Consider the following 54,756-nt stretch of genomic DNA (forward strand, 5'->3'; position numbering starts at 1 on the left):
GAAACGGCGTTGGCAACCGAGCCCAGGACGCGGGCCAGGCCCTGCATGCGGACGTTACCGACAACGATCAGTTCAGCTTCGAGCTTGGCAGCTTCTTCCAGCAGAACGTCGGCCGGCTTGCCCAGAGCAGAGGAGTATTCGGTCTTCACACCGGAGATCTTCAGCTCTTCGGCAACGCGCTGGGCAACGCGCTCAGCCTCATCTGCCGTGGAGAGGAACCATTCGTCGTTTCCGATGGCAACCTTTTCGGTCTTGTCTTCACCGAAGGCGGTGACGACGCGCAGGGTGCGACCCGTAGCCTTGGCCAACTCGGCAGCAACGCGTGCAGCCTTCATAGACGTTGCGTTGCCGTCGACGCCGACAATGATGATTCCAGCCATTTGTTTCATCCTTATGGTTGTTACCCAAACACCAGCACCTTGCGCGCTGGCGCCAATCTTGAACCCTACTTTAGCCATAAAACTGCATAAATAGGCCTAAAAGTGGGCGAACTTACGCCCCTGTTACGGGAACTTTGCCCAAAACGGCATCGGCCAGCAGCTCCAAAACATGCCGATAGTCCTCCCCCGTAGCCCGGGTCATCCCCAACTCACACGTCCTGTTACACGATGCATGTGCGACGGCGTCCATCGCCACTACATCCGCAGCCTGCGCCGCCGTGGCCGATTCCGTGAGTTCCGGGTGCAGCATGCCGCGGTCGCCGGCGAATCCGCAGCAACCCCAGTTATCGGGCACCTGCACCGATTCCGCCACAGCTTCTGCCACCTGAACTAGCGCGGGATTGAGGCCCATGCGCGCCGATGAACAGGTGGGGTGCAGCGCCAGGGATTCCACACGCTCCCACTCCCCGCCCTGACTGCTTTCCTGCAACAATGGCAGCAGCTTCTCGGCTGTAAACGCCACGGCATCCACCACGCGCAACGGCTTCTGTCCCGGCGTCAGCACTTCACTTTCAATGGCGTGCAACAGTCCCTCCGTGCAACTGGAAGCATCACAGATGACATCCAAGTCACCCTCAAGCGTGGCCTCCCGCAGCAATGTCAGCGTCTTGGCGTGCATCTCCGCCAATCCAGCGGCCATGCCCTTTGAAGACCACGGTGTCCCGCAACAAGCCTCCGAAATGCCCTCCGGAACCAGCAAGTGAACTCCGGCGGCAGCGCACAACTGCTCAAAACTCAGCTGCACACCGTCCGAGCCCTCCCCTGCCGGCCCGAACATGACGTTAACACAGGCGGGAAAATACACAGCCGTCGGAACGCCGGCGGGTGCGGGTCGGCGTCGTGCCTTACCTCCGGTGGGAAGATCGGACGAGTAGAGGGGCAGCGTGTCCTCGCCGAGGATCTTACGTCCCAGCCTATTGACGGGCAGCACTGCGACGGCTGGCACCTTCGCGGCGACGCCCAGCGCCAGCCCGGCCCCTTGAGTGACGGCGCCCCAGTGCTTGGCGGCCGTACCCCACACGGCACTTTCCACCTTTCCTGCGTTCTTGGTGCGCAGGTGTTTGACCAGCGTGCCGGTGTTGATGTCCACTGGGCACGCGGTTTGGCACATGCCATCAACGGCGCAGGTGTCCACGCCCGAGTACTCATAGTCCTTGGCGAGGGCGTCGGCCAGCTCCGTATTACCTGCGCGGCGGGCCGTTTCCATGTCTCGCAGCGTGACAATGCGTTGGCGCGGGGTCAGCGTCAGGTTCTTGCTGGGGCACACTGGCTCGCAGTAGCCACACGAGACACAGCGGTCCACTTCGGGATCCACCTCGGGTGGCGCAGCTTTTATATGGCGCAGGTGTGCTTTTGGGTCTTGATCGAGAATGACGCCAGGGTTCAACATGCCGGCCGGGTCGAATAATTCCTTGATTCGGCGCATCACCGCATACAGCTCATCGCCGTATTGACGGCGCACAAACGGTGCCATCACGCGGCCTGTGCCGTGTTCGGCCTTGAGTGAGCCACCCTCGCCGAGCACCACGTCCACCATGTCTTCAGTGAACGCGGAGTAGCGGTCAAGCTCATCCTTGCTGGCGAATTTATCCGTCAACATGAAGTGAATATTGCCATCCTTGGCGTGCCCAAAGATAACGGAATTAGCATAACTGTACTTATTAAAAAGAGTGTTCAGCTCGAGGCAAGTGCGGGCCAGCGCGGGGACTGGCACCACCACGTCTTCCAAGAGTGCAGTGGTCCCTTGTGGACGCGCGCCAGCCACCGAGGTGTATAGACCCTTGCGCAGGTGCCACAGTTCGGCCCGAACTTTGGCGTTCTGGCTGAACTCGGCCGGTTCATCCAGCCCCAGCGATCCGGCGAGGGTCATGGCGTTGGCATTGAGATCCGCGAGTTCAGCAATGCTGCCGCTTTGGTATTCCACCAGCAGCGCGGCGTGCTGATCTACGGCCAGATCGCGCACCACGGCGGGAACCTGTGTCAGACCCTGGCCAACCTTCAACGATAGCGCGTCCATTAGCTCTACTGTTGCGGCACCACTATCCACTAGTGCAGGTAAGGCGGTGTTGGCCGCTTCAAGATTCTTGAACACCAGCAGCCCTGAAGTGGCATGGGCAAGGCGCGGAACGGTGCGGAAAACGGCTTCGGCTACGAAACCCAGCGTGCCTTCGCTGCCGATCACCAGGTGCGCCAGGATGTCTACGGGATCATCGAAGTCCAGGAGTGAATTGAGCCCATAACCCATGGTGTTTTTCATGGCGAATTGGCGTTCAATGGTGGCGCGCGAGGCCGGGTTGCTGCGGACCCTCTGGGCAAGCTCACCTAGCCCCTTGAAGAGCTCTGGCTCGAGCTCGCGCAGGCTGGCAGAAGCATCCGGCGCACCGGTATCGATGACCGTGCCGCTGGGTAGCACGAGCGTCAGCGATTCAAGAGTGCGGTAGGCGTTATCCGTGGTTCCGCAGGCCATGCCCGAGGAGTTATTGGCCACGACGCCACCAATGGTGCACGCAGCCTCGCTGGCTGGATCCGGGCCGAACTTACGGCCGAATCGAAGCAGCCTCGCATTTAGGTCCCGCACCGTAACTCCCGGCTGCACGCGGACCCGGGCACCGCCGTCGAGCACGTCAATGCCACGGAAATTCTTGCGCACATCCACTAGTAGGCCATCGCTGACGGCTTGGCCACTGAGGCTGGTACCGCCGGATCGCAACGTGAGCGGCAGTCCACGGGCCGCACTGATGCGCATCAGATTCGCCACTTCGCCAGCATTGGCCGGAACCGCGACTGCCTGCGGGATCAGCAGGAAATGGGAAGCGTCATGCGCGTTGGCGTGGCGGTCCAGCGCTCCGGTCTTGGTCTGGTGTGGGCTGGCCATGGCTGCGCCCACTTCCTGCAGCAGCGCTCCTCCCAAACCGCCCAAACCGCCCAAACCGGATGTATCCTCGACAACTTCGCCTGTCTGCGCCGCCATCTTTGCCCCTTTATATTCCGTTTTGCATTCCGTTTTGCCGTCTTGCATGCTGCGCTTGAACCGGCCGCGCCTGAAGTCTCCGCGCCGCATTTCCACCGGCCGTAACGACGCACGCGTTCACGGCCATGAGTATCCCACCATACGCTTGCCAGCATCGCTTGGTTCGGGAACGGTCTACGGCTTGAAGTTCTTGGGGCCCTGCAGTGTCTCCAATTGGGTCTTCTTAGCGTCATCTAAACGCACCAAGGTGCCACTGGGCTCATGGAAGAACGCCAAAACGGTCTCGGCAATGACACACTTTTTCTCCGTGACAGGATCAAAAATGGCATACGCAACTGTAAAGCTGGCCCCCTTTATGGCGCTCACCCACACCTCCACCACCGCGGCAATGTTGCGGTAGTTCAAGGGCGACAAGTATTTGACTCGATGCTCCACCACGAGCGCCTGGGTGTTCTCTGGAAGATCGGAAAATATGGGCTGAGCTACTTCAACCCCAGGGAGCCCGGTGCCAGCCGGCGGGCCAAAGGCGTGTACCCGAGCCTCCTCCAGAATTCTCAGCACTTCCACATTGTTGATGTGCCCGTACGCATCCATGTCTCCCCAGCGCATGGGAACATGCAGCGTAAGCCGTCGTCCGGCGTCGTGCTTCCCCTCAGACTCCTTCACAGATGGTGCCACCTTCCTAATTTTGGCCGTGCGCCTAGTCCCTAGATGGGCGTCCGCTCGTGTCCGCACGCATGATCAGATAATAGTGGGAAGCCCCCACGAGGGCATTCGCGGCAAACAGTCAGAGTGGTTGGGTAACATGTGGCCATGCCTGTCGCCCCTTTCAGCCGTCGCCGCGTGGAAATTGTTCTGGTTCCCATCGTGGCCGCCTTTTGCATGGCCTTCATCATTAGTGCCATTGTGCTGGACCGCGACGCCGGATCCTGCCCCACGCCCAACTGGAACAACCAGCTCACCCTGTCCCTGACGGGCAATGTTGAGGCCACGGCCGTGACCGCATGCGCCGGGGCGGATTGCGTTCCGGCGCCCCCCACTTTTGCCAAGAATTCCACGGAAAGCTCGGGGCTACTGACCCACCAAAAGGATGGCTCGTGGCTCTTCAACGTGGCCGCGAACCCACCCAAGTCCGTCAGCTTCCGCGTGTACGACCGGAACTGGAACATTGTGGCCGCGCAGTCAGCCACCTTGAACTGGACCCGTATCTCCGGCAATGAGCGATGCGGCGGACGCATGTCGCCCATCAACGTGGTACTTGACGTCCCCTAGAGCCCTTTCATGGGTGCTCTTTCTTGGGCGCGGCGCTATCTATTCAGACGAAGCGCTACCTGTTCAGAAAGTAAATTAGAACGCCCGCAACCCACGTTCCGGCGGCGAGTGAGGCGAAACCAAACTCTGCCAAGATTCCTAAGCCCGTTGCCTTCAGGGCTGCGACGGAGGACGACACGGCCGGTTTGAACTCTTTTTGGCGGGCAAATTCCGAAAGGAAAAGTCCGACGGCGAAACCCAGCAGGAGCCCCACCACCGGAACCACGAAGAAACCAACCACACCCAGAACCAGTCCAATGACCACAGAACGGCCGGGGATGGAGCGCTCCTTCATGGCCTTGCCCGTCAGGACTGCACTCGAGGCCATTCCCGCCGCCACGAAGACCAGACCCACACCGAATACGATCCAACCTAGGGGCCCACCCACCACGATCGCCCACGTCAGCAGACTCGCTGCGATGAGCATGCTGCCGGGCAGCACCGGCACGATAATACCCACTGCGCCCACGGCAATGGCCAGTCCGCAAATAATGCTCCATACGATCTGTGTATCCATGCCGCAATTCTGCCATCTCTGAGTACCGCAAGATTTTGTTCGTATATATTTTTGGGTATCTATAGCATATATATAACGATGAGAGTAATGTGAAGGTATGAGTAATCCGGAGATTGTCCCCGGAGACCGGGGCGATGAAGCCACACAGGATGTGGCTACTCTCCTCAGCGCTATTACTCTTCCTTCCATTGAACCCTTTGGCACTGACAGTCATCGTCTTGAAGGGCTACCGAGTTCCGTTCCAGCATCATTGTCTTCCCCTGAACCGCCATCAAAACTGGGCGTGGCCCGGGCACATTATGATTCGGCTATAGCAGCCTTGAATGTCCTGAAACGACTAGAAGATGGGGTCGCAGCGTGCAAGGCAGCCTTGGTTGCCCAGCTCATGGGAGCGGCCTCCATTGAGGCGCAGGCCTCGTTCCTGGACTCGTGGCAGGCTGGCATCTACGAATCCAGTGCTCACAGCGAACTGGCGCAGACCTTGTGCATTCCCGAACGCACTGCCGCCGCCTTGGCGCATCACTCTACAGAACTGGTCAACAACCACCCGCTGGCGTTCCAGCAGCTGCAATTGGGCGTCATTTCCGCGAGGCATGCGTGGACCATCGTGGATGAGGTAGAAACCCTATTGGAAACACCGGGCGTCACCTCCGCTCAGATCGCAGCCTTTGAACAACGTCTATTGCGTCTCGCCCCAGGAACTAGTGCCACCAGTTTTGCCCCCAAAGCTAGGCGCGCCAGGGAAGCCACGCATCCAGAAACCATCAGTACCCGCACCAAGGCGGCCCATGCCCAGCGCGCCATGACTTTGGGGCCGGGCAAGGACGGCATGTCCTGGTTGAGCCTCCATCTGCCGTCTGTGGCGGCAGAAGGAATCTGGGTCAAGTGCACTAGAACGGCCCGCGCCATCAAGAACCAACCCCGCGTCGGCGACAACCCTGACGGTCAGAACGGACAGAAAGGACTGAACGAGAACCGAACCCTGACCCAGTTGCGGGTGGACGTCGCAGCAGCCCTCTTACTAGGACAACAAACACTGCCCGGCTTCACTGCGGAGAACCCCGGCGGCAATATGGCAGCCAGCAGCAGCCCCGCCTCCAGCGACAACAGCGCTGCCGGCAGCAGCGATCTGGGCAACTCCGATATGACCAGCACGGAAACGGGCAGCAGCGGTCCGGTCGGCGGTGTCGCCGATCCAGCAGACACGAGGACCCCAGCCGAAACAGAAATCCGCTCAGGCGCAGGGATCTCGTCAGGCGCCAGAGGCCCATCCACGGCGTGGAAAGGGGACGGCTCTGGATACGCCAGGGGTTTGGTGGATGGAATCGCCGAGCACCCGGGTCAGGAATATATGGATCAGCTTGAAGCACTCCAGTCCAACCAATTGGTAGCTGATCCACCACTGCCCGAGGCAACTATCTTGGTCACCGTGCCTTTGCTGGGGGCCTTGGGGATCACCGACGAACCCGCAGAAATGGCTGGTTCCACCACTTGCTCGGGACCGGTCCCACTGGATATTGCCCGCAGGCTCATGGCCTCGGCGGGGAGCTTCCTACGCGTACTCACCGACCCCATCACCGGAGAACCTCTGGGATTGCATCCTGAGCGATATCAATTACGGGATTCAGACAAGGCCGTGCTGCGAGCTCTGACCGGTGGTTGCTATTTCCCGGGCTGCCCCAATCCGGTCATGGATACCGAAACGGACCACCTCAAGGCCTACGGCACCGGTGGGCAGACCATTATGGAGAACCTGCGTCCGGCCTGTAAACGCCACCATGCACTCAGGCATTTCAAGGACGATAAGGACCGGCAGGGAATCTATCGCAGCAGCCAAGATCCGCTCCGGCACAGCCTTCGCCTACGCGGCTGGACTCCCGTTCTGGAACTCGATGGAACGGTTAGTTGGACCGCACCCTCTGGAGCCAAACACCGCGCTCCTAGGAAGGACAGCCGTCCGCCGACTTATCCCCCATGGCTCCAAAAGCGCGTTGACGCCGCCACCAGTCCAGCACCGCCCACGTTTACGCACGCCACCGAATCGACATCCACCTCGATGCCGGCGAAGCCATCAGATCCAGCAAAGCGCGCGAAACATGCAGCGGTCCCGGACACCTCAAACAGCCCGTTTGAACAACTCCTCGTCAGCTACATCAAGAAGCACAACTGCTGAGAAGAGCTACACTGCAATGTTAAATATCGGGCGGCTTCTGCAGATGCAGAAGCCGCCCGATATTTAGTCACTACTATTCAATGTTGCCGTCATTCAGGATTGCGGCTGCTCACCGCTTCCTTTTAGTACCGGCTAGTACCGACGACGGCGTACCAAGCGGTTGCTGACAATAACGCCGGAACCCAGCATCAGGATCATCAGCGCTCCAATGACAGAGGCATCCAATCCCATTGCTCCGGTATTGGCCAAGGCACTTGAAGCCGCAACCACCGTGTTTCCAGCGCCTGTGTCCACGTTGTTGGGCACTTCACCTTCTGCGCAGCCCAAGCTGAAGCTCAACGGATCCATATTTTCTCCTGCTGCATAGAAGTCCGCGAAGGGAGCAACCCCACTTGCAGCGAGTGTGACCGGGACTGCCGTACCGGAGTACAGGGTTTGTGCATCATTGAAGGCACCCTTGGAAAGATCCAAGTTTGCCAAAATAACCGCCTTGTAGGTGGTGTCTGCACCCGGCTTGGAGCCAACAGTTGCCGACTCCAGCGCACGGCTCTGCACATCTGCCTTCAACGTGCCGCTGTTGCCGTCCATCACCAAAGTGAGATTCTGCATGGTCACGGACAGAACTGAACCCGAGCCGTAATCGTGCCCTTGGAAGGTAACAACACCATCAAACGTCACTTCACCGGTTCGCTTCTGAGCGTCGATGGTGCCGGTGCCCTTCGTGAAGGTAAAGAGTGTCTCCCACGTTGCGGGGAATTCGTTGAAGGTGATGGAGCCGTGGGAAATGTTGCCGGTCATGTACTTGCGGAATGATTCCTTGATACCCCATGTCAAGTTGCCCGCCATGACGGTACCATTGGTGCACTTGGCGTCAGCATCCAAGACAGGAGCATTGGAGACCGGAGCGGTTGGCTCCGGCGTTTCCACAACAACTGCAGGGGCAGTGATTGTCAGCTGTGCTGAGGCGCTCTGCACAGCAGAGACGCCAGCCGTTGAATCATCCGCTGCCAACGCCTGTGCCGCGGCAGTTGCTGCAGCAGCCGGGGCAGTTGCCGTGGCGGTGACCGTGTAGCTGCCGGGCTTCTGAGTGGCAGGAACAGCCCATACCAAGGAGAAGGTACCGCCCTCATCAACAACAGCGTCTACCGAGGCTGCAGCCACCTCAAAGCTGAGAGCGTCAAACGCATCGCCCTCATTGTAGAAACTGGCGAAAGCAGGAGCTCCTGCTTTCGTCAACGCTGTCGGCAGGTTCTTGCCGGAGATGCCATCAGCACCGCTGCTAACTGTCTTCGTGTCTACTGCTACCAAAGCAACGCCGGGGTAGCTTTTCAGCTCAGCCTTTTCATCAAGAGATTTGCTGATGACATCGGCCAACAACTTCCCGCCCTTGACATCAAGGCGGAGGTTGCTCAGGGTCACCTGAAGAGCCCCCTCATGACCCACCATGGACACCGAACCGGAATAGCTTGCAACCTTGTTCGTGGCGTTGAAGCTGACTGCGGGGAAGCGGTAACTTCCGTCATCGTTAACCGTGGCGCCACCATCTGTGGTGATCGTGCCCTTCGCAATGGAACTGCCTAGGTAGGTGCGGAACGACTCCTTGACGCCCCAGTCCAGGCTTCCGGTCGCCGGGGTGGCTGTTCCAACCTCGATGGCTTCACCGGCGAGATCAAAGCTCAGTTTGCTGGCCGGTGCAAAGCCACTGCCGTTGAGGGTGACGGTCTTGCCTGTCTCAACCTTGGCTGCTCCGAGAGTCAGTTCCGGCTTGACGGCGGGAACTTCAGGCTCAGGATCGGTGACAACCGGTGCGGACGCGTCAGCCCATGCAAGTTCCACAAAAGCGTCCTGCGAACGATCATTCGCGCGGTCAATCTCAACGTTGTCGATGTCCAGAGGTGAGTTGAACGTGGACACATAGAGGGTGTTGTCAACGGCGGTGAATCCGCCATTTTTGAAAATGGTAGTTACGGAGAATTCCAGGGGGCCAAATGTTCCGTTGGCGTCAGTTTGCACGCGCACGGCATTCTCGTAGTCAGCAGGGCGTGTTTCACCGCCTGGCCCTTGTGCCACCTCTGCAACATAGATCCAGCGGTTGGCCGCATAACCGGAACCGGAGACCATGACTTTACTGTTGTGCTTCAGGCCGGTAGCCGGATCGACGGTCAGAACGGGCTTGGCTACAGGCTCACCAACGGTGACAGGAGCGTACAGTTCCTGCTCAGCATTCACCGTGCCAGCAGCAGGGTAAGTGTAAACACCAAAGTTGCCAGCCTCAGGCCACTCAACCTCAGCTTCCTTCACAACCTTCTTCTGCACCGTCAACTCAGCAGTGAAATCACCCTCAGGCGAAACCTCAACCCACTGACCACGAATCGCACCCTGGTAAGCAGCAGGAACAGCATCCAACGCAGCCTGACTCATAGCCCACGCCTGATCCCCCACCACACGAGCAGAAGACGGCGCACCCTCGGAAGGACGCCACTGATCAGCGAACTTACCAAACACCACATACACACCAGCCGGGCTACCCGCAGAAATCGGCGGACGCGCACCCTCAGGAACAACATTCGCAGCCGGATCAAAACCAGAACCACGAACAACAATCTTCGTACCCTCAACCACAGGACCACTCAAAACAGTGACCCCATCAGCAGCAAACACCTCCAACGCAGGCGTAAACACAACAGGCTCACCAACGGTGACAGGAGCGTACAGTTCCTGCTCAGCATTCACCGTGCCAGCAGCAGGGTAAGTGTAAACACCAAAGTTGCCAGCCTCAGGCCACTCAACCTCAGCTTCCTTCACAACCTTCTTCTGCACCGTCAACTCAGCAGTGAAATCACCCTCAGGCGAAACCTCAACCCACTGACCACGAATCGCACCCTGGTAAGCAGCAGGAACAGCATCCAACGCAGCCTGACTCATAGCCCACGCCTGATCCCCCACCACACGAGCAGAAGACGGCGCACCCTCGGAAGGACGCCACTGATCAGCGAACTTACCAAACACCACATACACACCAGCCGGGCTACCCGCAGAAATCGGCGGACGCGCACCCTCAGGAACAACATTCGCAGCCGGATCAAAACCAGAACCACGAACAACAATCTTCGTACCCTCAACCACAGGACCACTCAAAACAGTGACCCCATCAGCAGCAAACACCTCCAACGCAGGCGTAAACACCGGAACCTCAGGAACGTCAGGCACTTCTGGCACTACAGGTTCGGTGACCGTCAGAATTGCGGCTTCACTGTAGGCAGCGAGCGCCTCCTTCATGAACGCGGCACGGTACTGGTTACCAGTATCGGCAGTCGTAGCAGTGATGGTCAGTGATGGGTTTGTGGCACCAGCAATGTCAGCCCAAGCACCCGCCCCGGCGGCAAGAACCTGCCACTGTACAGAGTCGTAACCGCTCGCATCGGCAGTAAACGTCACCTGATTTCCGGTTTCCACAGTCTGCGCAACAGGTGATGCGGTCACCACAGGAGCTTCAACCGGAACAACGTAGGAAACCGCAAAACTTACGGGATCAAAAGGATCCCCTTCAGCGTAGAAAGAGGCAAACGCAGGAGCGCCACCAGCCGTCAATTCCGTGGGCAGCGCGCTTCCGCTGGCGTTACCATCAGCGAAAGTTGCGCCAGCGCCCAGAGTGGTGAGGTCGACTTCGTCGTAGGTCACCATTGCTTCACTGTCCAAGGACTTGCTGGCCACATCTGCCACGAGCATCCCTCGACCCAAGTCGAGCCGGATGTCAGCGATCGTGACAGCAAGCTGCCCGGCGTGACCGGAGAAAGCTACCGATCCGGCGAAGCTGACGATCTGCGATGCGGGATCCACGGCTGCTGCCTGAAATTTGAAGGTTCCATCAGCGTTACTCATGGCGCCGCCGCCCAGCGTGGTGGTTCCCTTGGCAATGGGCGATCCAAGGTAGCTACGGAAGGAGGCCTTCACACCCCAGTCGAGGCTGCCGGCACTAACAACGGGTGCGGGCGCAGCAGAAGCCGCGGGGGCGGTCACCACGACGGCACCGCCTGTCACGGCGAGAGCGGCAAGAACAGCCAGGGGCCGGCGCCACCACGGTCCGCGCTGGGATGATGTCATGGTCTTCCTTCGTGATCGGGGAGAAATTTTTATGGGGGTTGGCTGGCTCATTTTCCACCTCGACGGCGGGCGGTCATCAGCACTGCGCCGCCGCCTAGAGCCAGCAGCACCGCGCCACCGGCAATGTAAACACCTGTCGTGGCACCGGTTTTCGCCAGGCCATCCTTGGTTGAACCGTTAGCTGAACCATTGGCTCCACCTTGGTCCGCGCCGGCACCTTCAACGGCAGCAGCACCAAAGCTGATCGGAATCATCACGTCAGCAGTGCGGTCGCCACCACGGGTGTGATCGGCACGAGTGGCAATGACACACCCGTTAGGCGCGACTGCCGGATCCTGGCAGTTGGTCAATGAATCGGCGGCGCTAACACTGAGAGTGACAGCGAATGAGCCCTTACCACCGCTCTGCGCGAACGGTTGTGCCAGACCCTGGCCGTAGGTAGGCGGGTTGGAGGAAATCCACAGCGAGCTACCGCTGCCACCTGTCATGTCGACACCACCAAGGCACGGAGAAGCCACCGCCCCCGGACCATTGTTGACGCAGACACCGAGGTAGATGCCCTTGCTCAGATCGAAGCCAGCCCCGCTGACCTGCACGGCGTCGCCTGCAGCAGCCAGGCCAGTGGCCCGGTCTACCGTCAGCGACTGGCCGGTGGGACCGCTGCTGGACGCCGCGAGCGCACCGGCGCCCGAAACCAGCACCAATCCCCCTGACAAGACCACGGCACCCAGCATGCGAATCAGGCCAGTGCGCCCGCCCCGCCGTGACACCTTTGCCGCGTCGCGGCTGGTGATTCCCTTCATGATCCTCCTTGTTGGGTGACCACCCCGGGGGTGGATCACCATGCACGCAGGGCAATGGGCCCATGCGGATGCTCTAACTAACGCGTCATCGCGCTGATTTTTTGGTTTTCTCGGCATATTTGCAGCTGCTTTTCAGCGGACCGTATTACGCAACAAGAAACTGACCTAAAGATAACCTAACCTAGGGTAGGCTTAGTTAAGAAAAATGGCGGTTTTCGGGGTACTCCCGGCCGACATTTACACCCTTGCCGCTTCTCTCTGGGGAATCCATGTCTAAGACTTTTCAGCAGCCCGCTGCGCCCACCCGTCGCTCACGAGCCACGGCGAGCACCTCGGTGGCACTAGCATCGTTGGCAATCATTTCTTGGTTGGTCTCCGGGTGCGCTCCCGCCGTTCCCGGAACTGGCGATCAAGACTCCCCCCAGAGCTCAAATAGCACTGCGGCAACCACTCCCGCCGGCCCCGTTTCGGCCTGCTCCGACGGGACGGCAGGCAAACTGCCCCTCCCTGCCGACTGGCAAGCAACAAACAACTCAACGGACACCGCATCAGCTGAACCTTCAGCAGTTGCCGGCGCCGCAAGCAGCGCCGCCGACGGAACCACAGCCACGAAACCCACCGGCCCCGCCACCGCTGATACCTCCGGGATCACCCTTCCGATCGTGGCTACACCACCAACTCCAGCCCTGCCTACCACCGTGATTTCCTGCGACGATGAAGAAGTCACTGTCACCGATGTCAGCCGTATCGTCACCATCGACCTACATGGCACACTGACGGAGATCGTGCATGGCCTGGGTCTGGGCGCCAATGTCATTGGTCGCGACCGCGCTGCAGACTTCCCCGAAGCCGCAAACGCCACGCTTGTCACTCCCATGGGTCATGACCTCAACGCCGAGGCCATCACAGCCCTGAACCCCAGCGTGGTTCTGACTGACACCACCATTGGTCCGGTGGAAGTCCAGGAACAACTGCGCGCTGTGGGTATCCCCGTGATCTTCTTTGACTCCGCCCGCACCATGAACGGGATCAGCCACCAGATCAGCGCGGTAGCTGGCGCCTTGGGTGTGCCCGAAGCGGCCGTCGAACTCAATAAACTGGTGGGCGCTGACATGGTCTCCACGCTCAGCATGGTTCCCCAAGACGCCAACCCGGTACGCATTGCTTTCCTGTACGTCCGAGGCACCGCCGGTGTCTATCTCATGGCGGGGCCCGGTTCCGGTGCCGATGACATCATCAAGGCAGCCGGCGCCGTCGACGTCGGAACAGACATTGGTTTGAAGCTCCCCTTCACCCAACTAACCTCGGAGGCACTGATCAAGGCCGCCCCGGACGTGCTGCTACTGATGTCCGGCGGACTCGAAAGCGTTGGTGGCCCAGAGGGGCTCTTCAAGATCCAGGGTATTGGCCAGACGCCCGCCGGGGCCAACCACCGCGTGGTTGACGTCGCCGACGGAACCCTCCTGAGCTTCGGCCCGCGGTCAGGCCAAATCATCAAGGCTTTGGCTAAAGCTGTTCATGGGCTCCCCGAATGAGCACTACAGCCTCATCCCGCACCACAGATTCGACAGATGCCACGGCAACAGGCGGCACAGCAGCTGAAGCGACGGCGAACAACGCAGCCACGCTGCCCAAGAGCGCCCGTCGCAAAAGCACCAAAAGCACTAAAAGCACTAAAAGCACCAAGCCCGCCAATCCTTCCCGCCGCACCACCAAGGACCGTCTCATTTTGGGCGGGCTATCGGTAGCCTTAGCCATTACGGCCGTCATCGCCGCCGGAACGGGTCAACTACACGTTGCCCCCATGGAGGTCATTGGTAGTATTCTTCACGGCATCAATAACTGGTTGCAGGGCTGGCTGGATTATTTTGGCACCGGTCTGCGCGCACCCGTTGGCGCCGCGCCGCTTCCGGAACATGCACGTGGTTACGAAACGCTCTGGTCGGTGCGCTTTCCGCGCGTCGTTCTTGCCATGATTGTCGGGGCAGCACTGGCCTGCTCGGGCACCGTCATGCAGGGCGTCTTTGGTAACCCCTTGGCCGAACCTGCTGTGGTGGGCGTGTCCTCCGGCGCGGCCGTTGGTGCCAGCACCGCCATTGTGACCGGCGTAGCGGCCCACGGAAACTGGGTTGTGGCCATCTTCGCGTTCGCGGGCGGACTCATCACCACGCTTCTGGTGTACAGCCTTTCGCGCAGCAAAGGCCGCACGGAAGTGGTCACTTTGGTACTGACAGGCATCGCGGTCAACGCTTTCACGTTCGCCATGATCGCCTTCTACACCTACGTCGCCGACCCCAATGCCCGCGATCAATTGATTTTCTGGCAGCTGGGCAGCCTCAACGGTGCTGGCTGGATCAGCGTCTTTTCCGTGCTGCCTCTCTTGGTAGCGGGCCTCTTCATGGCCTTTTTGGCGGCAGGAAAATTGGACTTGCTGGCACTGGGGGAACGCTCGGCCCGGCATTTGGGTGTCAACGTGGAGCGCCTGCGTATGGGCATGATCGTCACCGTAGCCCTGCTGGTGGGCGCGGGCGTCGCCTTCACCGGAATCGTCAGCTTCGTGGGACTAGTAGTGCCGCACCTGCTCCGGATCGTGGTTGGCCCGGGACACAAACTACTCTTACCAGCCAGCGCATTGGGCGGCGCCTTACTGGTACTGCTGGCCGATCTGGCCGCCCGCACGCTGGTCACCTACTCTGACCTCCCCTTGGGCATGTTGACCGCGCTCATCGGCGGACCTTTCTTCTTCTGGCTACTGCGCCGGACCCGCAACGAACAGGGAGGCTGGGCATGAGTCTGCTCGACGTTTTTCGCGCCCCGCCAACTGAGGTTCCCGAGCCCATGTCACCGGGCGACACGGCCGTTTCCTGCGCCGGAGTGTCCGTGGAGCTGGGCGGCAAGAGGGTGCTCAGCGATGTCACCCTGCCCGTAATAGCAGGCGAGGTGCTAGCCCTTGTGGGCCCCAATGGCGCCGGGAAGTCCACCCTCTTGGCCGCCATGGCCGGTGATATTGAGCTGAAAAGTGGCCAGATTGAGCTCTCCGGCCAGCCGCTGCAGCACTGGCGGGCGGAGGAGTTGGCGCTGCGTCGAGCCGTGCTGTTGCAGCAGGTTCAACTCAGCTTCCCCTTTAATGTGCTCGAGGTGGTTCAGATGGGCCGTGCGCCCTGGTCCAACACCGCAGCATCCACGCACGACGACGAACTTGTCTCCGCTGCCATGGCGGCAACGGATGTGACTCACTTTGCCGGACGACGTTTTTCCTACCTTTCCGGCGGCGAAAAGGCCCGCGTGGCTTTGTCCCGGGTACTCGCTCAGGACACCGGGGTGCTCATGCTCGATGAGCCCACCGCGGCGCTCGATCTGCGGCACCAGGAGCTGGTTCTGCAAGTGGCCAGGACCAGGGCCGCGGCTGGCCGCGCCGTCGTGGTGGTACTCCACGATCTGAACCTAGCCGCCGGCTACGCCGACAAGGTGGCTGTTCTAGAGCAGGGTCAACTGGCCGCCCTAGGCACCCCGGAAGAGGTACTGACGGAGGAACTACTCAGCCGTGTCTATCAGTACGGGATCGATGTCATGGCCCACCCCGTCACGGGTCGCACCGTGGTTTTGCCCCGCCGCTAGAAACTCACTGCTAGTTACTCGCCGCTAGGAACGGGCAGCTAGCTATTAGCCAGCAGCCGGTATCTCGCGACCAGCGGCGTTAGGGAAGAACGCCGGCGGCACTGAGCTGCCGCCGTCGTTCTTCCCCAAAGAGGGCCAAACCCCCAAGAGGGCCAAAGGTTTTTAGGCTCTAGGAGTGCTCAGGCAGCGGCCTTACGGGCAGCGCCCAGGTCCACGAAAACAGCACGGTTGAGCTCAAAGGAATCCGCAGCATGGGCCAAGATGGTGTCCTTTTGCTCGCGGGTGAAATCGGTGGTGTCCATGAGGTTCCGGTAGCCATCCTTGTAGGGCTTGGGCTTCTCGATCTCGGGGAAGGTGTAGAAGTTCAGGCCCTCATCGGCAATGCCGTAGTGGCGCTGAACGAGGCGCTGGATGATCTGACCGCCGGAAAGATCGCCCATGTAGCGCACGTAGTGGTGGGCCAACAGGAACTCGATGGACTCGGCGCCCAAGTTTTCCAGAGCATCGGCGTAGGCGCGGGTGGCCGGCACAATTTCGATCCGGCCATCCGCAAGCTGAGCTTCCCAGTCGGCGCCATGATGGAATGCCATATCGGCCTCCAAGGCTGCCACGCGGGCAAGCTTGGGATCGATGAAGGCGCCCAGCTGGGGGTGGTCAGCATGTGCTGCCAATGCATTCTCCAAGGCGCTGTAAATGACCAGGCTCTGGTCCAGCAGGATGACCAATGCCGCAGCATCCAAGGTGCCACCCATCAGCTCTGCCACGAAGGAGGAATCCTCAGCTGCCGAGTGTGCCGCCGCGGTGTGGGTCTTGAGCTCCTCCGACAGGGCGGCAGGGGTCTCGGAAAGGACGGATTCAACTGCGGGTGCAGACATGGCAAACTCCGTAATTAGGTAAAGGTAACCTTAGCTAATCAAAGATAGTGACACTCTGTCAAGGTCTTAACGACACTGTGTCACTAGATTCTGTGTCACTCGATGCGCTTCCTCTAGTCGACACCCTTGATCTTGACGACAAATACCGCACCAAGCAGTCCGATCACGGCGGCTGCCACATAGAGAGTCACATAGCCACCAAGGAGAGTGACCAGCGGCCACGCGATGATGGGCGCAATGACCTGCGGCAGTGAGTTCGCCACATTGATGACGCCCATATCCTTCCCCCGGTTGGCGGACGACGGCAGTACCTGGGTGAGAAGAGCGAAATCCACTGCCAAATACACGCCGTAACCAATGCCCAGAACTGCGGCTCCGGAAAGTGCCCCGATCCAGGTGGGGAAGAACGCCAGAATCAATGCGGCCAAGGCGATAATCGCCGATGAAGCAATGACAAAGGGCTTGCGCTTACCCACCTTGTCGGTCCAGCGCCCGCCAATCACGGCAGTGATCAGCGTCAAGACTGCGTAAATTCCGGTGAGCACCAAGACACCGAAGGCCGGATCCTCGTGGCGCACGGAGTCGGTGAGGAAAAACAGCAGATAGAGCGTAACTAGATGATTGCCCACATTGACCAGGAAGCGGGTAATCCAGGCCCAGGCGAAGTCAGGGTAAAGCCGGGGCGAGATCCAGAACCCGGACACGAAGTTCAACCATGTGAACGCGGGTTTATCCTTTGCATCCAGCACGGGGTCGTTGGCGAAGAACAAGTACGGCACCATGCCCACCACCAGGCCTACGGCACAGATGATGAAGCCCAGTGAGAAGTTCCCGGAAACCACGGCGCCAATGGCTGCGCCCATGAGGATACCCAACACGGTTCCCATGGATGCCAAGCCACCAATACTGCCACGCTGACGTACGGGAACCTGGTCCGGGATGGCGGCCGTGGTGGCTGCGAGCGCCCCGTTGCAACCTAGTTGCACCAAGCACCAGAGCAGTGTCATGGCCGCGACGCCCGGTGCTCCTGCCAATCCCACGAGGCCAATGGTGCCCAAGAGTGCACCGATAAAAACCCAAGGCACCCGCCGGCCAAACCGTGAGGTGGTCCTGTCGCTGAACGTCCCGAACAGCGGATTCGCCACCAAGGAAACCGCGGCACCGGCGCCCGTCACCAGGGCCAGAATGCCTTCCTTCTCATCGGCGTTGAAATGCATGGCCTGCTGTCCCAGCAGAACCTGGATGGGGCCGAAGAACGCGGCATTGATACCCACGTTGACCAGCACGATCGAGGCCGTCCATCGATGCCGGACATTGATGCTCGGCTCAGCCAATGCCGCGCTGCCGTGCACCGGCGTTACCTGCGCCTTGGCTTCTTCGAAACTCACAATCGAGCTGCCTTTCCGGTAATACTGCCTCTTGCTGGCCTATTTTTCTGTCCTAGCCTACGTGGCGTCCTAGCTTACGAGGCGGTACGACGAACTGCTTCGATAATTCGCAACCCTTCCACGGAATCGGCTGGATCCACTGGGACCGGACCACCATGGAGAATTGCTTCGGCGAGGAGCTCGTGGAAACGTGAAAAATTACCCGGCACCGTTGGTACGGCGCTGCTCCGCCCGTCCCGCCACAAAGTGCCCCATTGTTCCGGGGATTCCACGCCGTACTGAGGGTCGGTGGGGAGCACACCAGCCTGAATCTGAGCTTCTTGCATGTCCCCATCCTGCTTGATATAGGCCGCATTGGAGCCCGAAACGCGCAACCGCGGCCCCTTGTGGGTGGCGTTGAGGTTCATCCACAAGTGCGAGATCACCCCGCTGGTATGTTCCAAGGCCACGAAGGCATCGTCTTCCGCCAGTTCCGCTGGACGGCGTGCGGCCAGTTCTCCATGCACACGAGTCACGGGACCAAAGAGCTGCAGCGCCTGGTCAATGAGATGTGAGCCCAAATCGAACAAGATCCCGCCACCGTCCTTCACAGTGGCCTGCGCCTTCCACGCCTTGGTAATGGTGGGCTGCCAGCGCTCAAGCCGGGATTCAAAGCGCCGAACCTCACCCAGTGCACCCTCGGCAAGTAAGTTCTGCAGGGTCAGGTACTCCCCGTCCCACCGCCGATTCTGGTACGTGGTGAGGAGTTGGCCCTTCTCCTGCGCCAGATCGATCAAGGCCTCACCTTCCACACTGGAGAGCGCAAACGGCTTGTCCACCACCACGGCGCATCCGGCACCTAGTGCTTTGGCCGCCAAAGGCGCGTGGGTGGCCGGTGGAGTTCCCACTACCACTAGGTCAAGCTCACCATAGCTGGCGTCCCTCTCCCATTCGTCGCGAGAGAGTATGCGGGCCCCGGGGTATGCCAACTGCGCCGCGACCTGACGCGCTGGATCCGAGGTCACAATGACATCCAGACTGAACTGTTCCAGAGCCGCAATGGGAGGGGCGTGGAAGACACTTCCCGCCAAGCCGTAACCGAGGACCGCGGTGCGGATTATTTGCGTCATGGATCACACCCTACAGTCCGGGCTAGCATGTGTTGCATGACCTTCCACGCTCCCAAAATTACGTCCCCGCTAGAACCGGCACAACAAGCCTCGCTGGCGCGCACCCTTGCGGACAGCGATGACGTCACAGTGTTCGTGGACGGGACCGCACACCGCCTCGACGCCGGCGCCCGGGAGGCAGTGCTCGATGTCCTACAGCGGCTCTCCCGCGGGGACGCCGTGTCAGTGGCTAGCATCGCGGATCTGCTCACCACCTCCCAAGCTGCCGAGTTGGCTGGCATCTCCCACACCTTTTTGCGTAACCTCACCGACCGTGGCGAGATCGCCGCTGAGTACCGCGGCTCGCATCGGCGAATCCGCCGCCAAGACATCACCGCCTGGCTGGCCCAACAAAAGAGTGCAACCACCGAGTAACAATCGCATCAATGCTGGACACCCCGTGACAATAGTGAATGGCACCGTGACCGTGCGGCGATGTGATCACGGTTGAACACCCTTTGCCCCGCCACCCTTTCGCGCCACCACATTCGGCCATAGCTTAGGTTAACTGGGACATGCGGCCACACCATGCGGTCGCCTGAATGAACATACGGAGGCAGCCATGCGTAGCACCGGCAGAATTTCATTCTTGGCACTGCTAACCGGCGCGGCCTTCATTCTGGGCAGCTGCTCCACCCATCCGAGCAACCCAACAACATCACCAATGCCTTCCACGGCTGTAACATCGCCCGTTCCAACACCACCCGCTCCAACATCGGCGGTGCCAGGGGCCACCGCACCAAGCACCACCACAACACTGCCAGCCACAACACCTAGTGGCGGGGCGAGCGCAAGCCAGCCTCCGCCGTCGGACCAGCCCGCACCCACCGTCATACCTACTTCGGCTTCGGTGACCCTGTTCTTCATTGCCGAAGGGGACGCCGGAATTTCCGGACCCATGGTGGGCTGCGGGGACAGCGCCGTGGCGGTCTCCAGCCAAACCATCACCTACACCGACCCTATAGAAGGCGCCCTGCGAACACTGCTCAGCAACCATGCGGCGCACATTGGCCAGTCGGGCCTCCGGAACGCACTCTCAGATTCCCGGCTCAGCGTAGACTCTGTTGACAGGACCGGAACCACCGTCACGGCACATTTGAGTGGCACCATGAGTCTGGCTGGCGAATGCGACATTCCCCGCTTGGAACAGCAGCTACTACTCACGGCACAGCAGGCAGCAGGCACGCCCGTGGCCATAACTATCAACGGGAAGACGTTGAGCGAAGCGTTGAGTTTGAAATAGCCCACCAGTTTGAAAAACTTTTGATGCCTATTTAGCAACTTTGGTTATATCCTGAGCACGTGAATACTCCAGCCTCGAGCGCCAACGCCGCCGCCGAATCCCTGTCCGAAGAAGCCGTCGATGCCTTGAACCGGGCCAGCGCGGAAAGCCAACCTGTCCCGCCGCACCGACACGAGGTGCTGCTCTCGGCGCGGGCTGCCAATATCAAGCAGTCGGCCGTGCGCGATGTTTTTGAGATTTCCATGCAGCCCGGACTTGTCTCCCTGGCCGGCGGAAACCCATACCTGCAGTCGTTGCCTCTGGAGAGGCTGGCTGCCACCGCCGCGTCCATCATTGCCGAGCACGGCTTGGAAGCGCTGCAGTATGGCGGCGGTCAGGGGACGCTGGAGCTCCGAACCCAGATTTGCCAGGTCATGGCCGCTGAGGGCATTTTGGATGCGGATCCTGAGAATGTGGTCATCACCGCGGGTTCACAGTCCGCGCAGGACGTAGCTGCAAAAGTTTTCTGCAATCCCGGCGACGTGATTCTACTCGAGGACCCTACGTATGTGGGCGCCCTGAACACCTTCGAAGCCTATGAAGTTGATGTCCAGCCGGTCATTGGCGACGAGCAGGGCATCATTCCGTCATTGCTGCGTGAGCGGATCTCAGCGTTGCAGGCTGCTGGCAAGACCATCAAACTGCTCTACACCATCCCCAACTTCAACAACCCCTCGGGCGTCATGCTGGCTCCGGAGCGCCGTCAAGAGATCGTGGACATATGCCGCGAATCGAATATTTTGGTGCTGGAGGACAACCCCTATGGTCTCCTGAAGTTCGACGGCGTTCTGCCGGAGCCCCTGCGCGCGGCCAACCCAGACGACGTGCTGTACCTTGGCTCGTTCTCCAAAATCTTCGCCCCGGGACTGCGCATTGGCTGGGCACTGGTTCCGGCCCACCTCAAGCAGCGCTACTACCTGGCCAGCGAGGCCGTGACCCTGTGCCCACCCACCTTCAACCAGCTCTTGGTGAGTGACTACCTAGCCAACTACGACTGGCAGGGACAGATCAGCACCTACCGCGCCCTGTATGCCGAACGATGCGCCGCACTGCTGGCGGCATTGGAAGAATTCATGCCAGAAGGCGTCTCATGGACCCGCCCCGAGGGTGGCTTCTTTGTTTGGTTGACCCTGCCCGAGGGCATCGACACGTACCCGTTGCTGCATCAAGGGATCGCTGCCGGAGTTGTTTTTGTTCCGGGCGCCGCATTCACCGCCACGGCCGGTCCCAGTAACAAGCTGCGCTTGGCTTTCAGCGCCGTACCTCCCGAAACTTTGCGCGAAGGTGTCAAGCGACTGGCCCCGGTTTTGGCCGAGGCCATCGCGGCGGTGTAGTGGCTGTGCAGTAGCAGCGTAGTAGCAGCGTAGTAGCAGCGCAGCGGAGCAGCAAAAACACAAAAAGCGCTGGCGTTTGACGGTTTCGCGGTGGTTTGAACCATAGCGAAAACGTCAAGCACCAGCGCTTTTACGTAGCGGCTAGTCCAGCAGTAGCGCGGGCTCTTCCATAATGGCGGCAACGTCAGCCATGAAGCGCGCCGACAGGTCTCCGTCCACTACGCGGTGATCGAAGGATCCGCCCAGTGTTGTGATCCAGCGCGGGATGACTTCCCCGTCCAGTACCCACGGCTTTTGCTTGATGGTACCGAACGCAACGATCGCAACCTCACCCGGGTTGATGATGGGCGTTCCGGTATCGATGCCCAGCGCGCCGATGTTGGTGACGGTCAGTGAGCCTCCGCGCATGTCAGCCGGCGACGTCTTACCGGCCCGAGCCGTCGTGGCGAGAGAGTTTAGCGCAATGGCCAGTTCCTTCAATGAGAGGTTCTGCGCATCCTTGATGTTCGGCACCATGAGTCCGCGCGGGGTGGCGGCGGCAATGCCTAGATTCATGAAGTGCTTGATGATGATCTCTTCACCGGTCCACGTCGCGTTGACGGAGGGGTTACGCGCTGCAGCCCAAATCACGGCCTTGGCTAGGATCAGCAGTGGCGAAACCTTGATGCCCTCGAAGTCGCGTGAGACCTTCAGCCGCTTGACGAATTCCATGGTGCGCGACGCGTCAACGTCAACAAAAATGCTCACGTGCGGCGCGGAAAAAGCACTCTCAACCATGGCCTTGGCCGTTGCCTTGCGCACCCCCTTGACCTTGATCCGTTCAATGCGCGGATCATCCTCGAGCCCGGTGCCAGTGGCGGGCGCCCAGAACGTTCCGGCGCCGTCGTGCTCGGCTGTGCGCTGGTCCTGGTAGCTGAGGAGGTCCTTTTTAGTGACCTCGCCGCGCAGCCCGGTGGCGGAAACCTCGTTCAGGTCGATGCCCATGTCCTTAGCGGCCTTGCGGACCGGCGGCTTGGCCAGCGCGCGGTTAGCCCGTGCCACCATGCGGCCAGCTGTTGCTGCCGCTTTAGTGATGATGCTCGACGCCGTCTCTTGCGTAGGTGCGCTCGTTACGGCGGGCGTTGCGGGCGCAGTTGCCTGCGGTGCGGCAGGAGCGACTGAGGCCGGCTCCACCGGAGTAACAACAGAGGCAACAGGCGCAACTGGCGCTGGGGCGGCTGCTCGGGTGGGCACGGCGGCGGGTGAGCTGATCCGCGGTCGGCGCTTGACGGCGTCGGCCTTGGGGCCAGAACCAACCAGCGGCTTGGGCGCTTCTTCCTCAGGTGCGGCGGGGGCCTGAGGAACAGGCGCAGGCCCGGCAGCCCCCGAAACGTCGGAACCGATGGCGATGATGGGCGTTCCCACATCCACCGTTTCACCCTCAGCAACCATCAGCTGAGCCACTAGGCCGGCGTAGGGCGAGGGTAGTTCCACCAGTGACTTGGCTGTTTCAATCTCCACGAGGACATCATTGACGGCGACAACATCGCCCAACTTGACCTTCCAGGAGACGATCTCGGCCTCGGTCAGGCCCTCGCCGACGTCGGGCAGCTTGAAGAAGTTCAGGGTAGACATGGTGGGCCTTCCTAGTATGCGAAGGCGAGTTCCAACGCCTCCAGCATGCGGTCAATGTCCGGCAGGTAGTGCTCTTCCACGCGGGCTATGGGGTAGGGCATGTGGAATCCACCGACGCGGATGGCCGGGGCCTCCAACGAGTAGAAGCAGCGTTCGCTGATGCGCGAGGCGATTTCGCCGCCAATGCCGCCGAAGGTGGGGGCCTCGTGGGCCACTACCAAACGTCCGGTCTTGTTGACGGAGGCTTCAACGGTGTCAAAGTCGATCGGTGAGATGGAACGCAGGTCAATGACTTCCACGCTGTGTCCGTCTTCGGCAGCGGCGTTGGCGGCTGCCAAAGCCACCGGGACCAGTGGGCCGTAAGCCACCAAGGTCGCATCAGTACCTTCACGCACCACATGGGCCTTGAACGGATCGCCCGGGCTGTTCTCGGTGTCCACTTCACCCTTGGACCAGTAGCGGCGCTTGGGTTCAAAGACGATCACGGGATCTTTGCATTCAACGGCTTGCTGGATCATCCAGTAGGCGTCGTTGGCGTTGGACGGGGTGATGATGCGCAGTCCCGCCGTGTGAGCAAAGAGAGCTTCCGGGGATTCGGAGTGGTGCTCAATGGAGCCGATGCCACCGCCGTAGGGAATGCGGATGACCACAGGGGCGCTGAGTTGGCCGTCGGAGCGGGTCCGGATCTTGGCCAGCTGTGTGGTGATCTGGTTGAAGGCCGGGAACACAAAGCCGTCGAACTGGATCTCGCAGATGGGGCGGTGTCCGCGCAGTGCCATGCCCAGTGCCGTACCGATAATCCCGGATTCGGCCAGCGGGGTGTCCATGACGCGGTGGGTGCCAAATTCCTTTTGCAGACCTTCGGTGATGCGGTAAACGCCGCCGAGAGCACCAATATCCTCACCCATGAGGAAGCTCTTGGGGTCCTTGCTAAGCGTGGCGCGGAGGCCTTCATTGATGGCCTTGGCAATGGTCATTGTGTTCATGCGGCACCGCCTTGTCCGTTGTCAGTGTCAACGTCAGCAAAGGACGCCTCATAGTTTTCAAACCAGGCCAATTCCTCGGCCACGAGCGGGTGGGCCTCGGCGTAAACCGTGGCGAACTTGTGGCGGATATCCGCGCCACCCAACGCCAGCGTGGCGCGACGTACATGGGCAGCCAGCTCGTCGCCGTCGTTCTTCACCTGCGCAAAGAAGGCGTCATCGGCCAAGTTCTCGGCGCGTAGGTAGGTTTCCAGACGTGCCAGCGGATCCCGTGTTTTCCACAGCTCTTCTTCGGCACTCATCCGGTACTTGGTGGGATCATCCGCCGTGGTGTGCGCGCCGACGCGGTAGGTGGAGGCCTCGATGAATACAGGGCCGTGGCCGTTGCGGGCATGATCGAGCGCCCACTGGGTCACGGCGTACACGGCCAAAACGTCATTGCCGTCAACGCGAATACCGGGAATCCCGTACCCTGCGGCACGGTTGACCAGCGGAACCTTGGACTGAACTTCAAACGGGACGGAGATGGCCCAGTTGTTGTTCTGGCAGAAGAACACCACGGGGGCGTCGTAGGAAGCGGCGAAGACCATGGACTCGTGGACGTCACCCTCGCTGCTGGCCCCGTCACCAAAGTAAGCTACGACGGCGGCTGGCTCGGTGGTGGGGTCGGCCACCAGATCGCGTGAGATTCCCATGGCGTACCCCACGGCGTGCAGCGTCTGCGCAGCCAAGACCAGCGTGTAGAGGTGGAAGTTGGTCTCGCGAGGATCCCAGCCGCCATTGGTCACGCCACGGAAAAGTTTGAGTAGATCTGCCAGATCCAAGCCACGCGTCAATGCTACGCCGTGTTCACGGTAGGTGGGGAACGCGTAGTCGGCCTTGTTCAAGGCGCTGCCGGAACCAATTTGCGCAGCTTCCTGACCGATAACAGGGACCCACATGGCAAGTTCGCCTTGCCTCTGAAGTGCCGTAGCTTCGGTGTCGAAGCGACGCACGGTAGCCATGTCGCGGTAGAAACCACGCAGAACTTCCGGGTCCAGCCTCTCGATGTACGGACTGAAGGTGGCATCGTGATGGGCGCCGCCATGCTCATCAAGGAGCTGGACCGCCTCATCCGGGCCAACTCCGGTGTTGCGCAGCACGCCTGCGGATTCCCCTGCTGGGACCGGCGGTTGGACAGTTGCTTGGCTTCCTGCCTGGTTTCCTGCCTGCGGGCGCGTCGATGCCTGGGCACCTGTTTCTGATGTGCCTGTGTCAGCTTGCTGGGCGGCGCCCATGCTGTCTCCTCGTCTGCCGAATCCCAGGACTTCAACCGCCCCGCGTCGACTCGTTGGTACCGATATATGCCGCTTACGGAATGTATTCCATGGTGCGCATATATATACGTTTTCGATTTACAACTGTATCGGTACAGCCCGGCAAATACTGCCTTTGTTAACCGCTAGGAACGTCGTGGCTCTTTTGTATAGGACGCACAGATTTCAAGGAATCGGGTGTTCGCCGCCACCTCGCCGATGCTGACCCGGACGCCTTCATCGCCAAAGGCACGCACCGAGAGCGCTTGGCTCTGCGCCAACGCCGCAAATTCTTGGCTGTTGCTTCCCAGTGCCAGCCACACAAAGTTACCTTGGGCGTCTGGAATGTCCCAGCCCAGATCCTTCAGACCAGCCATAACGCGATTGCGTTCATCCACCAGACTTTGTACTCTTTCCACAACTTGGCTGTAGTTTTCCATCGAGGCGATCGCGGCCGACTCCCCGATTCCAGAGACAGCAAACGGTGTCGCTGCTGCGCGCACATGCGGGGTGATCTCGGGCTGCGAGAGCGAGTATCCAACGCGCAAGCCGGCCAGTCCATGCGCCTTGGAGAATGTCCGCAGGACCATGACGTTGGGGTACTTGCGGTAGAGATCCACGCCATTGACAGCGTCCCCTGCCCGTACGAATTCTTGGTAGGCCTCATCAATAACAACGACTACGTCGCGTGGAACGGTTCGGATGAACTCTTCGGTTTCCGCGGCGCCCAGGGCCGGCCCTGTCGGATTGTTCGGGGTGCACAGCAGCACCACCTTCGTGTTCTCCGTGACAGCGGCGGCCATGGCGTGTAGGTCGTGGCTGCCATCGGCGCGTACTGGAATCTGGACACTTTTTGCTCCCGCGAGACCTACACAGATGGGGTAAGCCTCGAATGAACGCCAAGCGTAGAGGACCTCATCCTGGACGCCGTTGTCATTCTGGCCTGCGAAGGCCGCCAGAATCTGGTTCAGTGCGCCGAGGCTTCCAGCACCGGGAACAATGTCACTCGCTGGCACGTCAAGGAACTCGCCGAGGGCTGCGCACAAGCGGGCGCTGCCCGAGTCCGGATACCGGTGTATATCCACCGCATTACGCAAGACTTCCATAACGGCCGGAACGGGACCCAGGGGATTCTCGTTGGACGACAATTTGAAGCTTTCCAAACCGGGGATATCCACCGGCGGCTTCCCCGCAACATACTTTGGCAAGCGGTCCACCGCAGGACGGGGCCGTACAGCTGACTTTGCAGGACTATTAATCTCGGTCATGAGCTAAGCCTAATGGCCGAGGGGCCCCGGGCGAGCGGAGCGAGACCCGGGGAGGACATTAGGCGCTAATGGTCGAGGGGCCCCGGGCGAGCGGAGCGAGACCCGGGGAGGACATTAGGCGCTAATGGTCGAGGGGCCCCGGGCGAGCGGAGCGAGACCCGGGGGTGAAGTGTGGATGGTTGACGCATGCCACAGACGCTGGACTGTGGAACTATGGAGCCATGCGAAGAATCGTCATTCAAGTTGTGATCAATGCCGTTGCCCTGTGGATCGCCAGCTGGATCCTGCCCGGCATGCAGATTGCCTCCACGTCAGTTCTCGATTCCAATCTGGGCGGACGATCAGGCACGGCCGATACCGTCAACACGGCGTTGGGATATTTGTTTATTGGTTTGGTTTTTGGTGTGGTCAATGCCTTGGTGAAACCGATTGTGAAGTTACTGTCGCTGCCAGTGACCATCTTGACTCTGGGCTTGTTCACCATCGTTATCAATGCTGCCATGTTGTCACTGACGGCCTGGCTCAGCAGTTACACACCGGTGCAGTTCACCATTGATAACTTCTTCTGGACAGCCATTCTGGCCGCCTTGATCATCAGCGTTGTTTCCTTGCTGACGGGGAACTTGGGAAAATCGAAGTCCCGACGCTAGGAATCAGCGGTTGCTGGCGAGTGCCAGTGTTGAACGATCCGCCCATGCCTGCCTTCTTGGCACGATCGATCGTTGGATTGGGTTTGGATTTGGGTTGAGCTTTGGTTTCAGGCTGAGAGTTGACGTCGCTCCCCTGATACACCCACTTGGTCCCGGCGACAGCCGCACCTGCGCCCCCGGCTCCCATAATTGTTCTGAGGATCTCCCGGGATTCTTCGACCGCAGGGTCCTGAGACTGATCAAGCGTGGCAGCATCCTTTAGGTAGTTCTCTATGGCGTGAGCTTCCTGTATCACTTCGCCCAAATCCGAGCCATTCCCCGAGGGCGGGCGGTGCGATGTCGCTGTCACCCAATTGGGTGCCGCCGCTGGTGGGCCAAAGTCGGCGGCAGTGACGATGTCGTGCTCATTCTGTAGATCTAGCACCGACGTCCCCTCATGGACGGCGGCGTTTTTGGCCGGGGATCCGGCAATAATAATCATCTTCACATTGACTTCCGTCAAGAATGCCGGATCTGCCGCTGCCGCAGCAGCGTGGATGCCGCCGCCACTGTGCCCGGTGAGGAGCACGTCATCTCCCGGTAAAGCACCTGAGGCTCGCAGCGCTTCCTTAATAAGTTCTTGCACCACCACTTCCTGCTGCTGGAAAGCTTCTCGCTGGGCCGCCGTCAAGCCCTCCAAATTACCTTCCATGTCAAAGGGATTTTTACTGTCAACCGTGGACCAGTCTTCAGTTCCGGGAAGGTGCACTATCCACGCGTTGCTGCCGTCGGGACGTTCAATCCGTACTACCCCGATGGACCCAGGCGGGTATTTGTAGGCATCGGCAGTGCCAGCCAAAAGGCCCTCAATACTGGCTTCCACTTTCCATGGCACACCGTCTGCGTACGATGCGTGGCCCGGCGGGTAGTAGGGGTCTGTGGGGTCCCAGTCCCGTACCGGAACCGCCCGAACCGCCACCTGGCCTGGCCGAGCCAGTCCCGTTCCATCAAAGGCCTTCCGAAGCATGAATGCTGGCTGGACACCTGAGGCGCCGAGGTTCTGCCTGCGGAGCTGGGACAGCAGATACAACACCCCGGCGCCTGGACCCAGCAGACCTGCCCCGTAAGCACCACCGTCATTGAGTATCTTTTCCGTCAAGTCGCGCAGCCCCATGCCTGGTTGCCGCGACAATGCTGCCGCATCGAAGATAAACTGGAGGGGCGCCAACGGACCCAGAAGCCAGGTGTTCAAACCCTTGTGAAGGGCAGAAAGTCGATTTATCCGGGCTATGAGCGCAGCATTGCGGGCTTCAACATCCGCATAGTTTTCACCTGCCCGGCGTGCTTTTTGGGCGAAGTTAGCTATCTCCTCTTTTCCCCGCCCAGCAATCCACACCGCGTTACGTACGGCGGCCAGCGGACCGTAGGGATAAGGCAGTGCCCCTACCGCGGCTCGGCTTAGCCAGTTACCTTCAGACTCGAGGGTGTCAATAAGCTGACCCATACGCTCGGACAGCATGCCCACCGCGTGTCCGGCAGCCGCGATCTCCTCCAGCACGTAACTGATGGAGTTGAGGCCGCCCGCAACGGTGAACTCGGTCCCATCCCCTCGCCAGTCGCTCATGTCAGCCCCTTTGCCATAATATGGTTCACCACTGAAACGGCCCTCCCGCCGTGCCACCATAGGCTGGGCGAGGCTGCCACTGAAAAGCTGGGTTTAGGCATTCCGTTGGAGTAATGAGGTTGCTGGGTTTGCTGCTTAGAAAACGCCCATAGGCGTCGACCTCAGTAACTGCTCTTTCAATGGCACGAATAGCGGCGGTCATAACTAGATCTCGTTCGGCAAGCTCCTCTCGGAAGGCAGCAGCGGCCGGGGATTTCCAGTTCACCAGTGTTACCTGGGCCAATTGCAACCGCAAGGACGCCATTTCCTGGCAGATTCCAGCGAGCCGCAGGGCCATGGCAGCTACGGCTTCTGGTGCCGGCCCAAAGCGTGGTCCAGCAGCGGCTTGGAAGGCTCCTTCTCCTGCCATGTGCTGCACCACCTTCCCTAGCACGTGCTCGTGACACCGCTCTGAAAGCCACCCTAGAATGCCAGCTAAAGTTCGCACCACACCGCTGCCCCGGATTGTGGCTTGTCCAGATGGGAGCCCCCACTGTGGAGGAATTGGCGGTTCATGAAAGAATTAGGCCATGTCTGATTCCGCAAATGCCACAGCCCGCATCCCTTCCGGCCGCAAGTCATTGGCCGCTTCCTCCGACCGCATCGCTTTGGGGCCCCTTGATGGCCGTTACTCCAGCGCCGTCGCACCTCTGGTTGACTACCTTTCTGAAGCTGCCCTGAACCGCGATCGCGTAGCTGTTGAAGTTGAGTGGTTTATCCACCTGACCAACAACAACGTCTTGCCCGGCACGGAGCCGTTGACTGCAGATCAGCAGGCTGGCCTGCGCGCCATCGTGACCGAATTTGATGCAGAATCCGTCAAGGAACTGGCCGACATTGAAAAGGTTACGGTCCACGACGTCAAGGCTGTGGAGTACTTCATCGGTAACCACCTTGCCGCACTGGGCCTGGAGCGCCTGAAGCCGCTGGTTCACTTTGGCTGCACCAGCGAAGACATCAACAACCTCTCCTACGCCGTTGGTGTTAAGGGCGCCGTTGAGGATGCTTGGCTTCCCGCCGCACGCGCGCTCGTAGCAAAAATCGCTGAGATGGCGGAGGAAAACCGTGCCGTCCCGATGCTCTCACGCACGCACGGCCAGCCCGCAACCCCCACCACTTTGGGCAAGGAGCTGGCTGTCACGGCTTTCCGCCTGACCCGTCAGTTGGACCGCATTGCCAAGACCGAATTCCTGGGTAAGATCAACGGCGCCACCGGAACCTACGCCGCACATTATGCCTCCGTCCCGGAAGCCAACTGGGAAGACGTTGCCAAGAACTTCGTCGAGGGCCTGGGCCTGACCTGGAACCCGTTGACCACCCAGATTGAATCCCACGACTGGCAGGCCGAGCTCTACGCCGATATGGCACGCTTCAACCGCATTCTGCACAACCTCTGCACGGATGTATGGAGCTACATCTCCATCGGCTACTTCGCGCAGATCCCGGTTCCGGGCGCCACGGGTTCCTCGACCATGCCGCACAAGGTCAACCCGATCCGCTTCGAAAACGCTGAAGCAAATCTGGAAATCTCCAACGCCCTGCTCGACACTTTGGGTGCAACACTGGTCACCAGCCGTTGGCAGCGTGACCTCACCGACTCCTCCAGCCAGCGCAACATCGGTGTCGCTTTTGGTCACTCCCTGCTGGCCATCAACAACGTTCTGGGTGGCCTGGGCCGTCTGGATACCGCCGAAGCCGTTCTGGCCTACGATCTGGACCATAACTGGGAAGTACTCGCCGAGGCCATCCAGATGGTCATGCGCGCTGAGGCCATCGCCGGCGTCGAAGGCATGGAAGACCCTTACGAGCGTCTCAAGGACCTGACCCGCGGCCACCGCGTGGACGCCAACCGCATGCAGGAATTCGTCTCCGGCTTGGGCCTGTCCGCCGACGCCCAGCAGCGCTTGCTGGATCTGACCCCGGGCAAGTACATCGGCATCGCCGAGTCTCTGGTGGATCACCTGAACAAGTAACCTTCCAACAGTTCCCACTCAGGGAATGTTCGACGGCGGCACCCGGCTTGCGCATCAGGCGCAGCTCGGGTGCCGCTTTCTTTTTCATCCCGGCAGCGCCACCCTGAGCAGCGACGTCCTGGGCAGCGCCGCCCTCAGTAGCGGCGGTCCAACCAGTCATCTAGTCGTTCTGCTGTGGCGTATCGGCGCCAGGTCCACAGTTCACAGGGCTGAGTGGATCCCTTTCGCACGCCGTAACAATTGGGTGCTCCCGCGGGAACGCCACAATCAGGGCAGCGTTCCACCTCCCAGATGTTCGAATTGGCAACCACCCCGGCTTGGAGCAGTTGCGCGTCACCACTGATGCCCAGGTACTTTAAGCGCTCACCAAGCTTGATGGCACGCGGAGCATTATTCTCCCTAAACCTACGAGTCATGGCGAACCCCAAAGGTTCAAGCATTGGCACAACTCGCAACAAGAAGCACACTAGACATTCGTTGTAGTGAGGCTTCACGAGCGGATTCGTCAGCTGTCTGAACTGTCGATCCACAGCCTCGTCTACGTCCCTCTCGCCCGCAAACCAATCATCATCGGGGCCACAATAGTTATCCATGGTTGATCCTTTCCATGGCACCACACTTCCCGTTCCGCGTCCCGGAAAAAAGGGCAGCAAACGCTTTTGTGGACAGCGATCCGCGTGATCGTGTCTCTGGAGGAACAGATCCCTCAAGCCGAGGAGCTGTGGCACAACACATGGTGTGTTTCCGGCGACAAACCGGGCCCAAGCCGCACTGCTCACCGGTAAGTTTGCTTCATGAGCAACGGCGATATTACCTTCCACACCCGCAAATGGGTCCGCCCCGAAGACCTCAATGCCAACGGCACTCTTTTTGGTGGCAGCCTGCTGCGCTGGATTGACGAGGAAGCGGCAATTTATGCCATCGTCCAGCTCGGCAACGGCATGGCCGTGACAAAGTACATGTCTGAAATTAACTTCGTCTCGTCTGCTGTCCTGGGGGACCTCATCGAGATGGGCCTGACCGCAACCCACTTTGGCCGGACGTCGCTGACCATGCGCGCGGAAGTGCGCAACATGTTCACGCGCGAGTCCATCCTCACCATTGAAAAGGTGGTGTTCGTGAACCTGGGGCCGGACCACAAGCCTGCACCACACGGCTTTGATTCCATCACCTACGACCGCGACCGGGTGCCCACCACCCACCTGAAGCCGGCCGAATAACTACTCCGCACCCGCGTTACCCCGCCCCGGTGCGTCACACTGCCTGAGCCGCTTGGAACCTTTCGATCCGCACCAAGGCCTCACGGACGGCGTCGTACCCTGCGGCAAAGCTCAAGCGAACTGTGGCCAGCCCGCCAACCCCGTCAAAGTCGGCGCCCGGCACCAGCGCCACGGCCTCGGATTCCAGCAGTGCCGCGCAGTATTCCCGGGAGTCGGCGAAACCTGCGAGCGCTGGGCCGAGGTTGGCGTAGAAGTAGAAGGCGCCGTCGGCCGGTGCCGCATCCGTCCAGCCCAGGCCCGCAACGTTGGACAGGACGTAATCGCGGGTGCGGGCGAACTCCGCAACAGCCGCGTCGGCCTCCGCGTAGGCCTGCTCACTGAACGCCGCAAGGGCCGCCATTTGCGCCGGCGCGGGCGGGCACAGGGCCACGTTGCCAGCCAGCGCGTCCACGCCTTGGAGCAGGTCGTCGGGCACAATCGCCCAGCCAAGCCGCCATCCCGTCATCCCCCAGTGCTTGGAAAAACTGGAAATCACGACGCCGGACCGGTCCAGTTCCCAGGCGCACACGCCCTTGGGATCCTGGTTGCCTGGGGCTGGGTAGGTGATGCCGTGGTAAATTTCATCGCTGATCAGCCGCACCCCGTTCTCGCCGCACCACCCGGTGAGGGCGGCCAGCTCTTCCCGGGACACCATGGTGCCTGTGGGGTTGGCTGGCGAGGCCAGCATCAAACCCGCCAGCGGACCATGTTTGGCGACCGCCGCGTCGAGGATCGCCGGGGTGGGCTGGAAGCGGGAGTCTGCTCCGGCGTCGAGCTCGATGACCTCAATGCCCAAGGCTGTCAGGATGTTTTTGTAGGCGGGGTAGCCGGGGCGGGCCAGCGCCACCTTATCTCCTGGGTTGAAGGCGGCAAGGAACACCAGCATAAAAGCACCCGAAGATCCGGTCGTGACGGCGACATTCCGGGCGGGAACATCCAGACCGTACCAGCGTTTGTAGTGCCCGGCGATGGCCTGTCGCAGCCCGGAAATGCCCAGGGTGGGTGTGTAGGTCAGCGGCGTGCCGGCAGCGTGGAGCGCTGCGGCCGCTGCCGACACCGCGCTGGGCGCCCCTCCGCTCGGCTCTCCGGCGCACAGGGAAATCACGTCGCGTCCGGCAGCGCGGAGATCGGCCACCCGCTGGAGGATGTCCATGACGGCAAAGGGCGCCACCTTGGCACGGGCAGCAACGGTCAGCGGACGGTTCATGGCAGGCTCCTGGTGGCAAGCTGGACGGCGGCATTCACCGTCCAGCCTGCCACAGTTCGTGCGATGTTCCGGCCAGCAGCCGGCCATGCCCTCCCCTGGTCCAGGCAGCCTGGCAGCCGCGGGGCCGGCCCGGGAAGTTGAGGACCCGTCCGTTCAGTACGCCAGATTGATGTGCGCGCGGTGGTGGTTGCCCTGTTCGATCACGTCGAGAAACCCGAGGGCATAGTCTGCGCCGGAGATTTCCCCTCCGCTGTCCGGGTGCAGCGCGACGTCGCCGCCGATTCGATAACGGCCGAGCTGCTCGCCGGGGACGTGTGCACCAAATTTTCCGGCCGGGCTCACGAACACCCACTCGAGCGTTGCGGGGGTGGCTGGGAGGTCGTCGGCAACAAGGGCAGCAACCGCGGTCAATTCCGCGTGATACTCCGCAGGGGCGTGGCTGAGGTCGCTCACGAAGCGCGGCGCCTCTGGCGCAGGCCGCAGTGACGAGTACCCGCCCACGATGAACAGCGGCACCTTCGCAATGTCGGCCAGACGCGCGATGGCCCGGTACACGTCGCCATAGCTCTCGGCAAGTGTTCCACGCGGAGAAAGTGCGCCCACGACGATATCCGTGTCTTCAAACAATGCGGCGAGTCCGGGCTTGTCTGTAGCGTCACCTTGGACGTAGCTCACGTTCGGGACTTGCTTCTCCGGCAGTGAACGACTGTAGGCAGTGACCTTGTGACCGCGGGAAGCGGCCTCTGCGACGATGGCGGATCCGGCGTAGCCGGAGCCGCCGATGATGGTGATGCGGGACATTGAATACCTTTCGTTGAAACGGTGGATTGAAACGTTGCGCCTACCTACTACTTGCAACTACTGGTTACTATAGGAGAGCAAGTCTCTATCGGGAAGAAGGCACTTTGTGGTAACCATGGGCTTTGATCCCCCGCCTCACGGCAACCCGTACCAGGCCGACTGCCCGACGCGTGCGATCCTGGACCGCATCGGCGATCGCTGGACGGTGTTGATCGTGGGGATCTTGGGGCAGGGCGATGCGCGCTTCTCGGAGCTGCGCCGCCGGATCGAGGGAATCTCACAGAAGATGTTGACTCAAACTCTGCGCAGGCTTGAGCGTGACGGGCTCGTGCGCCGCACGGTTTACCCGGAAGTGCCGGTTCGGGTCGTATATGCGCTCACCGACACGGGCCGCACACTGCTGGAACCTCTGCGCGCGCTCCAGGACTGGTCGATCGAGCACTTGAGTGCCTTGTCCGCGGCGCAGGAAGCGTATGACCACATCGATCGATCAAGGGAACTGGCGGCGATACGCTTGTGGTGTGAGTGAATTTACCGAACACATCCAGCAGGAATTAATCCAGCCCATCATCTTACTCGTTGACCGAGAGGAACCAGCCGGCGAGCAGCACGGCATTGCTGCAGCGGCGCTGGCTTCCGTCCAGGCTTTCCTGGGCGACCCTGAAAACCCCGACTGGCGGGAGTGGGCATCCGGACATTTCGGCAAGACTGTCCGGCGTGCGGACGCCAAGATGTTCGCCAAGGTGCTGGCAGCCTTCCCCGACCACGTGCTGGCGACGGCGGGTGAGGCGTCCGCCGTCGGACTGCCCCCCATGCCCGCCGCCGAGCTGCCCAAGCTGTTGGCCAAGCTGCAGGTTTCCGGCACGCAGCTCCCTCCCGGAGAGCCGCTGCCGCCCCAGTCCCTGAGCATTGTGTTGAACGCATCCCTGGAAATGTCCACGGGCAAGGCGGCAGCCCAGGCAGCGCATGCGCTCTTTGCTTGGCTATTGGAGGCCAAACCCGCCGTCGCGGAAGCATGGGCGGCCGACGGCTTCCCCCTCGGCATCCTCGAGCTGCCCGCGAAGGAGTTCCGCAAGGGTGCGCGCAAGTCGGCCGGTCCCGTCATCCAGGACGCCGGCCGCACGGAAATTGAGCCGGGTTCCACCACCGCCTACGTGGCCGTTGAGAAGGGCAAATAGTCCCTAACTCCAAGGCGGCCCCTGGTGGGGAATGACCCGTGACCACATTCCACACGGTTTCTCGACAGCGTTCTTCACCCCGTAACAGCGGCGAACTTCCGGCAGTGCACGAGGCGGAATAAGCAACCCGTCATCGGTGCGAATCTGGAAAATACAAGGCTCAAAAATAGTCGTCACCACCTCGCAATCGCAATGGGCCCCTTGCCGGAGCATCCGCGCGACTAGCAGGTTCATCCCCTCCCGAGCCAGGTCCCAACACTGCACCAGGCCCAGCGTGCCGCTGCACCCGAAAACAACAGTGCGGCGAATAAAGCAGGCAAGGCATTCCGCGGGCAGTGGTTCCATAGCGTTGGACAGGGTCCTGGGCACAGGCACTTGTTGTGGAGCAACAGCCATGACGGATCCCTTCCTCGAAATCCGAGCATGACCCATGCCGCTGCCGCACACCATAGGCCAACAGCCAAATGTGAACAAGCCACCCACCAGCCCCTGCTGTGGACAACTTATCCCCTGTCGAGGCGCTGTTCACAGCACGCGCAATCCCCTGACCCAACCACCGCTTAACCCAAGAACGACGCCGGAACCTGAGTTCCGGCGTCGTTCTTGGGTAAGTGCCGCTTAGGCCAGGCGCGCCACAGTGGGGCGGCTGGCGCTACTCGGCTGCGGCGAGCTGGCCGCAGGCGCCGTCAATTTCCTTGCCGCGGGTATCGCGCAGGGTAGTCGGCACACCGTTCTCGATCAGCGTGTCGATGAACTCCTGCATAACCTCCGGCTCCGAAGAGGTCCAGATGGAGCCCGGGGTGGGGTTCAGCGGGATCGGGTTCACATGGACCCAGCCGCGGCCGCGCTGATTGAGCTTCTTGGCCAGCAGCTCGGCACGCCAGGGGTGATCGTTCATGTCCTTGATCAGCGCGTACTCGATGGAGACGCGGCGGCCGGTGACCTTGTAGTAGTTGTACGCGGCGTCAAGAACCTCGTCCACCTTCCACTTGTCGTTGACGGGGATCAGCTCGTCGCGGAGCTCGTCGTCCGGTGCGTGGAGGGACAACGCGAACGTGATGGCCAGGCCTTCCTGGGCCAGCTTGTTGATGGCCGGGGCCAAACCGACGGTAGAAACCGTGATGCCGCGGGCGGACATGCCCAAGCCCTCGGGACCATCGGCAACCATGCGGTGCACGGCGTTCATGACACGCTTGTAGTTGGCCAGCGGCTCACCCATGCCCATGAAGACAATGTTGGTGACACGCTCGGCGTCGTGTCCACCGTCGCGGCGCAGGTTCCCCAACCCGCCCTCGGCGATGACCCGGTTGGCCTGAACAATCTGGTCCAGGATCTCCGCGGTGGACATGTTGCGGGTGAGCCCGGCCTGGCCGGTGGCGCAGAACGGGCAGTTCATGCCGCAGCCGCACTGGCTGGACACGCACAGGGTCACGCGGCCGGGGTAGCGCATGAGCACGGACTCCACGAGCGAGCCGTCGAAGAGGCGCCACAGGAACTTCACGGTATCGCCGTTGTCCGTGGTGAGCCGTTTGACCTCGGTCAGCAGCTTCGGGAACATGGTGTCCACGATCTCGGCGCGGCGGTCCTTGGGGAGATCGCTCATCAACTCAGGATCGGTGGTGTAGTGCTGGAAGTAGTGCACGGAGAGCTGCTTGGCGCGGAATGCCGGCAGGCCCATCTCCTTGAACTTCGCCTCACGCTCGGGCAGCGTCATGTCGGCCAGGTGTGTGGGCGGCTGCGAAACGCGCGGGGACTTGAACTGCAGCAGCGGCCGGCCTTCCGGGTTCTTGGCCTGGTCCCAGCCCTCGGTGGCAGGCATAACCTGTGCCGGGCGGACCGGACGGCGCTTCGGTGCGGTCGCGGAAGGGGCGACGGCGGGGCTGGGAGTGTTTTTGGGGGAAGTCATCCTTTCAATCATCCCTTACTTATCACAGCCTGTCCCGTCTTCGCCGCCAAGATCACATTTTGGCTTTTCATAACACGGATTTTCCTAGGACGGGTACGACGCCGGCCCCTCCTCGCGCCACTGGCCACATCCCCCGCCGCGGTGGCGCATGAGGCTGCGCAACGTCCGCCCCTGGCGGCATGCGGGGGCGGCTGGGCTCCCCTAGGCTGGAGGCATGTTTTCCATAATCTTGGCTCTCATCCTCGGGGGCAGCTACCTCTACCTTCGCCGTAGGGACGCCCGCATGCTGCGCAACGGGCTGGTCCTGGTGGCGGCCTGCTGGTTTGCCGTGACCGGGGTCTCCCAAGTGCTGGCCCAATGGTTCCCGTGGACGCAGTGGATCACGCTCGGAATAGTGGCCCTGACACCTCTTGCAGTGGTTGTTCTGGCCGGATTCTTAATTAGTAATGGCCTGCGCATGATACGCCGAGAGGGCCGCAGCCTAGGGAACCTGCTGTCCTTAATTGCGGGCCTTGCCGTGTTGGTACTGCCCGTTATTGCCGCACTGCTGGTGATTACGCTTAATCCGGTGGCCATTGGCCTGGCCGCGTTGCTGTTCTTTTTGTGCAGCTACTTTGGTGTGGTCTTTGTGGTTTTCCTGGCCTATGCCATGGTGTACGGGCGCATGAAACACACAGTCTCTCCGGCATCCGTGGTCATCTTAGGCTCGCAAATCATCAACGGGAAGGTGCCGCCACTGCTGCGCTCCCGGCTCGACAAGGGGCTGGAAGTGTACCGACGGGCCAGCGCCCAGAAAGAGCTCGCTCCACTACTGATTCCGTCCGGCGGTCAGGGAGCGGATGAGTCCAGACCTGAGGGTGCCGCCATGGCGGACTACCTGGTGGCAGCTGGCGCGCCCTCCGAGCACGTGGTGGCCGAGGAAAAGGCCACGACAACGGCTGAGAATCTACAGTTTTCAGCCACTATTGCCCAAGACCAGGGACGGGGTGGCGCCATGGTGATTGTCACCAACAATTACCACGTTCTCCGTGCCGCCCTGCTTTCCCGCAAGCTCGGGCTTGAGGCCCAAGTAGTGGGCTCCCCCTCGGCCCGATACTTTCTTCCGAGCGCGTTCCTGCGTGAATATGTCGCCATCTTGACCGAACACAAGGTGCTTCACGCGCTTCTGTGCCTGCCATTCGTGGCTTTGACTCTATTTTTGACCGCGGCGCTGGTGCTGGCCAGCAGCTAGCGGCCAGTAGATGGTGGTCAGCAGATTGTGGTCAGCGGGAGCGTTCGCCCAGTCCGCAGCCACATACTTCGCAAATCGACAGTCCGTAACCCATCAGAGCGCAAACGCTCAGTCCACAAATTCCGACTGGGTCACGATGAATTCCCACTCCCGATCTGTCAACGATCCGTTCGTCATGGTGCCGCCGGCCTTTTCCACCGCCGCCACCACATGACTGGGTACCTGATCGGCGCCCGTGTTCTCACGCAGCCATTGTTTAGCCGGTAGCTCGGTCTCCAGCCACCACAGATGAATTTCCACTCTGGCCACCCCCTTGGATGTTCTTCAACGGTATGCCTGTCACGGCAGCTCTTCAATGGTTAAAGTCCCGGCTTAAAATCATGGCTTAAATCACAAGGTCCTGTTGCATTTATCAATGTATTTATCAGCTAGGCTGGAGGCATGACCTCATCATCGAATATCGCCCGGTACTGGTCCTGGCACCCGGAGCCGACGCAGGCGAAAACGGCTGTGGAACGCGTCTATGGGAGCGTCAGCGCCGAGATCGTGGGCGGTGATCTGGACGGGGGAACACTCATTACCGAGGGTGACGTTGCAGAACAGTTCAATGTCAGCCGCACTCCCGTCCGCGAAGCGTTTCTCCTCATGGAAGCACAGGGACTGTTGCGCCTTTTCCCCAAAAAAGGTGCTGTGGTCACCACGCCCAACGCACGGGAAGCCGCTCATCTGCGCCAAGTTCGCGTCATGCTTGAGTCCCGAGCGGTTGAACTGCAGGCCGCCAGTCAATCCGAGCAGACTGACAGGGATGCCCAGGCTGCCGCTCTCGCCACCGATCTGGACACTCTGATCGCCGTGCAACGTGACGCTGCACGGCGCTCCGACGTGCCTGCCTTCGCCCGGGCGGACCACCAGTTCCATGCCCGCGTGGTGGCAGGATCAGGCAACCCCATCATCGATGATTTCTACGCTGCGCTGGGGCCACGGCTAGCTCGTCTCACCTGCTTGACGGTGCGCGCCAATCCCGCGGAATTGCAGCGCTTCGTGGACGAACATACCCAGTTGGCCACAGCGTTGGCCGCTGGCGACCATCGCGGCTATGAGCGCCTCCTACAACGCCACATCGGCGCAACTTAACACCTCGGCCGGCAAGCAGCGCACCCACCTGCACGCCCACGACAACAGCAACCAGCGCACCTCACACAAGCAACCTCAAGGATAGTGATTTTCATGCGCGCCGCCCGCGCCGCATTCTGGCTTCGTGCCGCCCCCGCAGTTTTCGTCCTGGCCTGGGGAGGGAACCACTTCACCCCTCTCTTGAGCCTGTATCGCGACGTTGGACACTATTCCGAGCTGAGCGTGGATCTTTTTCTGGCCACGTACGTTCTGGGTTTGATCCCGGGGCTGCTGATCTCCGGTCCGTTGTCGGACCGATACGGGCGCAAGCCGTTGACCGTCATTGGTGTCCTTGTGGGCATCGCCGCCAGCCTCATTCTGGCCGTCAGCTTCCGCAGCGAGGCGCTCATGTGCGCCGGGCGCATGCTGGCAGGAGCCGGAGTGGGAATTGGCATGGCCGTGGGCACTAGCTGGCTCAAGGAACTCTCCATGGCGCCGTTCGACAAAACGGCCGATTCCACCGCTGGGGCACGGCGCCCCTCCCTGATCCTGACCCTGGGATTTGGACTTGGCGCTGGCGCGTCAGGAGTTCTGGCGCAGTGGGGTCCATGGCCCACAGCTACCCCTTATGCCTTGCATGTCCTTTTGAGTCTGGCCGCGCTGGCGGCCCTGATCAAGGCCCCCGAGACGGTACGGCCGGAGATTCTGGCACCCGGCCAAAGGCCCGCCTCTCTCCGCGACGATCTTCGCGTCCCCTTGGTTTCCCATCGACGGTTTCGCCGAGTCATCTTGCCCGCCGCACCCTGGATATTTGCCACGGCCGGCGTCGCCTATGCCGTCATCCCCATGTTGGAAGGTACCCGGTTGGGTAGCATGACGCTCGGTTATGCCACGCTTTTGACGGTTTTGACCCTGGGCACCGGCGCGCTGATTCAACCGTTCGTGGCGCGGATCAACAGGGCCACGAGGGGCCGGGCGCTGCTGGTCGGCATGGCTGCCATGATCATTGGACTGGGTGTCGCCGCCGTCAACGCTCACTACCTCTCGCTCGTAGCGGGCGCCGCGGCCGCGATCATGCTGGGCGCCGCCTACGGGATCGCGCTGGTCTCCGGGCTTGTGGAGATCCAACGCATCGCCACCGGCCGGGATCTGGCCGGGTTGACAGGTGTTTTCTATAGCCTGAGCTACCTCGGTTTCCTGCTGCCCGTGGCACTGGCTGCATTGGCCTCATTTGCCAGCTACACTGTGCTGCTGGGCATTGTGGCAGTGGCCTGTCTTGCCAGCCTTGCCGTGGTGTCCACGGGGCATCGCCGCACATCCGCATAGGAACAGCGCAATCCAGGCTCCGGCGTCGTGCGTTAACGCTTTAGAGCAGCCACACCACCGTCAGCACGACGGCGATGAGCGGGAAGGTGAGCTGCACCAGTGCCGCTTTGGCCTTCTTGGGGGATGAAAAAAGCAAGACCAGCCCGGCCAGCAGCATGGACCCGCAACCGGCCAACACCAGGGCAGCACCCACTTCGTGGTGGCCCGTTGCCGCGGCAACGATTCCTACCGCGGCCAAGACCGCTAGGAACAAGTTATAAAAACCCTGGTTGAAGGCCAGCTCCTTCGTGGCGAGGGCCTCACTTTCGCTGGTTCCAAAGGTTTTGCGGGTCGAAGGGTCCGTCCATCGCAAGGATTCCAGCACAAAGATGTAGACGTGTACCAGGACGGCCAGTCCAGCAAAAATAAGGGCAGTGATCAGCATGGGAATCCTCGTACTCGCTGTGGAAGTTAGGGGTGGAAGCTAGCCGCGCGGAATGTTGCGCAGATTCGATCGCGCCATACTGACGGCCTCGCCAGCACCCTTGTTCAGGACGATCTTGGACATGGCCGTGGCAAAGCCAATGACCTGCCCACCCTTAATCTTAGGCGGAATGGAAAGCGCGTTGGGGTCCGTGATGAGTTCCACCAGCGATGGCCCGTTATGGGCAAAAGCGGCACGGTAGGCATCAGCGATCCCGGCAGGATCAGTGACTCGCACAGCATGGAATCCCATCGCCGCGGCAATGGCTGCATAGTTGGTATCCGGAACGTCAACACCAAAGTCCTGAAGACCGTCCACCAGCATTTCGAGCTTGACCATGCCCAAAGTGGAGTTGTTGAACACCACAACGTTGACTGGCAAATTGTGAGCTGCCGCCGTAATCAATTCACCCAGCAGCATCGAAAGCCCGCCATCGCCGGAGACCGAGATGACCTGCCGCTCAGGATAGGCAGCCTGGACGCCAATGGCCTGGGGAAGGGCGTTCGCCATGGAGCCGTGAAGGTAAGAACCAATGAGCCGGCGGGTGCCCAGTGGGTTGATGTAGCGGGCCGTCCACACATTGCACATGCCGGTGTCCGCCGTGAAAATTGCGTCGTCGGCAGCAATCTCATCCAGCAGGGACGCCGCGTATTCCGGGTGAATTGGCACCAATTTGTCGGCCTTGCGGGTATAGGCGCCCACGGCCTTGTTCATCAACCGGTCATGCTTTTTCAGTATCTGGTCCAGGAACTTTGAGCTCTTCTTGGCCTCAACCAGTGGCATGAGTGCCTGCAGGGTCGGCAACACGTCCCCGTGGACTGCGATGTCCACGTCTGTGCGCCGCCCTAAATGTTCCGGGGCCCGGTCCACCTGTGCGGTGCGGGTGTCAGGCAGGAACTGGTCATAAGGGAAATCGGTGCCTAGCAAGATCAACAGATCAGCATCTTCTATGCCTTCGGCCGCGGCACCATAGCCGAGCAGCCCGGTCATGCCAATGTCATAAGGGTTCTCGTATTGAATAAAGTCCTTGCCACGCAGACTGTGGCCAATGGGTGCATTGATGAGTTCGGCAAAAGCAATCACTTCGTCGTGAGCGCCTTGGACGCCGGCTCCGGCAAAGATGGCCACCTTCTCAGCTTGGTTGATGGCCGCAGCCAGCTCCTCGACGCTTTCGGGAGCTGGGACAATGGACGCCGGCTTGGGTGCCCGCCACAGTGGGGTAGGTGCACTGGCAGGGAGGCTGGCAATGTCGCCGGGCAACGTCACGACGGCCACACCGCGTAATCCAACAGCATGGGAAATGGCGCTATTCATGACGCGCGGCGCCTGCTCGGCCGTGCTCACCAGCTCCGAGTAGACCGAGCACTCGTCAAAGATCCGATCCGGATGCGTCTCCTGGAAGAATTCACTGCCAATCTGCTTGCTGGGAATGTGCGAGGCAATGGCCAACACGGGTGCGCCCGTGCGGTTGGCATCGTAGAGCCCGTTCATGAGGTGCAGGTTGCCGGGGCCGCACGAGCCTGCGCACACGGCCAATTTGCCGGTCAACTGCGCCTCGGCCCCCGCCGCGAACGCCGCCGCCTCCTCGTGTCGAACATGAATCCAGTCAATACCGCCTTTGGCGGAACCTCCGGTTTTCCGGACCGCATCCACCAGTGGATTCAGGCTGTCGCCCACAATCCCGTAAATGCGCTGCACACCGGCAAGCTGCAGTTGTTCAATCAATTGGGCGGCAACATCCTTGGGCACGAGTTCTCCTACGGCAGATGGGTCATTCCACGGCTATGCGGTTACACAGCTACAGGCCAATATAGTCCTGAGCCACTCCGCCCACAGCTGCACAGGGAAAAGTAGGAAAATAAATCTCCTCGCTCATTTGAGTGGTAAAAGTTCGCTCATTTGATATAGTGGGACGAATATCACGTCCAAAGGAGAGCCACCATGCCGCAACTCACCGCCGAGAGTCTGGCCTATTTGCCTGCTTCCGTTGCCGTCCCCTCCTATGACCGGTCCAAGGTCACCACGGGGATTGTGCACTTCGGCGTGGGCGGCTTCCACCGCGCCCACCAGGCCATGTATATCGACCGGCTCATGAACGCCGGAAAAGCACTCGACTGGGGCATTTGTGGTGTGGGCGTGCTGCCCCATGACGAGAAGATGGCGCAGGTCATGGCCGAACAAAATTGCCTGTACACCATGCTGCTCAAGCACCCGGATGGACGGCGCGAGGCCCGGGTGATCGGCTCCATCACCGAATACCTTTTCGCCCCGGCAGACCCCGAGGCCGTCATTGAAAAAATGGCGTCCCCCGAAACGAGGATCGTCTCGCTGACCGTCACCGAGGGCGGGTACAACTTCCACCACGTCACGGGTGAGTTCGACGCCGAAAACCCCGACGTCGTCCACGATCTGGCGCCCGGAGCTGCCCCGCGCACCACCTTCGGCCTAGTCACGGAGGCGCTTTCCCGCCGTCGTGCACGTGGCATTGCCCCGTTCACGGTCATGTCCTGCGACAACATCCAAGGCAACGGCGATGTGGCCAAGAAGATGTTCACGGCGTTCGCCGAGCTGCGGGATCCAGAACTCGGCGCGTGGATGCGCCAGAACGTCCCTTTCCCCAACTCCATGGTGGACCGGATCACCCCCGTCACCACGGATGAGGATCGCAGCGCCATTGCCAAGGAATTCGGCATTGTGGACCAGTGGCCGGTGGTCTGCGAGCCCTTTGAGCAGTGGGTTTTGGAGGACCACTTCACCCTGGGCCGCCCGCCCTATGAGGATGCTGGCGTGCAGTTGGTTCAGGATGTGGAACCCTACGAACTGATGAAGCTGCGCCTGCTCAATGCCACGCATCAGGGCATGTGCTATTTCGGGTACCTAGCCGGCTATCGCTACGCTCACGAGGCCGCGCAGGATCCGCTCTTTTCCACGTTCCTGCTCGATTATATGGATCTCGAGGGCGGGCCAACGCTTTCGCCGCTGCCCGGCGTGGATCTGCCGCTATACAAGAACACGCTGATCGAGCGCTACTCCAACGAGCACGTTCGCGACACCTTGGCCCGGCTGTGCGCGGAAAGTTCGGACCGGATTCCCAAGTGGCTCCTGCCGGTCGCGCGGATCAATCTGAAGAACGACGGCGAGATCGCCCGTTCCGCCGGCATCGTCGCCTCATGGGCGCGTTATGCGGAGGGGACGGACGAATCCGGTGAGCCCATCACCGTCGTTGACCGTCTCAAGGAACCACTGATGGCCGCCGCGGCACGCCAGCGCGAGGACAAGCTCGCTTTCCTGCGCAACCGCGATGTCTTCGGGGACCTCGTGGATAACGATCGCTTCACCACCGCCTACCTGAAAACCCTGGACACACTGCACACCAAGGGTGCCCGGGCGGCTGTGGAGGAACTCGTGGCACTGGGCCGGTAGTTGCGGGCAGCTAGCACTCGACTGACAACTCCAGACAGCGCAAATGTAGGATCCGGTGCAACGTGTCACCAGTCCGGATTTCGACCGATCAACCTTAGGCCGGAGTGTGGTTGAGTCGGCGGCTTGGACTCACCCGTAAGTGGTCGATCGGGTGTCCCCTATGGGGAACCTTCTGGGGGACAGCCGACATTTTTGGAGGCCTCTGACTCGATCTTCCGAATGATCGTTCCATCCGTCTCTGAGTCTCCTCGTGGGATATTCAACAAACTCACCGATGGCACCGTTCAGTACACCCTCATTCACTAGGTACACAGGAGTACACTGAGTACACAGCTATTCACAGGAGAAGTTGTGACCAGTCAGCAAATAACTCAGAATCCTTTCCGCCCCACGGCAGGAGCCGAACCACCACAGCTCATCGGTCGAACCGGACTGCTGGATGAGTTCTCCTACGGCCTGCAGATCCGATCCGGGGCCCCTGGCTTGCTCACTATTTTCACCGGGGCTCGCGGTATCGGCAAGACCGTCATGCTCGGCGAGGCTGAAGATATCGCGCGTGCCCAAGGATGGCTGGTGGTCTCGGAGACTGCAACGACAGGCTTCTTGGGGCGAATAGGTGAAGCCATGCGTTCAGCGACTGAAGAGCTGGGAGAAGGGCCAAAAGGCCGTCGAATTACGGGCATCGGAGCCGCAGGCTTCTCGATCACTGCTCAGTTGCCTCCGGCGCAGCAAGTGGGATGGAGGCAAGTGGGAGAACAACTGTTGCAATTGCTGGATGAGAAGCGCACCGGGTTGACTATCACCCTAGACGAGATTCACGGCGCCAACCGTGATGAGCTTGCACAACTGGCCGCCTTCGTTCAGCACTTTATCCGTCAAGGACTGCCCATTGCTCTGTTGTTTGCAGGCCTGCCCGCCGCCGTCTCCGATCTGCTCAATGAGGGCGTCGCAACATTCCTCCGCCGAGCCGACCGGATCGACTTGAATGCCGCAGCAATCAGCGAGGTTGAAGAGTCTTATCTAGAAACGTTTGCAAGCCTGGAACACCCCATTTCGTCGAAGCTCATTCGCAAAGCAGCCGAATCAACCGGAGGCTACCCATTCCTCATACAACTGGTGGGATACCATTTATGGCAGATAGCGGAGTCCTCAGAAGCCCTACTGACAGCAGCAAGCGTTGATCTGGCCTTAGCTGCCGCACACCGGAAAAACACTCGCGTAGTCCTAGCGGCGGCACTGGCCACGGCATCGCCGAAGGATATCGAGTTCTTACAGGCAATGTCCGAAGATGATGGGCCATCGACCACGGCTGATATCGGCAGACGCCTCGGAGACGCAAAAAATACCATCGGCAACTATCGAGCCCGGCTCATCGACGCTGGGCTCATCCAACCCGCAGGCCGTGGACTGATTGACTTCGCCATCCCGGGCTTGCGTGAGTATATCGCCGGGCTTTGATGCTGCAAGGCTGCGAGTAATCAATGACAACCGCCCTGCCCCCTAGGAAGAAGCACGAAAAGCCCCAAGCATAGGCCTCAGTTCAGACGCACGATGGGTGCCTATTCCGAAGATTGCAGGCTTTAGTGGTCGAAGAAGTATCACTGAGTTGTTAGCGGAACCTCCTGCGGACATGATTGGTTCAGAAAGTGGCGACCGTTATTTCTCGTGCTCGATGATCATAGCTAGGAGGTCATCGAGAGTTCCGTGGCACTTTTCCAACTCAGGTAGATGGTAGAAAGTGCTGGTGGTATCCAGATTGTTGATGACTTCTTCCGGCGAATGCAAGATTGTTACTCTGCCTTGAGCGATCGCGATGCCAAGCTCAACATGAGTGCCCTTCCCTCCTGGAAGCAGGACCACGACGACGTCGGCAGCCATCACTGCGTCTCTCTCGCGCTGCCCGATCGAACGCAGATCACCGAGGGCGACTTTAGCTACATCGCCGCCGATGCGTTCATGGGTCCAGTCAAATGTGTTGACGTAGCCCCTACTTTCCAAGGTTTGCGCGATGTACCGGACATTGACGATATTCCTGAAACTCGACGCAACATAGGACTTCTTCAAACCCTCTGCCTCCTGATCGGAACGACGACCATTGTTCCTTAGGGAGCCGACTCGGTGAGCCATCTAGGCGCTGGAGAGGCATGAGAGGCTGACGGATTACTCGCTGTCATAGCCAGCCCTCATCCCGACCCACCAGGCGAATGGTCTATATGCCCGCAAGACGGTCGTTCACCGGAGCGTGTGCAGTAGATGTCGGAGATTGTCGAATCATCTTGAAATAGGCGTCGCTTCGATCGATAGAATCCCGCGTTCCTTATTCTGGACAGTGTTTCGAGCGCCCGTGGTCGATCGTAGGACAGTGTCACGCAATTGAGGAGTTCTGTGATCTGGGCACAGTCATCGTCTTAGGTCAGCGGGTTTCGCTGGTGAGACACGTCTTGGAATCCAGCGGCAAAGCAGCGCCGGGAGCTGCGCACCAAAGCTACACGCCGTAAACGGCTTTCCGCGCCGCAATGTACCGCTCGCGCACGGTGGTGCCCCATCCGCCGTCGGGCGTGAAGGACTCCTCAATCCGACGGCCCCACACGGGAAGTTCGCCCGTGGCGGCCCAAGCAGCCTGACGTGCGGCACCGAGGGCCACATATTCGCGCTGCTCGGGCACCTCGACGGGCACTCCAAACACGGTGGCCGCAGCCTCGCGCAGTGCACGGGACTTGGAGCCGCCACCAATGAGCAATACACGTTGCACCGGAACGCTAAACGTGGTGAGGGCGGCAAGCGCGTCGGCCAGTGAATTCAAAACGGCCAGAACTGAGGCGCGAGCCAGGTTCTCGGGCGTCATATTGGCCCTCGTCATACCCACCAAGGTACCTGTGGCATCAGGCAGGTTAGGGGTGCGTTCGCCGTCGAGGTAGGGCAGCAGTGTCAGGCCGCCGGCATCGGGCGCGGCGGCGAGCGCCAACCGGTCAAACTCGGCCAGGTCAACGTTGAGCATCGCCGCACCGGCCGCCATGACGCGGGCCGCATTGATCGTGGCCAACAGGGGCAGGTGCCGCCCGGTGGCGTCGGCAAAACCGGCAAGCTGGCCGGAGGTGTCATGCACGGGGGCATCGGAGACGGCGAAGACCGTTCCGGAGGTACCGATCGACACCACGATTTCACCAGGAGCGATCTCCAAACCCAGAGCCGCACCGGCGTTGTCCCCCATGCCGGCACCGACGACGGCGGCACTTGTGCCCCAGCGCGAATCCAGTTGGCCGGCACTTTCGTTGGGTGCCAGCACCCGGGGCAGCGTGGGCACAGCGCCAAAGAACTGCTCCAACAGCTCGGGGCGGTATTGATTCGCCGTGGGATCGAAGTAGGCCGTCCCGGAGGCATCACTGCGGTCCGTGGACCACTCGCCGGTGAGCTGTAGGTTTAGCCAGTCATGGGGCAGGCCCACTGTTTTCACCCGGGCGGCAATTTCTGGCTCATGGCGGGCCAGCCAGGCCAGTTTGGTCAGCGTAAAGGAGGCCACCGGAAGCACGTTGACCGCATCAACCCAGGCCTCGGCACCGAGCGCGGCCACCATGCGGCGGGCATCCTCGGCACTACGGACGTCATTCCACAGCAGCGCCTCATGAACTGGTTCGTTGGTCTCGTCAACTGCCACCATGCCGTGCTGCTGGGCGGCTACGGCAACGCCAGCCACCTGCTCGCCCAAGGCCGGAATGCCAGCTGCGTCCCACGCTTCCTCCAGCGCAGCGCTCCAGAGCCTGGGATCAATCGAAGTACCATCAGGATGTGCTGCGGAAGCGGCAGCTACCTGCGCTCCCGTGGCCAGATCGATCGCTACCACCTTGCAGGACTGGGTGGAGGAATCGATGCCCACCACTAGGGGTGAGGCGTTTAATGCGGCGCTCATGCGAGGGCTCCCTGTCCTTCGGCGGACCCCTGCAAAGCGCGGGCCAGCGACTCATCAATAACCAGTGTGTTAACAATTCCGGCGGCCACGCAGGCTCGCACGGCATCAGCTCGCGACTCACCCTGCGCCACCGCAATGACCTTGGGGGTGCGTTGGAGTTGCTCGATGGTGACGGAAAGAATCCGCGCGTCGAGTTCGGCGCTCACAGCACTTCCGTCCGCAGCAATCAGACGCCCGGAGCACTCAGCCACAGCACCTTTGGCGATGCCGTCTTGGCGCACGGCGTTATCCACGCGATTCCAGACGGTTGAGAGGTTTGGTGCCCACGCTCCAATCGCCACCACGGCCAGATCAAGAGAATCAGCCATGCGCATGGCGTCAGCAATTTCTGGTTGGCGGCGCAGACCTGATGCCGTTGCAGGACTGTCCACAACCAAGGGGGCCCACATGGGCCAGGTGCGTCCGCCACCCATGCGACCCAAACGCTGAACTAGTTCCAGCGGGTTGCCACCTCCGGGCACGGGCAAGGCGCCGGCAAGCTGGACAATATTGCATTTGGGCAGCTCAGCGACGTGCCGTGCAGCTAGGTCCAGTGTGCGGGACCAAGAAATGCCCACACTCATTCCTGCGCGCGCCTCGGCCATGAGCTCCTCGGCCACCGCGTGGGCTTGGAGGTCGCGTTGCTGGAAGTCGTCATCGAGCGTTTTGACCACTACCACCCGGTTGAGTCCAAGTGCGGCAGCGAGCGCTTGGGCATCAATGGTCACTTGGCTACCGGGGCTGCGGATTTCAATATGCACAATGCCCGCGGCACGTGCCTCATCCAAGAGGCGGGCCACCTGAAACCGTGAGATTGAGTGTTCCGTGGCAATTTCAACTTTGGACAGATTGTCCAAATAATAGGCCTGACCGATGCGGGCCAGTAGCTCCTCATGCGATATTTCCGGCACGGCGCGCCTTCCTAAAAATGACAATTGAGCATCTGCTCTTGCTCAAATGAGTATATATGACTAGAGTCACTAAACAAATGAGCAAGATGGATTTCTCAAATGAGCAACGAGATTGAGAGTGACCAATGAAGTTCCCCACTTTCCGCACTGAGGCCACACGTAGGCCCAACAAAGGTGCCCGAACCAAAGGTGCCCGAACCGCCTCTTGGCTGGCCGTTGCCGCCGCCACAGTACTGGCACTCGGTGGCTGCGCACCCGCCGGTACCGCCCAGGACACCATTGTGGTGGCCATTGTGGCCAACCCGCAGATGAAGGACGCCGTCTCCTTACAGGACGACTTCAAAGCCAAACACCCCAACGTCAACGTCAAGTTCGTGACACTTCCGGAGAATGAGGCCCGGGCTAAGATCACCGCCTCCGTGGCTACTGGCGGCGGCGAGTTCGACGTCGTCATGATCTCCAATTACGAAACCGAAATGTGGGCGGCGAATGGCTGGATCGAAAACCTCCAGCCCCTCGCAGATGCCACCGAAGGCTATGACACCGAAGATTTCATCCCGACCATCAAGGACGCGCTGAGCTACAACGGCGATATGCACTCCGTACCGTTCTACGGCGAGTCTTCTTTCGTGGTGTACCGCGAGGACCTGTTCAAGGCGGCCGGAATCACCATGCCGGAGCACCCCACATGGGCGGAGATCGGAAAGATTGCTCGCCAACTCAACGATCCGTCCAAGGATTTTGCCGGGATCTGCCTGCGTGGCCTGGCCGGCTGGGGCGAGGTCATGGCCCCGTTGGACACGGTGATTAATACTTACGGCGGCCAGTGGTTCGACATGGACTGGAACGCCAAACTCGATTCCCCGCAGGTCAAGGCTGCCGTCACCGACTACGTCGATCTACTGCACGACGCCGGCCAGCCCGGCGCCGCAACCAGTGGCTATGGTGACTGCATCACCCGCTACAGCCAGGGCAAGGCGGCCATGTGGTATGACGCCACCGCCATGGTCTCCAGCATTGAGGACCCGGCCTCGTCCCTGGTTGCCGGGAAGTCACAGTACGCCCCGGCACCGGTACAAAACACCGAATCCGCAGGTTGGTTGTACAGCTGGTCCTTGGCGATCCCCTCCACGAGTGAACACAAGACTGCCGCCTGGGACTTCATTTCCTGGATGACCAACAAGGACTACATCAAGCTGGTCGGCAATGAAATTTCATGGGAGCGAGTGCCTCCCGGAAGCCGCCAGTCCACCTACGAGATCCTCGAATACGCGGCCGTTGCCAAGGCCTATGCTGAGCCCACCCTCAATGCCATGTACAGCGCCAAGCAGTCCACCAGCATGGTCAACCCCGTGCCGTACCCGGGTCTGCAGTTTGTGGGAATCCCGGAATTCCAGGACCTGGGCACCCGGGTCAGCCAGCAAATATCGGCCGCCATTGCCGGCCAGAAATCCGTTGACGAAGCGCTCCAACAGGCACAGCAATACGCCGAGCCCATCGCCAAGTCATACCAAGAAGGAGGCAAGTAATGGCGAACACGCTGGTTGATCGACACAACCAAAAACAACACTCCCGCAAGAGTGCCAAAAACGCAGAAACCGGCTCCGGAATGTCCAAGGCCGAGGCCTGGCGCCGCCGTGGTCCGCTCCTGCCGGCGCTGATCTTCACCATCGTCATCACGCAGCTGCCGTTCCTGGTCACCATCTGGTATTCATTGCGGAACTGGAACCTGCTCCGGCCCGACGGTAACGAGTTCATCGGCCTGCAAAACTATGTGGACATCTTCATGGATTCCACCTTCCGCAGCTCGGCCCTGAACAGCATCCTGATCACACTGGGTTGCGTATTCTTCGCCATGGTTCTGGGCATCATCTTCGCCCTCATGCTGGACCGCAAATTCCGCGGCCAAGGCGTGGTGCGCACCATGCTGATCACGCCGTTCTTGATCATGCCGGTCGCCGGCGCCACACTGTGGAGCATCTCCATGCTGAACCCCAGCTTCGGCCTCGTGAACTGGGTCATCTCCCTGGTGGGCATCCCGCCCGTGGACTGGACGGCGTCGCACCCGATCGTCTCCATCCTGATGGCCCTGGTCTGGCAGTGGACCCCGTTCACCATGCTGCTGGTGCTGGCCGGGTTGCAGTCCCAACCCAAGGACGTGCTCGAGGCCGCGCAGATCGACGGCGCCGGCTGGACCAAGACCTTTATCTGGGTCACGCTTCCCCAACTGCGCCGCTACATCGAGCTGGGCATCCTGCTGGGCACCATTTACGTGGTCAACACCTTCGATCAGATCTACCTCATGACGGCGGGCGGACCCGGCACTGCCAGCGCCAACCTGCCGTTCTACATCTACCAGCGGGCCTTCCTGGGCTTCGACATTGGCCAGGCTGCCGCGATGGGTGTGGTGGTCGTCATCGCCACCATCATCATCGCCACCTTCGCCCTCCGCCTGATCTTCCGCAGCTTTGACGCAAAGGACTAAGCCGTGACCACCATCATCACTGACCCCACCCATCCCCCGGCCACACTGTCCGCCGAGCGGAAGTCCCGTGAAGCACGACGCCGTTTCTCCGGTTCCGCGATCACCACCGTCACGTGGCTGGTTGCGTTTATCTTCTTCGCCCCCGTGATCTGGCTGGTCATGACGGCGTTCAAGCCCGAGTCGGCGGCTGCCTCCAACCCTCCCGTGTTCTTCTTTGTGCCCACCTTCGAACAATTCGAGGCTGTGCTGGCCAACGGCGCCGGAACCTACTTCCTGAACTCGTTGATCGCCACGGGCGTATCCACCGTCTTGGTGGTCCTGCTGGCTGTGCCTGCCGCCTATGCGGTGAGCATCCGCCCGGTCAAGAAGACCCAAGACGTGTTGTTCTTCTTCATCTCCACCAAAATGCTGCCCGTGGTGGCCGTCATCATGCCCATCTATGTCATCGCCGGACAGCTGAAAGTGTTGGACAACATTGGCACGCTCATCATTTTGTACACGGCCATGAACCTGCCGATCGCCGTATGGATGATGCGCTCCTTCTTCCAGGAAGTCCCTGCTGAAGTTCTGGAAGCCGCATCCATGGACGGTGCCGGGCTGATCAAGACCCTGCGCACCATCTTGATCCCCATGGTCACTCCCGGCTTGGCCGCCACGGCCCTGATCTGCGTCATCTTCGCCTGGAACGAGTTCTTCTTCGCACTGAACCTGACCGCCGCCAACGCCGCCACGGTGCCTGTCTTCTTGGTCTCCCAAATGACCAGCGAGGGCTTGTTCTTGGCCAAGTTGTCGGCCGCCTCGGTGTTGGCTTCGCTGCCGGTTGTCATTGCCGGCTGGGTAGCACAGAAACAACTGGTTCGCGGACTCTCGATGGGTGCGGTGAAGTAAGACCATGACACCATCAGCTTCCCAAAAACCAGCAGCAGAACTTCCCGAAAGCATGACCGCTTCGGTGCTTGTGCGCCAAGGCGAGCTGCGCACCGAACAGCGCCCCGTCCCCACGCCAGGCCCGGGTGAAGTGTTGGTGCGCATCACCTCAGTGGGCGTATGCGGCTCCGATACCCACTACTATGCAGAGGGCCGGATCGGCACGTTTGTGGTGGAGGCACCCCTGGTGCTTGGTCACGAACCCGCCGGTGTCATTGTGGCTCTGGGCGATGGAGTGCAGGACCGCACCATGGGCCAGCGCGTCTCGCTGGAGCCGGGCATTCCGGACCCGCTGTCACAGCAGACACTCGCTGGCTGCTACAACTTGGACCCGGGCGTGCGATTCTTTGCCACCCCTCCCATTGACGGGGTGTTCTGTGAATACGCCGTTCATCCGGCAGCCTTCTGCCACCCTGTCCCAGACAGCGTTTCCGATGACGCGGCCGCCCTACTGGAGCCGTTGAGTGTGGCCTTGGCAGCGCGGGCTGCGAGCAAGATTCAGATTGGTGATTCGGTATTGGTGGCCGGGGCTGGCCCGATCGGGCTGCTCATTTCCAAGGTCGCCCAGCTGGCTGGCGCCACGGTCACCCTCACGGATGTGCGGCCCGAGCGCCTCACTGATGCCCACACATACGGCGTGAGGCATACCTTCACGGCGTCCGAGCAGCCGCCCGTGGTGCCCGAGTTCGATGTCTTCATTGACGCCAGCGGTGCCGAACGGGCCATCCTGGGCGGTCTAGCCCGGCTTGCCCCGCGCGGCCGGGCGGTGCTGGTGGGCATGGGAGCCGACACCATTGCCCTGCCAGTACCTCTGCTGCAGGGACGGGAGTTAATGATCACAGGTACATTCCGTTACGCGAATACATGGCCCACCGCCATCGCCTTGGCCGCCTCCGGACAGGTAGACCTCGACGGTCTTGTCACCTCAACCCACGGCCTCGACGATGTGGAGACCGCACTGTTGGCGGGCACCAATCCCGGGGCATTGAAGGCGATGGTCCACCCCTAGGCTCCGCTGGTCGAGCTTGTCGAGACCAAAACCCCTCACAACGCTATCGCAGCAATGGCGACTTCCTCCCCGACGCTATCGCAGCAACGGTATTTGTCAACCTGCTTGAGAGAGGTTGGTGGTTTGGGTGTGGTGTTTGGGGTCGTTGATGGCGACGTAGTCGTCGATTTGGGGTGTTAGTG

47 protein-coding genes (1 of these 47 running past the window's edge) are annotated in these 54,756 nt (G+C 60.8%); 22 read left to right on the forward strand and 25 right to left on the reverse strand.

The genetic code is table 11. The features are described from left to right. The 3 genes from AB0O97_RS02510 to AB0O97_RS02520 form a co-directional block, all read right to left on the reverse strand. On the reverse strand, nt 1-380 hold the 5' portion of the coding sequence (locus AB0O97_RS02510) for a universal stress protein (protein WP_363843748.1). It extends 46 nt beyond the left edge of the window; 380 of the gene's 426 nt are visible here — the first part of the coding sequence; the start codon lies at nt 378-380; the stop codon falls past the left edge of the window. A gap of 112 nt (nt 381-492) precedes the next feature. After that, nucleotides 493-3,315, reverse strand: a complete 2,823-nt coding sequence (locus AB0O97_RS02515) for an FAD-binding and (Fe-S)-binding domain-containing protein (protein WP_363879674.1) — start codon at nt 3,313-3,315, stop codon at nt 493-495. 270 nt (nt 3,316-3,585) lie between these two features. Next, on the reverse strand, nt 3,586-4,020 hold the full coding sequence (locus AB0O97_RS02520; RefSeq protein ID WP_363879677.1) for an acyl-CoA thioesterase: 435 nt from the start codon (nt 4,018-4,020) through the stop codon (nt 3,586-3,588). Between the two features lie 204 nt (nt 4,021-4,224). Here AB0O97_RS02520 and AB0O97_RS02525 point away from each other — a divergent pair, with 204 nt between their 5' ends. Then, on the forward strand, nt 4,225-4,683 hold the full coding sequence (locus AB0O97_RS02525; RefSeq protein WP_363879535.1) for a hypothetical protein: 459 nt from the start codon (nt 4,225-4,227) through the stop codon (nt 4,681-4,683). A gap of 55 nt (nt 4,684-4,738) precedes the next feature. On the opposite strand, the gene AB0O97_RS02530 is transcribed toward AB0O97_RS02525, so the two are convergent. Next, entirely contained in the window at nt 4,739-5,239 is a 501-nt protein-coding gene (locus tag AB0O97_RS02530; RefSeq protein ID WP_363879538.1) for a DUF456 domain-containing protein, read from the reverse strand. Nucleotides 5,240-5,336: 97 nt separating this feature from the next. Here AB0O97_RS02530 and AB0O97_RS02535 point away from each other — a divergent pair, with 97 nt between their 5' ends. Continuing rightward, entirely contained in the window at nt 5,337-7,412 is a 2,076-nt protein-coding gene (locus AB0O97_RS02535; RefSeq protein WP_363879540.1) for a DUF222 domain-containing protein, read from the forward strand. 132 nt (nt 7,413-7,544) lie between these two features. Here AB0O97_RS02535 and AB0O97_RS02540 read toward each other — a convergent pair whose 3' ends face one another. Both AB0O97_RS02540 and AB0O97_RS02545 read right to left on the reverse strand, forming a co-directional pair. After that, entirely contained in the window at nt 7,545-11,516 is a 3,972-nt protein-coding gene (locus AB0O97_RS02540; protein ID WP_363879543.1) for an HtaA domain-containing protein, read from the reverse strand. Nucleotides 11,517-11,563: 47 nt separating this feature from the next. Next, nucleotides 11,564-12,319: a hypothetical protein gene (locus tag AB0O97_RS02545; protein WP_363879546.1), complete on the reverse strand. Its 756-nt coding sequence runs from the start codon at nt 12,317-12,319 to the stop codon at nt 11,564-11,566. A gap of 269 nt (nt 12,320-12,588) precedes the next feature. Between AB0O97_RS02545 and AB0O97_RS02550 the strand changes: the two genes are divergently transcribed. From AB0O97_RS02550 to AB0O97_RS02560, 3 genes are read left to right on the forward strand one after another with little or no spacing between them, the layout of a single operon-like run. Next, the gene (locus AB0O97_RS02550) at nt 12,589-13,854 is read left to right on the forward strand and encodes an ABC transporter substrate-binding protein (RefSeq protein WP_363879549.1); all 1,266 of its coding nucleotides are present in this window, start codon (nt 12,589-12,591) and stop codon (nt 13,852-13,854) included. Beyond that, nucleotides 13,851-15,110 (forward strand): iron ABC transporter permease, encoded by a 1,260-nt coding sequence (locus AB0O97_RS02555; protein ID WP_363879552.1) that lies wholly within the window; start codon nt 13,851-13,853, stop codon nt 15,108-15,110. Before AB0O97_RS02550 ends, AB0O97_RS02555 begins: the two co-directional genes overlap by 4 nt. Further along, nucleotides 15,107-15,937 (forward strand): heme ABC transporter ATP-binding protein, encoded by an 831-nt coding sequence (locus AB0O97_RS02560; protein ID WP_363843776.1) that lies wholly within the window; start codon nt 15,107-15,109, stop codon nt 15,935-15,937. Before AB0O97_RS02555 ends, AB0O97_RS02560 begins: the two co-directional genes overlap by 4 nt. A 179-nt stretch (nt 15,938-16,116) precedes the next feature. On the opposite strand, the gene AB0O97_RS02565 is transcribed toward AB0O97_RS02560, so the two are convergent. The 3 genes from AB0O97_RS02565 to AB0O97_RS02575 all read right to left on the reverse strand — a co-directional run bounded on the left by AB0O97_RS02565 (nt 16,117) and on the right by AB0O97_RS02575 (nt 19,309). Further along, nucleotides 16,117-16,812, reverse strand: coding sequence for a biliverdin-producing heme oxygenase (locus AB0O97_RS02565; RefSeq protein ID WP_363879555.1), 696 nt, complete (start codon nt 16,810-16,812; stop codon nt 16,117-16,119). Between the two features lie 113 nt (nt 16,813-16,925). Beyond that, a complete protein-coding gene (locus AB0O97_RS02570) occupies nt 16,926-18,200 on the reverse strand; it encodes an MFS transporter (protein ID WP_363879558.1) in 1,275 nt (424 codons plus the stop codon). Between the two features lie 74 nt (nt 18,201-18,274). Next, nucleotides 18,275-19,309 carry a Gfo/Idh/MocA family oxidoreductase gene (locus AB0O97_RS02575; RefSeq protein ID WP_363879561.1) on the reverse strand — a complete coding sequence of 345 codons (1,035 nt, stop codon included), beginning with the start codon at nt 19,307-19,309 and terminating at the stop codon, nt 18,275-18,277. A gap of 36 nt (nt 19,310-19,345) precedes the next feature. On the opposite strand from AB0O97_RS02575, the gene AB0O97_RS02580 reads away from it, so the two are divergent. After that, nucleotides 19,346-19,723 (forward strand): helix-turn-helix domain-containing protein, encoded by a 378-nt coding sequence (locus AB0O97_RS02580; RefSeq protein WP_363843786.1) that lies wholly within the window; start codon nt 19,346-19,348, stop codon nt 19,721-19,723. Nucleotides 19,724-19,852: 129 nt separating this feature from the next. Here the strand turns inward: AB0O97_RS02580 and AB0O97_RS02585 are convergent, their stop codons facing one another. Next, on the reverse strand, nt 19,853-20,215 hold the full coding sequence (locus tag AB0O97_RS02585; RefSeq protein WP_363879564.1) for a hypothetical protein: 363 nt from the start codon (nt 20,213-20,215) through the stop codon (nt 19,853-19,855). Between AB0O97_RS02585 and AB0O97_RS02590 the strand changes: the two genes are divergently transcribed. Together AB0O97_RS02590 and AB0O97_RS02595 are read left to right on the forward strand one after the other, a co-directional pair. Further along, nucleotides 20,199-20,591, forward strand: coding sequence for a GerMN domain-containing protein (locus AB0O97_RS02590; RefSeq protein WP_363879567.1), 393 nt, complete (start codon nt 20,199-20,201; stop codon nt 20,589-20,591). The two genes, AB0O97_RS02585 and AB0O97_RS02590, sit on opposite strands and share 17 nt — an antisense overlap. 59 nt (nt 20,592-20,650) lie before the next feature. Next, nucleotides 20,651-21,964, forward strand: a complete 1,314-nt coding sequence (locus AB0O97_RS02595) for a PLP-dependent aminotransferase family protein (protein ID WP_363879570.1) — start codon at nt 20,651-20,653, stop codon at nt 21,962-21,964. Between the two features lie 141 nt (nt 21,965-22,105). On the opposite strand, the gene AB0O97_RS02600 is transcribed toward AB0O97_RS02595, so the two are convergent. The 4 genes from AB0O97_RS02600 to AB0O97_RS02615 all read right to left on the reverse strand — a co-directional run bounded on the left by AB0O97_RS02600 (nt 22,106) and on the right by AB0O97_RS02615 (nt 27,124). Continuing rightward, on the reverse strand, nt 22,106-23,578 hold the full coding sequence (locus AB0O97_RS02600) for a dihydrolipoamide acetyltransferase family protein (RefSeq protein WP_363879573.1): 1,473 nt from the start codon (nt 23,576-23,578) through the stop codon (nt 22,106-22,108). 11 nt (nt 23,579-23,589) lie between these two features. Then, on the reverse strand, nt 23,590-24,564 hold the full coding sequence (locus AB0O97_RS02605; protein WP_363879576.1) for an alpha-ketoacid dehydrogenase subunit beta: 975 nt from the start codon (nt 24,562-24,564) through the stop codon (nt 23,590-23,592). Further along, on the reverse strand, nt 24,561-25,838 hold the full coding sequence (gene pdhA / locus AB0O97_RS02610) for a pyruvate dehydrogenase (acetyl-transferring) E1 component subunit alpha (protein ID WP_363879579.1): 1,278 nt from the start codon (nt 25,836-25,838) through the stop codon (nt 24,561-24,563). The genes AB0O97_RS02605 and pdhA overlap by 4 nt, the downstream gene beginning before the upstream one ends. Nucleotides 25,839-26,002: 164 nt before the next feature. Next, complete coding sequence (locus AB0O97_RS02615) at nt 26,003-27,124, reverse strand: histidinol-phosphate transaminase (RefSeq protein WP_363879582.1); 1,122 nt, start codon at nt 27,122-27,124, stop codon at nt 26,003-26,005. A 221-nt stretch (nt 27,125-27,345) separates the two neighbouring features. Here AB0O97_RS02615 and AB0O97_RS02620 point away from each other — a divergent pair, with 221 nt between their 5' ends. Further along, a complete protein-coding gene (locus AB0O97_RS02620; protein WP_363879679.1) occupies nt 27,346-27,774 on the forward strand; it encodes a phage holin family protein in 429 nt (142 codons plus the stop codon). Here AB0O97_RS02620 and AB0O97_RS02625 read toward each other — a convergent pair. After that, the gene (locus AB0O97_RS02625) at nt 27,719-29,377 is read right to left on the reverse strand and encodes a hypothetical protein (RefSeq protein WP_363879585.1); all 1,659 of its coding nucleotides are present in this window, start codon (nt 29,375-29,377) and stop codon (nt 27,719-27,721) included. The two genes, AB0O97_RS02620 and AB0O97_RS02625, sit on opposite strands and share 56 nt — an antisense overlap. Before the next feature lie 25 nt (nt 29,378-29,402). Next, nucleotides 29,403-29,786 carry a hypothetical protein gene (locus tag AB0O97_RS02630; RefSeq protein WP_363879588.1) on the reverse strand — a complete coding sequence of 128 codons (384 nt, stop codon included), beginning with the start codon at nt 29,784-29,786 and terminating at the stop codon, nt 29,403-29,405. A gap of 160 nt (nt 29,787-29,946) precedes the next feature. Between AB0O97_RS02630 and purB the strand changes: the two genes are divergently transcribed. Together purB and AB0O97_RS02640 are read left to right on the forward strand one after the other, a co-directional pair. Beyond that, a complete protein-coding gene (gene purB, locus AB0O97_RS02635; protein WP_363879591.1) occupies nt 29,947-31,389 on the forward strand; it encodes an adenylosuccinate lyase in 1,443 nt (480 codons plus the stop codon). Nucleotides 31,390-32,183: 794 nt separating this feature from the next. Continuing rightward, complete coding sequence (locus AB0O97_RS02640) at nt 32,184-32,609, forward strand: hotdog domain-containing protein (protein ID WP_363843818.1); 426 nt, start codon at nt 32,184-32,186, stop codon at nt 32,607-32,609. A gap of 34 nt (nt 32,610-32,643) precedes the next feature. Here AB0O97_RS02640 and AB0O97_RS02645 read toward each other — a convergent pair whose 3' ends face one another. Both AB0O97_RS02645 and AB0O97_RS02650 read right to left on the reverse strand, forming a co-directional pair. Beyond that, the gene (locus AB0O97_RS02645) at nt 32,644-33,855 is read right to left on the reverse strand and encodes an aminotransferase class I/II-fold pyridoxal phosphate-dependent enzyme (RefSeq protein ID WP_363879594.1); all 1,212 of its coding nucleotides are present in this window, start codon (nt 33,853-33,855) and stop codon (nt 32,644-32,646) included. Nucleotides 33,856-34,008: 153 nt separating this feature from the next. Then, on the reverse strand, nt 34,009-34,713 hold the full coding sequence (locus AB0O97_RS02650; RefSeq protein WP_363879597.1) for an NAD(P)H-binding protein: 705 nt from the start codon (nt 34,711-34,713) through the stop codon (nt 34,009-34,011). Nucleotides 34,714-34,771: 58 nt separating this feature from the next. On the opposite strand from AB0O97_RS02650, the gene AB0O97_RS02655 reads away from it, so the two are divergent. Then, complete coding sequence (locus AB0O97_RS02655) at nt 34,772-35,185, forward strand: helix-turn-helix domain-containing protein (protein ID WP_363879600.1); 414 nt, start codon at nt 34,772-34,774, stop codon at nt 35,183-35,185. Continuing rightward, nucleotides 35,178-35,834, forward strand: a complete 657-nt coding sequence (locus tag AB0O97_RS02660; protein ID WP_363879603.1) for a peptidyl-tRNA hydrolase — start codon at nt 35,178-35,180, stop codon at nt 35,832-35,834. The genes AB0O97_RS02655 and AB0O97_RS02660 overlap by 8 nt, the downstream gene beginning before the upstream one ends. A 652-nt stretch (nt 35,835-36,486) precedes the next feature. Here AB0O97_RS02660 and rlmN read toward each other — a convergent pair. Beyond that, nucleotides 36,487-37,740, reverse strand: a complete 1,254-nt coding sequence (gene rlmN, locus AB0O97_RS02665) for a 23S rRNA (adenine(2503)-C(2))-methyltransferase RlmN (RefSeq protein WP_363879606.1) — start codon at nt 37,738-37,740, stop codon at nt 36,487-36,489. 214 nt (nt 37,741-37,954) lie between these two features. Here rlmN and AB0O97_RS02670 point away from each other — a divergent pair, with 214 nt between their 5' ends. Continuing rightward, the gene (locus AB0O97_RS02670) at nt 37,955-38,971 is read left to right on the forward strand and encodes an ElyC/SanA/YdcF family protein (protein WP_363879609.1); all 1,017 of its coding nucleotides are present in this window, start codon (nt 37,955-37,957) and stop codon (nt 38,969-38,971) included. 108 nt (nt 38,972-39,079) lie between these two features. Here AB0O97_RS02670 and AB0O97_RS02675 read toward each other — a convergent pair whose 3' ends face one another. After that, nucleotides 39,080-39,271: a hypothetical protein gene (locus tag AB0O97_RS02675; protein WP_363843838.1), complete on the reverse strand. Its 192-nt coding sequence runs from the start codon at nt 39,269-39,271 to the stop codon at nt 39,080-39,082. A 141-nt stretch (nt 39,272-39,412) separates the two neighbouring features. On the opposite strand from AB0O97_RS02675, the gene AB0O97_RS02680 reads away from it, so the two are divergent. Together AB0O97_RS02680 and AB0O97_RS02685 are read left to right on the forward strand one after the other, a co-directional pair. After that, nucleotides 39,413-40,105: a GntR family transcriptional regulator gene (locus AB0O97_RS02680; protein ID WP_363843841.1), complete on the forward strand. Its 693-nt coding sequence runs from the start codon at nt 39,413-39,415 to the stop codon at nt 40,103-40,105. Between the two features lie 93 nt (nt 40,106-40,198). Beyond that, nucleotides 40,199-41,410, forward strand: coding sequence for an MFS transporter (locus AB0O97_RS02685; RefSeq protein WP_363843844.1), 1,212 nt, complete (start codon nt 40,199-40,201; stop codon nt 41,408-41,410). 40 nt (nt 41,411-41,450) lie between these two features. Here AB0O97_RS02685 and AB0O97_RS02690 read toward each other — a convergent pair whose 3' ends face one another. After that, nucleotides 41,451-41,834: a DUF1304 domain-containing protein gene (locus AB0O97_RS02690; protein WP_363879611.1), complete on the reverse strand. Its 384-nt coding sequence runs from the start codon at nt 41,832-41,834 to the stop codon at nt 41,451-41,453. Between the two features lie 39 nt (nt 41,835-41,873). Beyond that, entirely contained in the window at nt 41,874-43,622 is a 1,749-nt protein-coding gene (locus AB0O97_RS02695) for a pyruvate dehydrogenase (RefSeq protein WP_363879614.1), read from the reverse strand. A gap of 192 nt (nt 43,623-43,814) precedes the next feature. Here AB0O97_RS02695 and AB0O97_RS02700 point away from each other — a divergent pair, with 192 nt between their 5' ends. Beyond that, nucleotides 43,815-45,296: a mannitol dehydrogenase family protein gene (locus AB0O97_RS02700; RefSeq protein ID WP_363879617.1), complete on the forward strand. Its 1,482-nt coding sequence runs from the start codon at nt 43,815-43,817 to the stop codon at nt 45,294-45,296. Between the two features lie 351 nt (nt 45,297-45,647). Beyond that, nucleotides 45,648-46,754, forward strand: coding sequence for an AAA family ATPase (locus AB0O97_RS02705; protein ID WP_363879619.1), 1,107 nt, complete (start codon nt 45,648-45,650; stop codon nt 46,752-46,754). 198 nt (nt 46,755-46,952) lie between these two features. Here AB0O97_RS02705 and AB0O97_RS02710 read toward each other — a convergent pair whose 3' ends face one another. From AB0O97_RS02710 to AB0O97_RS02720, 3 genes are all read right to left on the reverse strand, one after another. Further along, a complete protein-coding gene (locus tag AB0O97_RS02710) occupies nt 46,953-47,360 on the reverse strand; it encodes a hypothetical protein (RefSeq protein ID WP_363879622.1) in 408 nt (135 codons plus the stop codon). Between the two features lie 421 nt (nt 47,361-47,781). After that, entirely contained in the window at nt 47,782-49,203 is a 1,422-nt protein-coding gene (gene xylB / locus AB0O97_RS02715; protein WP_363879625.1) for a xylulokinase, read from the reverse strand. Further along, nucleotides 49,200-50,153, reverse strand: a complete 954-nt coding sequence (locus AB0O97_RS02720; RefSeq protein ID WP_363879628.1) for a sugar-binding domain-containing protein — start codon at nt 50,151-50,153, stop codon at nt 49,200-49,202. The genes xylB and AB0O97_RS02720 overlap by 4 nt, the downstream gene beginning before the upstream one ends. Nucleotides 50,154-50,278: 125 nt before the next feature. Between AB0O97_RS02720 and AB0O97_RS02725 the strand changes: the two genes are divergently transcribed. The 4 genes from AB0O97_RS02725 to AB0O97_RS02740 are packed head-to-tail and all read left to right on the forward strand — an operon-like array spanning nt 50,279 to nt 54,574. Beyond that, nucleotides 50,279-51,682 carry a sugar ABC transporter substrate-binding protein gene (locus AB0O97_RS02725; RefSeq protein WP_363879631.1) on the forward strand — a complete coding sequence of 468 codons (1,404 nt, stop codon included), beginning with the start codon at nt 50,279-50,281 and terminating at the stop codon, nt 51,680-51,682. After that, nucleotides 51,682-52,638, forward strand: coding sequence for a sugar ABC transporter permease (locus AB0O97_RS02730; RefSeq protein ID WP_363879634.1), 957 nt, complete (start codon nt 51,682-51,684; stop codon nt 52,636-52,638). Before AB0O97_RS02725 ends, AB0O97_RS02730 begins: the two co-directional genes overlap by 1 nt. 45 nt (nt 52,639-52,683) lie before the next feature. Next, nucleotides 52,684-53,526 carry a carbohydrate ABC transporter permease gene (locus AB0O97_RS02735; RefSeq protein WP_363879682.1) on the forward strand — a complete coding sequence of 281 codons (843 nt, stop codon included), beginning with the start codon at nt 52,684-52,686 and terminating at the stop codon, nt 53,524-53,526. Between the two features lie 4 nt (nt 53,527-53,530). Beyond that, entirely contained in the window at nt 53,531-54,574 is a 1,044-nt protein-coding gene (locus tag AB0O97_RS02740) for an NAD(P)-dependent alcohol dehydrogenase (RefSeq protein ID WP_363879637.1), read from the forward strand. Nucleotides 54,575-54,756 lie beyond the last annotated feature (182 nt).

The organism is Specibacter sp. NPDC078692, assembly GCF_040686835.1.
GTDB lineage: Bacteria > Actinomycetota > Actinomycetes > Actinomycetales > Micrococcaceae > Specibacter.

Excerpts from the sequence above, each read along its gene's own strand:
- AB0O97_RS02515 (WP_363879674.1), bottom strand. The coding sequence starts at position 3,315 with ATGGCCAGCCCACACCAGACCAAGACCGGAGCGCTGGACCGCCACGCC.
- AB0O97_RS02520 (WP_363879677.1), bottom strand. The coding sequence starts at position 4,020 with ATGCGCTGGGGAGACATGGATGCGTACGGGCACATCAACAATGTGGAA.
- AB0O97_RS02525 (WP_363879535.1), top strand. The coding sequence starts at position 4,225 with ATGCCTGTCGCCCCTTTCAGCCGTCGCCGCGTGGAAATTGTTCTGGTT.
- AB0O97_RS02530 (WP_363879538.1), bottom strand. The coding sequence starts at position 5,239 with ATGGATACACAGATCGTATGGAGCATTATTTGCGGACTGGCCATTGCC.
- AB0O97_RS02535 (WP_363879540.1), top strand. The coding sequence starts at position 5,337 with ATGAGTAATCCGGAGATTGTCCCCGGAGACCGGGGCGATGAAGCCACA.
- AB0O97_RS02540 (WP_363879543.1), bottom strand. The coding sequence starts at position 11,516 with ATGACATCATCCCAGCGCGGACCGTGGTGGCGCCGGCCCCTGGCTGTT.
- AB0O97_RS02545 (WP_363879546.1), bottom strand. The coding sequence starts at position 12,319 with ATGAAGGGAATCACCAGCCGCGACGCGGCAAAGGTGTCACGGCGGGGC.
- AB0O97_RS02550 (WP_363879549.1), top strand. The coding sequence starts at position 12,589 with ATGTCTAAGACTTTTCAGCAGCCCGCTGCGCCCACCCGTCGCTCACGA.
- AB0O97_RS02555 (WP_363879552.1), top strand. The coding sequence starts at position 13,851 with ATGAGCACTACAGCCTCATCCCGCACCACAGATTCGACAGATGCCACG.
- AB0O97_RS02560 (WP_363843776.1), top strand. The coding sequence starts at position 15,107 with ATGAGTCTGCTCGACGTTTTTCGCGCCCCGCCAACTGAGGTTCCCGAG.
- AB0O97_RS02565 (WP_363879555.1), bottom strand. The coding sequence starts at position 16,812 with ATGTCTGCACCCGCAGTTGAATCCGTCCTTTCCGAGACCCCTGCCGCC.
- AB0O97_RS02575 (WP_363879561.1), bottom strand. The coding sequence starts at position 19,309 with ATGACGCAAATAATCCGCACCGCGGTCCTCGGTTACGGCTTGGCGGGA.
- AB0O97_RS02580 (WP_363843786.1), top strand. The coding sequence starts at position 19,346 with ATGACCTTCCACGCTCCCAAAATTACGTCCCCGCTAGAACCGGCACAA.
- AB0O97_RS02585 (WP_363879564.1), bottom strand. The coding sequence starts at position 20,215 with ATGAAGAACAGGGTCACCGAAGCCGAAGTAGGTATGACGGTGGGTGCG.
- AB0O97_RS02600 (WP_363879573.1), bottom strand. The coding sequence starts at position 23,578 with ATGTCTACCCTGAACTTCTTCAAGCTGCCCGACGTCGGCGAGGGCCTG.
- AB0O97_RS02605 (WP_363879576.1), bottom strand. The coding sequence starts at position 24,564 with ATGAACACAATGACCATTGCCAAGGCCATCAATGAAGGCCTCCGCGCC.
- pdhA (WP_363879579.1), bottom strand. The coding sequence starts at position 25,838 with ATGGGCGCCGCCCAGCAAGCTGACACAGGCACATCAGAAACAGGTGCC.
- AB0O97_RS02615 (WP_363879582.1), bottom strand. The coding sequence starts at position 27,124 with ATGACCGAGATTAATAGTCCTGCAAAGTCAGCTGTACGGCCCCGTCCT.
- AB0O97_RS02620 (WP_363879679.1), top strand. The coding sequence starts at position 27,346 with ATGCGAAGAATCGTCATTCAAGTTGTGATCAATGCCGTTGCCCTGTGG.
- AB0O97_RS02625 (WP_363879585.1), bottom strand. The coding sequence starts at position 29,377 with ATGAGCGACTGGCGAGGGGATGGGACCGAGTTCACCGTTGCGGGCGGC.
- AB0O97_RS02630 (WP_363879588.1), bottom strand. The coding sequence starts at position 29,786 with ATGGCAGGAGAAGGAGCCTTCCAAGCCGCTGCTGGACCACGCTTTGGG.
- purB (WP_363879591.1), top strand. The coding sequence starts at position 29,947 with ATGTCTGATTCCGCAAATGCCACAGCCCGCATCCCTTCCGGCCGCAAG.
- AB0O97_RS02640 (WP_363843818.1), top strand. The coding sequence starts at position 32,184 with ATGAGCAACGGCGATATTACCTTCCACACCCGCAAATGGGTCCGCCCC.
- AB0O97_RS02645 (WP_363879594.1), bottom strand. The coding sequence starts at position 33,855 with ATGAACCGTCCGCTGACCGTTGCTGCCCGTGCCAAGGTGGCGCCCTTT.
- AB0O97_RS02655 (WP_363879600.1), top strand. The coding sequence starts at position 34,772 with ATGGGCTTTGATCCCCCGCCTCACGGCAACCCGTACCAGGCCGACTGC.
- rlmN (WP_363879606.1), bottom strand. The coding sequence starts at position 37,740 with ATGACTTCCCCCAAAAACACTCCCAGCCCCGCCGTCGCCCCTTCCGCG.
- AB0O97_RS02670 (WP_363879609.1), top strand. The coding sequence starts at position 37,955 with ATGTTTTCCATAATCTTGGCTCTCATCCTCGGGGGCAGCTACCTCTAC.
- AB0O97_RS02680 (WP_363843841.1), top strand. The coding sequence starts at position 39,413 with ATGACCTCATCATCGAATATCGCCCGGTACTGGTCCTGGCACCCGGAG.
- AB0O97_RS02685 (WP_363843844.1), top strand. The coding sequence starts at position 40,199 with ATGCGCGCCGCCCGCGCCGCATTCTGGCTTCGTGCCGCCCCCGCAGTT.
- AB0O97_RS02690 (WP_363879611.1), bottom strand. The coding sequence starts at position 41,834 with ATGCTGATCACTGCCCTTATTTTTGCTGGACTGGCCGTCCTGGTACAC.
- AB0O97_RS02700 (WP_363879617.1), top strand. The coding sequence starts at position 43,815 with ATGCCGCAACTCACCGCCGAGAGTCTGGCCTATTTGCCTGCTTCCGTT.
- xylB (WP_363879625.1), bottom strand. The coding sequence starts at position 49,203 with ATGAGCGCCGCATTAAACGCCTCACCCCTAGTGGTGGGCATCGATTCC.
- AB0O97_RS02725 (WP_363879631.1), top strand. The coding sequence starts at position 50,279 with ATGAAGTTCCCCACTTTCCGCACTGAGGCCACACGTAGGCCCAACAAA.
- AB0O97_RS02730 (WP_363879634.1), top strand. The coding sequence starts at position 51,682 with ATGGCGAACACGCTGGTTGATCGACACAACCAAAAACAACACTCCCGC.
- AB0O97_RS02740 (WP_363879637.1), top strand. The coding sequence starts at position 53,531 with ATGACACCATCAGCTTCCCAAAAACCAGCAGCAGAACTTCCCGAAAGC.